This is a genomic window from Gracilibacillus suaedae (assembly GCF_017599345.1).
Lineage (GTDB): Bacteria > Bacillota > Bacilli > Bacillales > Amphibacillaceae > Gracilibacillus > Gracilibacillus suaedae.
The window spans coordinates 1-57,671 of the sequence record NZ_JAGFVL010000063.1 but is presented as its reverse complement, the minus strand read 5'-3'; the positions used below and the strand labels follow the sequence as shown (position 1 = coordinate 57,671).

General features: G+C 36.4%; 57 protein-coding genes and 2 other annotated features (1 of these 59 running past the window's edge). Of the genes, 9 read left to right on the top strand and 48 right to left on the bottom strand.

The window, feature by feature from the left end; all coding sequences use genetic code 11:
• The 3 genes from pheT to J5J03_RS20785 all read right to left on the bottom strand — a co-directional run.
• A protein-coding gene (pheT, locus tag J5J03_RS20795; RefSeq protein ID WP_208592297.1) for a phenylalanine--tRNA ligase subunit beta crosses the window boundary here: on the bottom strand, positions 1 to 877 show its start. The gene continues 1,550 nt to the left of window position 1, outside the view; the window shows 877 of its 2,427 coding nt (coding positions 1–877); the start codon lies at positions 875 to 877; its stop codon lies off the left edge, out of view.
• A 15-nt stretch (positions 878 to 892) separates the two neighbouring features.
• The gene (gene pheS, locus J5J03_RS20790; RefSeq protein ID WP_208592296.1) at positions 893 to 1,927 is read right to left on the bottom strand and encodes a phenylalanine--tRNA ligase subunit alpha; all 1,035 of its coding nucleotides are present in this window, start codon (positions 1,925 to 1,927) and stop codon (positions 893 to 895) included.
• Between the two features lie 96 nt (positions 1,928 to 2,023).
• Positions 2,024 to 2,259 (bottom strand) — a binding site (T-box leader).
• Between the two features lie 58 nt (positions 2,260 to 2,317).
• Entirely contained in the window at positions 2,318 to 3,058 is a 741-nt protein-coding gene (locus J5J03_RS20785; RefSeq protein WP_208592295.1) for a TrmH family RNA methyltransferase, read from the bottom strand.
• A gap of 96 nt (positions 3,059 to 3,154) precedes the next feature.
• Between J5J03_RS20785 and sspI the strand changes: the two genes are divergently transcribed.
• Positions 3,155 to 3,364 (top strand): small acid-soluble spore protein SspI, encoded by a 210-nt coding sequence (gene sspI, locus J5J03_RS20780; RefSeq protein ID WP_208592294.1) that lies wholly within the window; start codon positions 3,155 to 3,157, stop codon positions 3,362 to 3,364.
• A 227-nt stretch (positions 3,365 to 3,591) separates the two neighbouring features.
• Entirely contained in the window at positions 3,592 to 4,221 is a 630-nt protein-coding gene (locus J5J03_RS22210; protein WP_269435862.1) for a lytic transglycosylase domain-containing protein, read from the top strand.
• 109 nt (positions 4,222 to 4,330) lie between these two features.
• On the opposite strand, the gene J5J03_RS20770 is transcribed toward J5J03_RS22210, so the two are convergent.
• Both J5J03_RS20770 and J5J03_RS20765 read right to left on the bottom strand, forming a co-directional pair.
• A complete protein-coding gene (locus J5J03_RS20770; protein WP_208592293.1) occupies positions 4,331 to 5,413 on the bottom strand; it encodes a M42 family metallopeptidase in 1,083 nt (360 codons plus the stop codon).
• 18 nt (positions 5,414 to 5,431) lie between these two features.
• Complete coding sequence (locus J5J03_RS20765; protein ID WP_208592292.1) at positions 5,432 to 5,917, bottom strand: dUTP diphosphatase; 486 nt, start codon at positions 5,915 to 5,917, stop codon at positions 5,432 to 5,434.
• A 127-nt stretch (positions 5,918 to 6,044) separates the two neighbouring features.
• On the opposite strand from J5J03_RS20765, the gene J5J03_RS20760 reads away from it, so the two are divergent.
• Positions 6,045 to 6,431, top strand: a complete 387-nt coding sequence (locus J5J03_RS20760) for a sigma-w pathway protein ysdB (protein ID WP_208592291.1) — start codon at positions 6,045 to 6,047, stop codon at positions 6,429 to 6,431.
• A 363-nt stretch (positions 6,432 to 6,794) separates the two neighbouring features.
• On the opposite strand, the gene J5J03_RS20755 is transcribed toward J5J03_RS20760, so the two are convergent.
• From J5J03_RS20755 to J5J03_RS20615, 29 genes are all read right to left on the bottom strand, one after another.
• A complete protein-coding gene (locus J5J03_RS20755) occupies positions 6,795 to 7,505 on the bottom strand; it encodes an HAD family hydrolase (RefSeq protein ID WP_208592290.1) in 711 nt (236 codons plus the stop codon).
• Positions 7,506 to 7,580: 75 nt separating this feature from the next.
• The gene (alsE, locus tag J5J03_RS20750; RefSeq protein ID WP_208592289.1) at positions 7,581 to 8,270 is read right to left on the bottom strand and encodes a D-allulose 6-phosphate 3-epimerase; all 690 of its coding nucleotides are present in this window, start codon (positions 8,268 to 8,270) and stop codon (positions 7,581 to 7,583) included.
• Between the two features lie 226 nt (positions 8,271 to 8,496).
• Positions 8,497 to 9,597, bottom strand: a complete 1,101-nt coding sequence (locus tag J5J03_RS20745; protein ID WP_208592288.1) for a PTS fructose transporter subunit IIC — start codon at positions 9,595 to 9,597, stop codon at positions 8,497 to 8,499.
• Positions 9,594 to 9,929 (bottom strand): PTS fructose transporter subunit IIB, encoded by a 336-nt coding sequence (locus J5J03_RS20740; protein WP_208592287.1) that lies wholly within the window; start codon positions 9,927 to 9,929, stop codon positions 9,594 to 9,596. Before J5J03_RS20740 ends, J5J03_RS20745 begins: the two co-directional genes overlap by 4 nt.
• A gap of 16 nt (positions 9,930 to 9,945) precedes the next feature.
• Entirely contained in the window at positions 9,946 to 10,398 is a 453-nt protein-coding gene (locus J5J03_RS20735) for a PTS sugar transporter subunit IIA (RefSeq protein WP_208592286.1), read from the bottom strand.
• A 92-nt stretch (positions 10,399 to 10,490) separates the two neighbouring features.
• Positions 10,491 to 10,928, bottom strand: coding sequence for a PTS sugar transporter subunit IIA (locus J5J03_RS20730; protein WP_208592285.1), 438 nt, complete (start codon positions 10,926 to 10,928; stop codon positions 10,491 to 10,493).
• Complete coding sequence (locus J5J03_RS22310; protein ID WP_208592284.1) at positions 10,918 to 12,411, bottom strand: BglG family transcription antiterminator; 1,494 nt, start codon at positions 12,409 to 12,411, stop codon at positions 10,918 to 10,920. Before J5J03_RS22310 ends, J5J03_RS20730 begins: the two co-directional genes overlap by 11 nt.
• Positions 12,412 to 13,171: 760 nt before the next feature.
• The gene (locus J5J03_RS20720) at positions 13,172 to 13,750 is read right to left on the bottom strand and encodes a TVP38/TMEM64 family protein (protein ID WP_208592283.1); all 579 of its coding nucleotides are present in this window, start codon (positions 13,748 to 13,750) and stop codon (positions 13,172 to 13,174) included.
• Between the two features lie 55 nt (positions 13,751 to 13,805).
• Positions 13,806 to 14,057, bottom strand: a complete 252-nt coding sequence (locus tag J5J03_RS20715) for a DUF1294 domain-containing protein (RefSeq protein WP_208592282.1) — start codon at positions 14,055 to 14,057, stop codon at positions 13,806 to 13,808.
• 139 nt (positions 14,058 to 14,196) lie between these two features.
• Positions 14,197 to 14,553: a 50S ribosomal protein L20 gene (gene rplT / locus J5J03_RS20710; RefSeq protein ID WP_018931300.1), complete on the bottom strand. Its 357-nt coding sequence runs from the start codon at positions 14,551 to 14,553 to the stop codon at positions 14,197 to 14,199.
• A gap of 59 nt (positions 14,554 to 14,612) precedes the next feature.
• Complete coding sequence (gene rpmI / locus J5J03_RS20705) at positions 14,613 to 14,807, bottom strand: 50S ribosomal protein L35 (RefSeq protein WP_208592281.1); 195 nt, start codon at positions 14,805 to 14,807, stop codon at positions 14,613 to 14,615.
• A gap of 50 nt (positions 14,808 to 14,857) precedes the next feature.
• Positions 14,858 to 15,364: a translation initiation factor IF-3 gene (gene infC, locus J5J03_RS20700; RefSeq protein WP_018931298.1), complete on the bottom strand. Its 507-nt coding sequence runs from the start codon at positions 15,362 to 15,364 to the stop codon at positions 14,858 to 14,860.
• A gap of 84 nt (positions 15,365 to 15,448) precedes the next feature.
• Positions 15,449 to 15,580, bottom strand: a sequence feature (ribosomal protein L20 leader region).
• Positions 15,581 to 15,660: 80 nt separating this feature from the next.
• Positions 15,661 to 16,215 carry a GNAT family N-acetyltransferase gene (locus tag J5J03_RS20695; protein ID WP_208592437.1) on the bottom strand — a complete coding sequence of 185 codons (555 nt, stop codon included), beginning with the start codon at positions 16,213 to 16,215 and terminating at the stop codon, positions 15,661 to 15,663.
• A 77-nt stretch (positions 16,216 to 16,292) separates the two neighbouring features.
• On the bottom strand, positions 16,293 to 16,457 hold the full coding sequence (locus J5J03_RS20690; protein WP_407927862.1) for a GNAT family N-acetyltransferase: 165 nt from the start codon (positions 16,455 to 16,457) through the stop codon (positions 16,293 to 16,295).
• Between the two features lie 270 nt (positions 16,458 to 16,727).
• A complete protein-coding gene (thrS, locus tag J5J03_RS20685) occupies positions 16,728 to 18,671 on the bottom strand; it encodes a threonine--tRNA ligase (protein WP_208592279.1) in 1,944 nt (647 codons plus the stop codon).
• A gap of 392 nt (positions 18,672 to 19,063) precedes the next feature.
• Positions 19,064 to 19,912 carry a putative sporulation protein YtxC gene (locus J5J03_RS20680; RefSeq protein ID WP_208592278.1) on the bottom strand — a complete coding sequence of 283 codons (849 nt, stop codon included), beginning with the start codon at positions 19,910 to 19,912 and terminating at the stop codon, positions 19,064 to 19,066.
• Between the two features lie 93 nt (positions 19,913 to 20,005).
• Positions 20,006 to 20,941 carry a primosomal protein DnaI gene (gene dnaI, locus J5J03_RS20675; RefSeq protein ID WP_208592277.1) on the bottom strand — a complete coding sequence of 312 codons (936 nt, stop codon included), beginning with the start codon at positions 20,939 to 20,941 and terminating at the stop codon, positions 20,006 to 20,008.
• Between the two features lie 10 nt (positions 20,942 to 20,951).
• Positions 20,952 to 22,319, bottom strand: coding sequence for a replication initiation and membrane attachment family protein (locus J5J03_RS20670; protein WP_208592276.1), 1,368 nt, complete (start codon positions 22,317 to 22,319; stop codon positions 20,952 to 20,954).
• 22 nt (positions 22,320 to 22,341) lie between these two features.
• Positions 22,342 to 22,815, bottom strand: coding sequence for a transcriptional regulator NrdR (nrdR, locus tag J5J03_RS20665; protein WP_208592275.1), 474 nt, complete (start codon positions 22,813 to 22,815; stop codon positions 22,342 to 22,344).
• A gap of 21 nt (positions 22,816 to 22,836) precedes the next feature.
• The gene (locus tag J5J03_RS20660) at positions 22,837 to 23,226 is read right to left on the bottom strand and encodes a cytosolic protein (protein WP_208592274.1); all 390 of its coding nucleotides are present in this window, start codon (positions 23,224 to 23,226) and stop codon (positions 22,837 to 22,839) included.
• Positions 23,227 to 23,989: 763 nt separating this feature from the next.
• A complete protein-coding gene (gene speD / locus J5J03_RS20655; RefSeq protein ID WP_208592273.1) occupies positions 23,990 to 24,367 on the bottom strand; it encodes an adenosylmethionine decarboxylase in 378 nt (125 codons plus the stop codon).
• Positions 24,368 to 24,591: 224 nt separating this feature from the next.
• Complete coding sequence (coaE, locus tag J5J03_RS20650; protein ID WP_208592272.1) at positions 24,592 to 25,245, bottom strand: dephospho-CoA kinase; 654 nt, start codon at positions 25,243 to 25,245, stop codon at positions 24,592 to 24,594.
• Between the two features lie 115 nt (positions 25,246 to 25,360).
• The gene (locus J5J03_RS20645) at positions 25,361 to 26,101 is read right to left on the bottom strand and encodes a manganese efflux pump (protein WP_208592271.1); all 741 of its coding nucleotides are present in this window, start codon (positions 26,099 to 26,101) and stop codon (positions 25,361 to 25,363) included.
• 68 nt (positions 26,102 to 26,169) lie between these two features.
• Positions 26,170 to 26,997: a DNA-formamidopyrimidine glycosylase gene (mutM, locus tag J5J03_RS20640; RefSeq protein WP_208592270.1), complete on the bottom strand. Its 828-nt coding sequence runs from the start codon at positions 26,995 to 26,997 to the stop codon at positions 26,170 to 26,172.
• Between the two features lie 13 nt (positions 26,998 to 27,010).
• Positions 27,011 to 29,650 (bottom strand): DNA polymerase I, encoded by a 2,640-nt coding sequence (polA, locus tag J5J03_RS20635; protein ID WP_208592269.1) that lies wholly within the window; start codon positions 29,648 to 29,650, stop codon positions 27,011 to 27,013.
• Positions 29,651 to 30,439: 789 nt separating this feature from the next.
• Complete coding sequence (hflC, locus tag J5J03_RS20630) at positions 30,440 to 31,372, bottom strand: protease modulator HflC (protein ID WP_208592268.1); 933 nt, start codon at positions 31,370 to 31,372, stop codon at positions 30,440 to 30,442.
• The gene (gene hflK, locus J5J03_RS20625) at positions 31,356 to 32,363 is read right to left on the bottom strand and encodes an FtsH protease activity modulator HflK (RefSeq protein ID WP_208592267.1); all 1,008 of its coding nucleotides are present in this window, start codon (positions 32,361 to 32,363) and stop codon (positions 31,356 to 31,358) included. Before hflK ends, hflC begins: the two co-directional genes overlap by 17 nt.
• Positions 32,364 to 32,522: 159 nt before the next feature.
• Positions 32,523 to 33,902, bottom strand: a complete 1,380-nt coding sequence (gene pnpS / locus J5J03_RS20620; protein WP_208592266.1) for a two-component system histidine kinase PnpS — start codon at positions 33,900 to 33,902, stop codon at positions 32,523 to 32,525.
• On the bottom strand, positions 33,902 to 34,597 hold the full coding sequence (locus tag J5J03_RS20615; protein WP_208592265.1) for a response regulator transcription factor: 696 nt from the start codon (positions 34,595 to 34,597) through the stop codon (positions 33,902 to 33,904). Before J5J03_RS20615 ends, pnpS begins: the two co-directional genes overlap by 1 nt.
• Before the next feature lie 263 nt (positions 34,598 to 34,860).
• Between J5J03_RS20615 and J5J03_RS20610 the strand changes: the two genes are divergently transcribed.
• On the top strand, positions 34,861 to 35,880 hold the full coding sequence (locus tag J5J03_RS20610; protein ID WP_208592264.1) for an NADP-dependent oxidoreductase: 1,020 nt from the start codon (positions 34,861 to 34,863) through the stop codon (positions 35,878 to 35,880).
• Between the two features lie 617 nt (positions 35,881 to 36,497).
• On the opposite strand, the gene icd is transcribed toward J5J03_RS20610, so the two are convergent.
• From icd to J5J03_RS20595, 3 genes are all read right to left on the bottom strand, one after another.
• On the bottom strand, positions 36,498 to 37,763 hold the full coding sequence (icd, locus tag J5J03_RS20605) for an NADP-dependent isocitrate dehydrogenase (protein ID WP_208592263.1): 1,266 nt from the start codon (positions 37,761 to 37,763) through the stop codon (positions 36,498 to 36,500).
• Positions 37,764 to 37,818: 55 nt separating this feature from the next.
• Positions 37,819 to 38,934, bottom strand: a complete 1,116-nt coding sequence (gene citZ / locus J5J03_RS20600) for a citrate synthase (protein ID WP_208592262.1) — start codon at positions 38,932 to 38,934, stop codon at positions 37,819 to 37,821.
• Between the two features lie 179 nt (positions 38,935 to 39,113).
• Positions 39,114 to 39,584, bottom strand: coding sequence for a DUF441 domain-containing protein (locus J5J03_RS20595; protein WP_208592261.1), 471 nt, complete (start codon positions 39,582 to 39,584; stop codon positions 39,114 to 39,116).
• A 95-nt stretch (positions 39,585 to 39,679) separates the two neighbouring features.
• Between J5J03_RS20595 and ytvI the strand changes: the two genes are divergently transcribed.
• On the top strand, positions 39,680 to 40,804 hold the full coding sequence (ytvI, locus tag J5J03_RS20590; RefSeq protein ID WP_208592260.1) for a sporulation integral membrane protein YtvI: 1,125 nt from the start codon (positions 39,680 to 39,682) through the stop codon (positions 40,802 to 40,804).
• On the opposite strand, the gene J5J03_RS20585 is transcribed toward ytvI, so the two are convergent.
• The 7 genes from J5J03_RS20585 to dnaE form a co-directional block, all read right to left on the bottom strand.
• Entirely contained in the window at positions 40,785 to 41,177 is a 393-nt protein-coding gene (locus J5J03_RS20585; protein WP_208592259.1) for an FxsA family protein, read from the bottom strand. The genes ytvI and J5J03_RS20585 overlap by 20 nt on opposite strands.
• Before the next feature lie 267 nt (positions 41,178 to 41,444).
• Positions 41,445 to 43,205, bottom strand: coding sequence for a pyruvate kinase (gene pyk, locus J5J03_RS20580; RefSeq protein ID WP_208592258.1), 1,761 nt, complete (start codon positions 43,203 to 43,205; stop codon positions 41,445 to 41,447).
• A 58-nt stretch (positions 43,206 to 43,263) separates the two neighbouring features.
• The gene (gene pfkA, locus J5J03_RS20575; RefSeq protein WP_208592257.1) at positions 43,264 to 44,223 is read right to left on the bottom strand and encodes a 6-phosphofructokinase; all 960 of its coding nucleotides are present in this window, start codon (positions 44,221 to 44,223) and stop codon (positions 43,264 to 43,266) included.
• A gap of 811 nt (positions 44,224 to 45,034) precedes the next feature.
• Positions 45,035 to 46,009 (bottom strand): acetyl-CoA carboxylase carboxyl transferase subunit alpha, encoded by a 975-nt coding sequence (gene accA, locus J5J03_RS20570; protein ID WP_208592256.1) that lies wholly within the window; start codon positions 46,007 to 46,009, stop codon positions 45,035 to 45,037.
• Positions 45,987 to 46,865 (bottom strand): acetyl-CoA carboxylase, carboxyltransferase subunit beta, encoded by an 879-nt coding sequence (gene accD, locus J5J03_RS20565; protein ID WP_208592255.1) that lies wholly within the window; start codon positions 46,863 to 46,865, stop codon positions 45,987 to 45,989. Before accD ends, accA begins: the two co-directional genes overlap by 23 nt.
• Positions 46,866 to 46,917: 52 nt before the next feature.
• Positions 46,918 to 47,484 (bottom strand): FadR/GntR family transcriptional regulator, encoded by a 567-nt coding sequence (locus J5J03_RS20560; RefSeq protein ID WP_208592254.1) that lies wholly within the window; start codon positions 47,482 to 47,484, stop codon positions 46,918 to 46,920.
• A gap of 88 nt (positions 47,485 to 47,572) precedes the next feature.
• Positions 47,573 to 50,860, bottom strand: a complete 3,288-nt coding sequence (gene dnaE / locus J5J03_RS20555; RefSeq protein ID WP_208592253.1) for a DNA polymerase III subunit alpha — start codon at positions 50,858 to 50,860, stop codon at positions 47,573 to 47,575.
• A gap of 147 nt (positions 50,861 to 51,007) precedes the next feature.
• On the opposite strand from dnaE, the gene J5J03_RS20550 reads away from it, so the two are divergent.
• Together J5J03_RS20550 and ytrI are read left to right on the top strand one after the other, a co-directional pair.
• Positions 51,008 to 51,340 carry a YtrH family sporulation protein gene (locus J5J03_RS20550; protein ID WP_208592252.1) on the top strand — a complete coding sequence of 111 codons (333 nt, stop codon included), beginning with the start codon at positions 51,008 to 51,010 and terminating at the stop codon, positions 51,338 to 51,340.
• Positions 51,340 to 51,852, top strand: a complete 513-nt coding sequence (gene ytrI / locus J5J03_RS20545; protein WP_208592251.1) for a sporulation membrane protein YtrI — start codon at positions 51,340 to 51,342, stop codon at positions 51,850 to 51,852. Before J5J03_RS20550 ends, ytrI begins: the two co-directional genes overlap by 1 nt.
• A 48-nt stretch (positions 51,853 to 51,900) precedes the next feature.
• Here ytrI and J5J03_RS20540 read toward each other — a convergent pair whose 3' ends face one another.
• On the bottom strand, positions 51,901 to 52,845 hold the full coding sequence (locus J5J03_RS20540) for a DHH family phosphoesterase (protein WP_208592250.1): 945 nt from the start codon (positions 52,843 to 52,845) through the stop codon (positions 51,901 to 51,903).
• 150 nt (positions 52,846 to 52,995) lie between these two features.
• On the opposite strand from J5J03_RS20540, the gene J5J03_RS20535 reads away from it, so the two are divergent.
• Entirely contained in the window at positions 52,996 to 53,295 is a 300-nt protein-coding gene (locus tag J5J03_RS20535) for a YtpI family protein (RefSeq protein WP_208592249.1), read from the top strand.
• Positions 53,296 to 53,806: 511 nt separating this feature from the next.
• On the opposite strand, the gene J5J03_RS20530 is transcribed toward J5J03_RS20535, so the two are convergent.
• Complete coding sequence (locus J5J03_RS20530) at positions 53,807 to 55,120, bottom strand: DRTGG domain-containing protein (protein ID WP_208592248.1); 1,314 nt, start codon at positions 55,118 to 55,120, stop codon at positions 53,807 to 53,809.
• Between the two features lie 380 nt (positions 55,121 to 55,500).
• On the opposite strand from J5J03_RS20530, the gene J5J03_RS20525 reads away from it, so the two are divergent.
• Positions 55,501 to 56,145 (top strand): transcriptional regulator, encoded by a 645-nt coding sequence (locus tag J5J03_RS20525; RefSeq protein ID WP_208592247.1) that lies wholly within the window; start codon positions 55,501 to 55,503, stop codon positions 56,143 to 56,145.
• Positions 56,146 to 56,479: 334 nt separating this feature from the next.
• On the opposite strand, the gene J5J03_RS20520 is transcribed toward J5J03_RS20525, so the two are convergent.
• Positions 56,480 to 57,355, bottom strand: a complete 876-nt coding sequence (locus J5J03_RS20520) for an IS3 family transposase (protein WP_208585884.1) — start codon at positions 57,353 to 57,355, stop codon at positions 56,480 to 56,482.
• A partial coding sequence (locus J5J03_RS20515) for a transposase (RefSeq protein ID WP_208586293.1) occupies positions 57,352 to 57,671 on the bottom strand: 320 nt, incomplete at its 5' end. The genes J5J03_RS20515 and J5J03_RS20520, both read right to left, overlap by 4 nt.

The window sequence follows — 57,671 nt, the reverse complement described above, 5'->3', positions numbered from 1 at the left end:
CTCCTTCATGCGCCATTCTGATAACTACTTCATCTGAACCAAACTTATCAAAATCAAATGCATGCAATGGTTGACCATATTCTAATAACACATAGTTCGTAATATCTACCACATTATTTATTGGTCGAATACCTGCTGCCATTAAGTAATTACGCATCCATAGTGGTGCCGGACCAATTTTTACATCTTTTAATAAAAACGCACCGTAGTATGGATTTTGCTCTGCAGCTTCTACTTTGACGGAAACATAATTTTCCACTTTCTCTTCTTCAGTATGGTAATTCGTGTGTGGCAAACGAATTGGTACATCTAAAATAGCCGCTACTTCATATGCAACACCTAGCATACTTAATGCATCTGAACGGTTTGGTGTTAAACCAAGTTCCATAATAATATCATCGAGGTTCAATAGTTCGTTTACATCTGCACCAATTTCTGCATCTTCCGGAAATACGAAAATGCCACTAGCAAATTCTTTTGGTACAAACTTTTCTTCTACTCCTAATTCTTGCAGGGAGCAAATCATACCATTGGATTCCACACCACGTAGTTTTGCTTTTTTTATTTTAAAGTTTCCAGGTAAAACGGCACCAGGCTTTGCTACAGCAACCTTTTGACCTTGGGCTATATTCGGTGCACCACAGATGATTTGCAGTGTTTCCTCACCTACATTCACCTGACATAGATTTAATTTATCTGCATTCGGGTGTTTTTCACAGCTTTCCACATAACCAACAACGACATTATTTGCTGGGCTTGCAAAGCGCTCTAACCCTTCTACTTCAATCCCTGATTTGGTAATAAGTTCCGCCAAATCTTCCGGGGATAATTGATCGATATCTACATAATTTTTTAACCAATTTAATGATACAAACATGTTTCAGCCTCCTCCTTATGCTTGATGATACTGCTTCAAGAATCGCATATCATTAGTATAGAAATGACGAATATCGTCCACACCGTATTTCAACATCGCAATTCGCTCTGGCCCCATACCGAATGCAAAACCACTGTATACTTTCGGATCATACCCTGCCATTTCCAATACACGGGGATGTACCATTCCGGCACCTAGAATTTCGATCCAGCCAGTTTGCTTACATACGCTGCATCCTTCTCCGTTACATACTTTACACGAAATATCCATCTCAACCGATGGTTCTGTAAAAGGGAAGAAGCTGGGACGTAAGCGAATCTCGCGTTCTTGGCCAAACATCTGCTTCGCAAACCGGTCCAGTACACCTTTCAAGTCACTCATGCGCACGTTTTTGTCTACATAAAGCCCTTCGATTTGCGTAAATTGATGTGAGTGTGTCGCATCATCGGTATCACGACGATACACTTTGCCAGGACAAATCATTTTTACAGGACGTTTATCCTCCATCGCATTCATGGTTCTTGCTTGTACAGGTGAAGTATGCGTACGCATCAATATTTCTTCGGTTATATAAAAAGAATCTTGCATGTCACGTGCAGGGTGTCCTTTTGGCAAGTTTAATGCCTCGAAATTATAATAGTCTGTTTCCACTTCTGGACCTTCACTCACTTCGAATCCCATTCCGATGAATAAGTCTTCAATCTCTTCAACAATACTTGTTAATAGGTGTGGGCCCCCTGTTGGAACAGGTCGTCCTGGTAAAGTAACATCAATTGTTTCTTCTTCCAATTGTTTTTCGAGCTCTGCAGCTTCAATTGATGCCTTTTTGCTATCAATAGCGTCTGCAATATTACCTCTTACTTTATTAGCTAATTCACCGATTACCGGGCGTTCTTCTTTCGATAATTTACCCATACCTCTCAACACTTCTGTGATCGGACCTTTTTTACCTAAATAGGCAACTCTTACATCTTGTAATTCCTTGAGCGATGTTGCATCATCTACTTTTTCTAGTGCTTCTTTTTCTAATGCTTGTAATTGTTCTTTCATTTTGTGAACCTCCTTCTTTTATTCAAAACTCATTACAGTCTGCTTTTTTGGCATGTATACCTAAAGGAAAGCAATTAAAAAAGTCCCGTCCCTAAAAAAAGGGACGAGACTGTATGTATCGCGGTACCACCCTTGTTGATATAGTTCACTATATCCACTCAAGTTAAAAGATAACGGTATAAACCGGAACACCTTTACTTATCAACTAAGGTCCAAGTGCCAGCTCCAGAGTGAAATTTCAACATGTGATCGTTAGAAGCATTTCCAGTCTGTGATGCTTCTTCCCTTGAAACGATATGTCACACATTTACTAGCTCTTTCGACGCTTTTATAAATGTTTTTACTTCATATAGTATAAGCAAGCATTGCAAATGTTGCAAGTCCAACTGTTTAATTTTTTGCTACTTCATACATAAGAATAGCTGCGGCAATGCTGACATTTAATGACTCTGCCTGCCCATATATCGGAATTTTAACATTTTGAGTGGCTTTTTTCATTAAATCAGGATCAACACCAGATCCTTCATTGCCAACCACTATTGCAAGCTTATCCGGTACATCTATTTCATGATAAAAAGTCGCATTGTCCAAACCTGTTGACCATACTATAGTATCTTCCTGCTGTAATCGATCGACTTCCTCATGTAAATCTGCTTCATAAATATGAAGATGGAACATAGAACCTTGGGTAGATCGAATGACCTTATCATTAAACAAATCAACGGTACCTTTTCCTAAAATGATGGTGTCAAATCCTGCAGCATCTGCAGTTCGGATCATTGTCCCAAGATTGCCTGGATCTTGAACACGATCTACCAACAAAGCGCGTTGAAGATGTCTTTCTCTTGATTCATTCTTCCTCACCACTGCCAATATTCCTTGAGGTGTTTTCGTTTCCGTTAGAGCAATCATTACATTATCTGAAACCTCATATAATGGGTAATGCTGCCATTCTGGATTAACCTCTACTCCCATTTGGTAGATAATTTCTGTTATTTCCCAATTACTTTTATGTGCTTCTTCAATGAGATGAAAGCCTTCAATTATGAATTTCGACTCGATATCTCGCTCTTTTTTCTTTTTTAATTTTCGCCAATTCTTTACCTTTTCATTCTTAACAGATGTTAGCATTTAACTCATTCCTCTTTTTTGATGTTTCTATCATACATATTATCCTTTATAAAGGTCAAACTATAATGAAAAATGTAAAAGATGTGGGGTGATGATATGGATTTAAATTTACGAAAAGCAATCATGTCCAATGTATCAGGTAATTCAGCTAATGATTTAGAAGCTACTATTGTCGATGCGATTCAAAGTGGGGAAGAAAAGATGCTTCCTGGTCTTGGTGTTTTGTTTGAATTATATTGGCAACAAGCAGACGAATCAGAAAAATCAGAGGTTCTTGATACTTTAGAACAAGCAGTTAATCAATAAAACCCAAAGAATTCCGATCATCCTAAAACGATGATCGGAACTTTTGTGTTGGTATCGTGGTTTAGCAATGGCTCCATTCATTTTATCAGTCACTTTCAAATATTTATCAGTCATTCTCTACATTTCCATAAGCTTAGCTCTTTCCTTTTCAAGATATTGCTTTTTCAACTGATAAATTGTATATTTATTATAATAGATATATTTTACTAAAAAGGGAGAGCGTTTCATTGAACGTACAATCGATTTATCATTTAATGCAAATGCAGGCGATGTCTACTTTGACAGGTAATTCTAATACCAATGATACAGAGACTGATTTTAGTCAATTATTGCAATCCTTAATCGGAAATTCTTCCGATACATCTAACAAGAGTGAGATACCTGCTGAATACTTTCTTAATAATCCTGAGACGGCCCAGTCAATAAGGTCACAATTAAATGCCAACCCAGTTACAGATATATCAGATAATACGAGATTTACTTCTGATATTTCTGCTATCATTGAACAAGCAGCAAACCAATATAATGTCGATCCACAATTAATTGATGCGGTTATCCAAACAGAATCAAATTATAACCAACAGGCTGTCAGCCATGCTGGAGCTCAGGGTTTAATGCAATTAATGCCTGAAACAGCTAAAGGATTGGGGGTTCAAAACCCATTTGACCCAGTTGAAAATATTTTAGGCGGAGCAAAATATTTAAAACAAATGTTGGATCGGTATGATGGCAACAAAACTTTAGCATTAGCTGCGTATAATGCAGGTCCAGGAAATGTTGATAAATATAATGATGTTCCCCCTTTCTCAGAAACACAATCCTATGTACAAAAAGTACTGGGCAAATACTTAGCATAACTAGAATGAGTAAACAAAACATAAATAACTTACTGATAACTCTAAAGTAAAGCACGAACATCAAAATTGATGTTCGTGCTTGTCGTATATCAATTTTGATTGATCACAATTAAGAAAAAGTAATATTATCTACCGTATCTTGATCTAAATTTTTAATAACTTCGACAATTAATTGTACAGCATTTTCGAAATCATTTTGATGCAAAATTGCAGCATGTGTGTGTATATATCTTGTAGCAATGGTTATCGATAAAGCCGGTACCCCATTTGCAGTTAAGTGAATCGAACCAGAATCAGTTCCTCCACCAGCCAAATGGCCATATTGATATGGAATTTGCTGCTGATCTGCTGTCTCAACAACAAAATCTCTTAATCCTTTATGAGATACCATAGAGGCATCGTACAGAATTATTTGCGGGCCATCACCTATTTTACTATCTGCGTCTTTATCTGAAACGCCTGGTGTATCTCCTGCAATACCAACATCAACTGCAAAACCAATGTCAGGTTCAATTGTATATGCAGAGGTTTTTGCGCCTCGTAATCCGACTTCTTCCTGTACGGTTGCAACACTATAAACACGGTTAGGGTGATCTTCTCCTTTTAATCTTCGTAATACTTCGATCGCAATTGCACAACCAATACGATTGTCCCATGCTTTGGCAAGTAATAATTTTTCGTTTTTCAATGGAGTAAATTCGAAGTATGGAACAACAGAATCGCCAGGTTTAACACCAAATTCAGCTGCTTCTTCTTTACTTGATGCACCAATGTCAATAAACATATCTTTAATATCCACTGGTTTCTTGCGAGCTTCCGCTGAAAGGATATGAGGAGGTTTTGAACCAATTACCCCTGTAACATCTCCACTTTTAGTTAGAATAGTGACACGTTGAGCCAGCATCACTTGACTCCACCAGCCACCAACTGTTTGAAAATAGACAAAACCTTTATCATCAATCCGTGTTACCATAAAACCAACTTCATCCAAATGGCCAGCTACCATTATTTTTGGACCGTTTTCGTCCCCATTCTTTTCGGCGATTAAACTTCCAAGATGATCGGTATAGACTTTATCAGCATATGGTGAAATCCATTTCTTCATGACTTCACGTGCTTCTCTTTCATCTCCTGGAATAGCCCGTGCATCTGTTAGTTCTTTTAACATCGTTAATTGCTCATAGTTTGACATAAAATTTCCTCCTAGAAATTAATAACCTTGATTTTGTCTTTCAAAGTTAATTTTATTTTTATCCACATAAGCTTTTTTTATATCATTTGCAGAAAAGCCTAATTTTTCGCCTAAAATTAAATATGTATCAAAGACAGCTCTATACGCTTCAACCGACTGTTCTCCCTTTAACACAGAAATGGAACGGAAAACGTGATGAAACAAGGATGTCAAATCTTCATCACTAGCTTGATTACTTGACTCATATTGATCTACTCCTAATTCCAATCCTAATGATAAGATGAAGTGAATGCCATCCACATATTCCTCGGCGATAACAGCCTTCTCACTAGCTGGCTTTACACTCCAATACTTGAAGCACCTTGTTTCATTTGCTAATTCGCCAACTTCTACCAAGAGCGCTAATACCTTTTTATCAAAAACATTTTCGTTTTTCAAATCATGTTGTGCTAAAATATAGTTATCTAATTCTCGCTGCATATCAAAAAGTGTTTGCCAATTCATATAGTTCTCCCTCTAGTTTTTGGATTTATTCTCATATTATAGCATGTTTGGTTTATTTTTTTGAAACCAAAGCATCGATAAATTCGTAAGCCTATTTAGAAGTCTTGTATTTTAGGAGTTGATGTTCGTGATCGTTATTCTTTTTCGTTTTTTAGTAGTAATTGCTATGATTGTATTAATATATACTGCCTATAAATATATCGTTAATCCAAAGAGGAAACTGGAAGTTGCGCAGGAAAAAAATGAATTCTATTTTCTTGATTACAATGATAATATTAAGAAAAACTTTTTTATTACGTACAAAGGCTTTTTATTTGAAGGGGAAAAGTATTTAGGCACAACAGAAGATGCCTTTGAAGTGATTAACATCGTGATGCACACGAGAAATCCAGAGAAATTGAAAGGATTTGAGCGCAAGGATCTCTATTTCTTAGAGGAAGAGATACTGATTCGATATCCTCACGCTAACATTGATTGGAAATATCCTATTAACAAACTACATTTTAAATCATAACAAGGTTGGTCTCAAAGCATTAGGTAGCATGAAAAGCGAAATTGAGAAACTATAACCCCTCTAAGATATGAAAAGCGCAAAGTGCCCTCTTAAAACGTAGTGTCTGGACTGTAGCAACTGAGATAAAGGAATCACTGAAAAAAGCGAACCGATTATGACTTATCGTAGCACGCTTAGGGAATTCGCCAAGTTTATGGCGCTTGGAGCTATACATCTGTCTGTTTATACTTTCTTTGACAAGAAATAAACGGGATTTTTAATTTTTAAAACCCCGTTTATTAAGGTAGCGAATACTAATCCATTTAAACAACTAGCATAACAACTGGAATATTAAACAGGATTCAAGATACAAATAGTACCATGTTAAACAATATCTAATTGCCTAAGATTAGTAATTTCTAAGTAACCTTCTGTATGACGTTGTGGATCTCGATGGCGGTGGTTGAACCATATCGGATACCAATTAGTATGAAGAGCACCTTCCACATCTAGATTCCATGAGTCGCCTATATAATAGCACCTATAATTCTCTAGTTGACAGCGCTCATGTACAAAATGGAAAATTTCAGGTTGCGGTTTAGCGAGACCTATTTCATTGGATATAAAAATATGGTTATCGGAGAAATATTGATCTAACTCCAACGTCTTTATTTTGTTCGTCTGCCCTTCAGTTGTTCCATTAGTAATTATTCCAATGCACACGTCCTTGTCATTCAATTCACGCAAAAGAGCTTCAACATCAGGTGGGAGTGAAATTTTAGCTTGTTCTGCCTCATATTGTTCTTGCAGTCGCTTGCCTTCATCCGTTGATATTATTAAGTTAAAGTCCCTGGCAGCAAGCTGGTATCTCTCGATTCTAATTTCTTGAAGTGTTTTTTCTCCTTTAAGATATTCTTTCCACAAACCATCAATATATTGTCGAGTGGCTGAAAAGAATGAATCAATTTCATTGCCCAGTGTTTGTGATATATGAGGCAGTTCTTTTTGCAGTGCGCTTGCAAATGGTGCCATTAAATCATATAACGTATCATCTAAATCGAAAAAAATTGCTGAAGACGTTGAATCAATTCGCATTTATATCATTACCTCCATATACTAAGGTATTTGCTACCAAATTTTTATTGTTCTTGTACCACCATGATTTCATTTTTATAATATTACTTTTCCAGTCATTTCTTCGTAATCATTACTCATGATTTCCCACGATTTTTTGATATCTTCATCTAACCCAAATAATCCGCTTCGACCAACGATATAAATATCAGGACCTGCTGCATCAATTCTCTTAAATGTTTTTCGATTGGAAGATCCATCCATCTCAATGACGTAGTGATAACCCTTTTCTTCTCGTAATTCTCTTAAAACTACAATTTTATCTAGTGTACTTTCAATAAATCGTTGTCCGGCAAAGCCTGGATCAATTGTCATAATCGTAATTTTATCTACTAATTCAATATAAGGAAAAATCGCTTCAATTGAGGTTTCAGGATTTAATACTACTCCTGCTTTTAATCCCGCATCATGTATCTGATCAATCAATCGAAAAGCCAAACCATCAAGTACTTCTGCATGCATACAAATCCAATCGCACTTCACATCAATTAATTGTTGAACCCAGAAGCTAGGATCAGTTACCATAAGATGACCAGATAAAGGTAAATCACTTATTTTTCGTACTTCTTCGATAAACCAAGGAGATAAGGTTATATTTGGAACATAATGCCCGTCCATAATATCAATATGATAAGAATCTACATGACTGTTTAAAAAAGTAATTTGTTCCTTAAATTTATCTAAATCCATTGTCATCAGTGAAGGTGAAAATTCTACTTTTCTCATATTCTATTTATTCTCCTTTTATTCATTATATTTAACAATTTTCTATGCAATTTGATTTTTTACTGCTAATGGCCCCGAAACGAAACAAGATAGAGCTAACCCAATAGCAATATAGGCGACTATTAAACTTAATCAGAATTTTTAATTTTATTTAAGTTTGTTATCTTTCAATATCTTCAATTTTTACTGCAACAAAAAATTCAGTTAAATACACTCATATTTATAATTAATAGACTTTAATATCATCTAAATCAATATCGTCTTCCTCAGTTTCTGTTTGCGTCGACATTTCCTCTTGAGTCTTATTTTTCTTAATTAAAGCCAAGGTCAATCCCGTTACAAGAATATTTACTAGTAGTGCTACAACTCCTGTCCACGGATTCGTCATAGTTGGTAACATCAATACTCCACCAAATGGTACGGTTGCATCTGCTCCTAACAACATCGATACAGCACCACCTGCCGCACCACCTACAGCTGTTGCAATCACACAGCGAATAATATCATTCATCACAATTGGAATGACACCTTCAACAATATTAATAACACCCATTGGAACTGCTGATTTCAATGTTTCCGTTTCTAATGTTGTATAAATATTTTTTCTAAACAATTTTGCTATAAAATAAGCTAATCCAAAGCCAATTGGTGTTGCTGTATTGACTAATTGTAATGCTGTAATTGGTCCATTAATACCTTCTGCTTGCATGGTCAAAACAAAGGCAAACACAGTTTTATTAATTGGACCACCGAAATCAACTCCACTCAATAAACCTACCACTCCACCAAATACTAATAATGAAGAAGAGCCTAAGCTGTTTAATGCATTGGTTAATAACGAAGTAAAAGCAGCAATTGGCGAACCAATAATGTAAACCATAATTACCCCACCAATGATGGATGTTAAAAAAGGTATGATTAAAGTTGGCATTAATCCTTTAGCCCACTTAGGAACTTTCAAATATTTCAAAATGGCAACCGCAAGATACCCCGATAAGAATCCTCCTAAAATTCCACCGATGAATCCAGCACCAATTGCATTAGCTGTTAGACCAATGATAAAACCTGGAGCTATCCCGGGTTTTCCTGCGATGGAGTAAGAGATACCTGTAGCAATGACTACGGGTAGTAAACCTAAACCCGCTCCCCCCATTGTTGCTAAAGCATCCCAAAAGGAAAATTCACCTTGTATTAATTGATCTTGACTAGTACCTCCAAAGCCCATCCCAATTGCTATTAAAAAACCCGCTCCACACACAATTGGAATCAAATAGGAAATCGCAGTCAGTAAATGACCTTTAAGATTCAATTCTTTGATTTTTTTCATTTGCTTTCCCTCTCTTGATAACTCTGTTCAACAATTTTCTCTACTTTTTCAATCAGTTTATTCGGTGATTTCACAGCAACTTCAGTGGGAACTTCAATAATCCGCTTTCCTTCAAAACGTTCTCGATTTGAGATTTTAACATCGATTGCTAGAATAACAACATGAGCTTCAGCAATCTGTTCTGCAGTTAACTCATTTTCTGTTCCTATTGTTCCTTGTGTTTCTATGGCAATTTCATGACCTGCTTTTTTTGCGGCATTTTCTAATTTTTCTTGAGCAATATATGTGTGTGCGATTCCGACAGTACAAGCAGCAACTCCTACTATATTCATAAATATTTCCTCCTTTTTATTGACCGAAAGCTTCTTTTACATCTTCAGCATTTTTTGACTGTAACAAGTTTTCAACTACTTCATCATTTCCTAATTTTCTCGCAAATAATGATAATAATTTTAAATGATTTTGTGCTCCATCATTGTCATTTCCAACAGCAAAAAGGATGACCCCTTTTACTCCATTTCCATCCAAGGTTTCCCACGGGATTTCATCCTCATTAATCCCTATAGCTACTCCTATTTTTTTCACAAAACTACTTTTTCCATGAGGAATAGCAATATAATTACCGATACCAGTTTGGCCCTCTGCTTCTCTCGCATAAATGTCTGTCATGAAACCATTAACATCGCTAATGTATTCATTTTGTAATAATAATTCTGCTAATTCTTTTAATGCATCATCTTTATTTTTCGCATGCATATTGGTTTTGATCGTTTCTAAATCTACTATATTATCTATTTCCACCTTTTTCTCTCCTCCTGCTTTTAATTGTGATATTTGATACCTTTCTAGTGCAATACACATGTGTGCGTTTCCAACAGTACTTACAACAACTCTTATATTCTTATAATTTCTTGTTCAAAATTATATTTTTCCTTACTATTCAATAATCGGTTTAAATACTCTTCATCTGCTAATGTCCTAGTAAATAGGGATATTTTTTTCTTTATATGCTCACTTTCGCTTCTCTTCAATAAAAGAACAATTAATAAGCGAATATCTTCTATATGATCATCCCAAGTCAATATTGGCTTAGCTAAGCGAATGAATATAATTTGACTATTCTTTACATGATCGCTTTCGATATGAGGTAACATTACGTGTTCAGCTATTAATGTACTACCTGCTTTTTCTCTTCTAATAAGTTGATTGACAACTTCCTCTTTGATAGAAATGTTATTTTGGCATACAATGTTAGAAATAAAATTGTGTACTTCTTTCTTTGTTTCTAACTCACAATTAAAGTAAACTTGATAGAATGAATTATCGTTCAAGGTAAATCTCCTCTATCTTTTTTTGAAGTCTCTTTTGATCCTCCATTGTAAATAACGCACTTACCAATAAATAATGAATAGGCACTTCAGCCTCCATATGAACTGTACTTAAGATCAATTCAACATCGGCGTGTTTCTCTTTAATCATTTGCATATTACGAGTTGCCATTACATCAACGATCTCTAATTCAGGAAATTTTTTTGATACTTTTACTTTTAAAAGGTCTGAGGTTCCAATTCCAGTAGTACACATGATAAGTGTTTTGATAGGCCGTTGATATTGGCTCGTTTCAATAATTTTAGCAAAATACAGAGTTATAAAACCGTTTTCATCGTCATTAATCGTCGGTAAGCTGAATTTTTCACTTACAAATTTAGATACGTTCGTTACATCCACGAATATCTCTTCATAGGTTGTCTTAATTTCGCTTAATAAGTTGTTTCTAATTCGAATTTTATGTTCTAACCTATTAAGCATTGGTTTAATATGGTTGGCTAAATCAATAAATATAGACTGTTTTTCTATATCAATCCCTAATTTAATACTCATTTCTTCAATATATACTTTCGTCACTTGAATAACTTCGGATGAAAGAGTGGTTGTTTGTACAAAAGATCCTTGCATCCTTGATGAAACTAAGTATTGATAAAGAAAATAAATCTCAATATCTGGTAAATCACTGTTTAGATATTTTTTAATATTATTGACTATGACTTTTGCAACCCCATACAAAACGGGATCATTTTCCATATTTTTTATTCCATCTTTAGCCATTTCATCAGTAAAGTTGCAAGCAGGAATTTTTCTTGAACGACTTAGTAATATATACAAGTGTGAGAAAATGTTTACATTATATGGATAGGGAATGGTAATAGCTAAATATTCCTCAATATTTCTTAATTGATCCAATATAAACAAAACGTCGTACTTATTGAAATTAAGTTCTTTATTATTCTTTAAATCATCAATATCAATAATATTAAATATCTCAATAATGTCCTTTATAGCCTTCCTAATATTAAACTCTTCCCCTAGTATTGCTAGCGTTTTGTTTTTTCGTTCTAAAGTTAAATTGTACTTTTTCAGTTCTTCACTCATTACTTGTTCATCATTAAAGATAACTGAATCACCTACATAATATTTGTTAAATAAGCGATATATATTGATAGGTTTAGGTGAATACAATAATAATTCTTCCATAATTCGTTTACGTCTCTCTGAAGGAGAAAACTGATTCTCTTTGTACTTCTTATTGATTTTTTGATAATTAATGAATTTTTCGTAATCTAGTTTATACCCTCTCCCTTTTTCAGATAGAATTAATGAACCTCCTTCATGATCATCATTTATTTTTTTAATAAGACGATATACTGTTTTTTGAGAAACATTTAATATTTCTGTTAAATTCTCTGATTTTACGTAATCTTGATTTTTTGAAAGAAACAGTAATAGCTTTTGTTCACGATTATCTTTTGAACTCACAGCCCCCCTCCTTCCTACTTTTTATAATAACTCAATTTATAGAAAACGTTTCACTAGTCTTTGACCGTTGCAACGGTCAATTTATTGACATTTCTTAAAATTTTTCTGAGATAGTTAAATTAACATTATATAGTGGTCGTACCAAAAGTTCGATAAAAAGGATCAACTCGGTTAAATTTGCAACGTTCTGGGACAGCAATTGCTCGTCCCATCGATATTTTTTTGCTACAATGTAACGATTACGTCCTATCATATCGCCAATGTGGAACTCAGTGCACCTTTTTTATTGGACTTTTGAGCATCACCTAGTAGAGGCAAGGAAATAATCCCTTGCCCCCTGTGTTACATCATTCGTATGATCTTTCAAATCCTTAGATGGTGATAATATGATAATTCCATTTGCATTACTCTACCATGGAGAAGGCAATTTATCATTTAATATCACAAATAATAGATACAAAATCAATATCCTGCCTCTAACAAACCAGTGTAGATCAAGCAATAGCGGAATAGCAGGAAGTTAGCATTTGTTTATTCCCCCACTTAGCTTCTTTGCTTATGCCAGATTTTTAAAGTGGAAGGAGTACAGACGTTTACATCTTGATAAAAATTAAGGATCCACACTAACCGTTGATCTAGCATGGACTCCTTTATTGATGCTTTCTCTATTAGATGAATCTTCCATCAGTGATCTACTAAACTTATCAAGTGTTAGCCTCATTTATTTTTTGATTTACAGACAAATTGCACCTATGTATTCTTATGCTGTATTTTGCTGAAAAAAGGTTTGCCATTTAATAATTACCTGTTTTCTTCTGACTAAATAGGCAAGAATTAATACCATTACTACAAGTGGAATCGCATAATAGATGGATATTTCTTGGATCGTTTTACCTAAAGTAGTATAAAAACAAGCTACAGGTATAACCGTTAAAAATGTTGTCCTTAAATAAGAGGAAAAACTTACGGATTTTTTATATATGCAGAAGGACATAAGGTGGAAGTGGATAAATGGCAGCATTCTTAATAACATAATTTGAATGGTATTTAACGATAGTTCATTACCTAACAACTTTTCTTCCAACCGTTTACAGCGTTTTTCAATGGCAGGCAACAAATGAATGATCAGGTAAAAGATAATACTCGAAATCATTAAACCAATAATGGAATATATCGTGCCAGCTAACAAGCCAAACACAAGCCCACCGGTAATACACAGCAGCAAGACTGGAATAAAAAATAGTGGGCGAAGGATATGAACCATAATAAAAAGCACAGGGGCTACAAATGCATAGCTTTCCATTACTTTTATTTGGCTAAGCATTTCAATTGGCATCATTCATCAGCTCCTTCTACAAAACTATATGACAAGAGACGAGCCTTTATGACAGCCATTACATGAAAAAGATGATGATCCATATCCATTGAATAATCGCAATAAAAGGTAAACCGATTAGAAATAATGGATGTTTCGTTTTATGTCGACATACATACATCCCGATAGTCGCTCCCAGTGCTCCACCAATAATAGCAAAGAACCAAATTCGTCCTTCCGGTATACGCCATTTATTCTTTCTTGCTTTCCTTTTGTCTATCCACATAGTAAATAACGATATGATATTAATAATTGCTAAATATATTAACATTTGCTTCACAACCTTAGCCTGTTTGTAATTATGGATATAATTGATCGATTTCTGTTTCTATATCACGGTTTAAATTTTTTATAGTACTAAAAACGGATAGCTCCGTTATCAGAACTATCCGTAATCATCTGTAACTATCTTATTTTAAAGCAGATTTTGCTTGGTCTGCTAATTGTGCAAATGCTTTTTCATCATTTACAGCTAAGTCAGCTAGCATTTTACGGTTTACTTCAACACCAGCAAGCTTTAATCCGTGCATGAAACGGCTGTAAGAAAGGTCGTTCATACGTGCCGCAGCATTGATACGAGAAATCCAAAGTTTACGGAAATCACGTTTTTTCTGACGACGGTCACGATATGCATATTGACCTGATTTCATTACTTGTTGTTTTGCAGTTTTAAACAATGAATGTTTTGAACCATAATAACCTTTAGCTAGCTTTAATATACGTTTACGACGTTTACGTGTAACTGTTCCACCTTTAACACGTGCCATAATAATTCCCTCCTATAAATCAACGAATCTGTTGTAAATGGTTTAGTAAATAATCGACCTTATTTAGGTAGCATTTGTTTAATGCGTTTGTAGTCTCCAGCTGATACAAGAGCGGACTTACGAAGTTTACGCTTTTGTTTTTGAGACTTGTTTGCAAACATGTGACTTGTATATGCGTGGGAACGTTTTACCTTCCCAGAACCTGTCTTTTTCATTCTTTTAGCTGTTCCGCTGTGTGACTTCATTTTTGGCATTATTACTTCCTCCTTGAAACTAAATCTATTTAACTCACCGCTTGAGCTAGTTATTTCTTTTCGTTTACAGGTGCAAGCATCATGAACATACTGCGACCTTCCATTTTTGCTTTCTGTTCAACAGTGGAAAGGTCTTTACATTCTTCTGCCATACGTTCTAATACTTTTTGACCTAATTCTTTATGGGTAATCGCACGTCCACGGAAGCGAATAGAGACTTTTACTTTGTCTCCTTTTGTTAAGAATTTACGCGCGTTACGAAGCTTCGTATTGAAATCATGCTCTTCAATACCTGGGCTTAAACGTACTTCTTTCACGTTAATTACTTTTTGTTTTTTACGTGCTTCTCTTTCTTTCTTCTGTTGCTCAAAACGGTATTTACCGTAGTCCATGATACGACATACAGGTGGTTTTGCTTTTGGTGCCACCAATACTAAATCAAGGTTTCGTGTTTGAGCAATGTCCAACGCTTCTTGACGAGATTTTACTCCTAATTGATCCCCATTTGAATCAATGAGACGCACCTCACGTGCACGAATACTCTCATTGACATTCATATCTTTGCTAATAATCAGCCACCTCCGAAATTTAATAAAAAGCGTAATGAAACATGATCATTTTAACTAGACAAGTTTAAAATATTCATAAAAAAAGTGTCGGTACACATACTGCACCCACACATCCTAAATTTCATTACAAATAAGTCGGATTTGTACCTGTCAACTACAGTTGTGCGTCAATCAGGTGAGAAGCGGGTGCTTCTACTTGTCTCTTGTGATCATATTTAATTCACTTTATACATATTATCATCTGAAATATTCCATGTCAATAGTTAGCTCAAGACAAAATCCAATTAATAATTTTGGATTTCCTCCCACTCTTCACGCAGGATGCCCATCTTAATAGCATCAAAATATTCCCCATTCACTATACGTGCTTTCCTAATTCTTGCTTCTTCTTTCATTCCAACTTTTTCAGCAACTTTGATCATTCTTGTATTTCCAGACCATGTAGACATACCTAAACGATGTATGTCCACAGACTCAAAAATATAATCAATCCAACGTTTATACGCGTCACTGCCATTACCACCGTTCCAATAGTTGCTATCATATATGACAATTCCTGTTTCAAGCCAGTTTGTCTGTTTATCTATCCAATAGGAACCAACATACCCAATTGCTTTGTCATCACATTTGATCACTAGCGCCGCTGGAATTCCTTGCACGATCTCTTGTTTCCAATTCATTCGGTACTCTTCTTTAGGTATGTTCTCTTCTGGAATATATGGTCCATTCCACTTCTTGGCTTCTTGGTTAGGTTCGACGTATTTCCAATAGTAAAGTATATCTATGTCACTACTAGTTGGCTGCTCCAAAGTAATTTTATTCCCTTTTATTCTATCCATTTGCAAAAGTTTTTCCTCCTCCTTGTGTAGCATAAAATGAGACTTCCGTCAGTGAAAATTTGAGGGGCGATTCAGACTTATAGTAGTTTGGCCATGTAATATTCATCAAGATATTCGTTTTCAACCAACAATGCTTTTCGCTTTGTTCCTTCTATTTCAAAACCTATTTTTTTATATAGTGCCACCGCCGATCTGTTTGAAGCAGCTACTGTTAATTCCATTCTTCTACTTCGACCTGTCACCAACTACATACCTCTTTATTTTAACATAAAATACCATAATAGAAACTTCAACATCTGTTTTTCGCATGTCAAAAGTGAGGTGCGAGAAATCTAATTCTGTTCGGTAAATATAGGATTTAATCCGAGTGATCCAACTGGTAAGTTCACTGATGATCGCCAAATAAAGTGAAGAATGATTAGCACCGTAATAAATCCAATGAATTCTCCGTAATCGTGCCCAACATTCAAAAAAATAGCCCAAATCACTCTCGATTTGGACCATTCCCATAACTACTTGCGCAATTTTTTATTTTGAATTTCATCAGTGATCAATGATTTAAATGTATCAAGCTCAATTGTTTCTGAATCTTTTTCTCCGTAGCGACGGACGTTAACGGCATTTGCTCCTACTTCTTTATCACCAACGATCAAAGCAAACGGAATTTTGGCAGTTTGTGCTTCACGGATCTTATAACCAATTTTCTCATCACGGTGATCTACTTCGACACGAACACCACTCATGCGTAATTCATCCTCTACTTTTTTCGCATAGTCAGCATGTACTTCCGCAGAAACTGGGATCACACGTGCTTGGATCGGTGCTAACCATGTTGGGAAGGCACCTTTATATTCTTCGATTAAGAAGGCAACAAAACGCTCCATAGTCGATACAACTCCACGGTGGATGACCACTGGACGGTGTTCTTTACCATCCTCACCGATATAGGTTAAGTCAAATTTTTCTGGTGAGTTAAAATCTAACTGTACAGTAGACAAGGTTTCGTCCTTACCAAGTGCTGTTTTCACCTGAACGTCTAGCTTCGGCCCGTAAAAAGCCGCTTCACCTTCAGCCTCTACATATTCAAGATTCATGTCATCCATTGTTTCTTTTAATAATCCTTGTGCTTTCTCCCACATTTCATCATTATCAATATATTTTTCTGTATCTTTAGGATCACGATAAGACAAGCGGAAATAGTATTGATCAATACCAAAGTCTTTATAAACATTCTCCACTAATTTCACAACACGAATAAATTCTTCTTTCAATTGATCTGGTCGAGCAAAAATATGTGCGTCATTTAAGGTCATAGCGCGAACACGTTGCAATCCTGCCAATGCACCTGACATTTCATGGCGGTGCATCATACCCAATTCAGCAATCCGCACTGGTAGATCTCGATAGCTGTGCAACTCATGGTTATATATCATCATGTGGTGCGGACAATTCATTGGGCGTAAGATTAATTCTTCATTATCCATTTCCATTGGGGGGAAATTATCATCTTTATAATGATCCCAGTGTCCACTTGTTTGATATAATTCTTTACTACCAAGTACTGGTGTATAAACATGGTTATAACCAAGACGCTCTTCAAGATCAACGATATAACGTTCAATAGTACGGCGTATTGTTGCACCATTTGGTAACCATAATGGTAATCCTTGTCCTACTTTTTGGGATACTGTAAAAATACCAAGTTCTTTACCTAGTTTACGGTGATCACGCTCTTTTGCTTCCTCACGCAAGCGTAAATATTCGTCTAGCTGGCTTTGTTTTTCGAACGCTGTACCATAAATACGTTGCAGCATTTTATTATTACTGTCACCACGCCAATAGGCACCGGAAATGCTAAGTAATTTAAATACTTTTATCTTACTTGTTTGTGGTACATGGACACCTCGGCAAAGATCAATGAATTCTCCTTGCTCATAAATAGTTACTGTTTCATCCTCAGGAATCGCATCCAGCAGTTCCAGCTTTAATTCATCGCCGATTTCTTCATAGATGGCTTTTGCTTCATTACGACTTACTTCTTTACGAACTACTTCTAAATTCTCATCAACAATTCGTTTCATCTCTTTTTCAATACGTGGAAGGTCTTCAGGTGTAATGGTTTCGTCCATATCAATATCATAATAAAAGCCATCTTCAATGGTTGGTCCAACACCTAGCTTAACATTATCATACAAGCGTTTAATTGCTTGTGCCATAAGATGAGCTGTCGAGTGTCTTAAAATATCTAGGCCCTCATCCGTTTTTATGGTAATGATCTCGATTGCACCATCAGTCGCTAATGGTGTACGCAAATCGTAAAGCGTATCATCCAATTTAATCGCTAATGCCTGCTTTTTTAGACCTGGTGAAATCGATGCAGCAATCTCTTCACCAGTTGTTCCATGATCAAAGGGTTTTACAGTTCCATCTGGAAACGTAATATGAATCTTACTCATTTGTACACTCTCCTTTTTATATTAAACTGATATAAGTAATTGTGGGCCTTCAAGTCTTCAAGTGTTGATCACTCAAAACTTTTGAACATTAAAAAACGCCCGTCCCCCTACGAAAAAAGTAAAGGGACGAGCGTTATACCCGTGGTTCCACCCAATTTTCCACACTTAAACGTGTAGCTCATTGACAATCGATAACGATGATGAATCGCTACTAATTACTAGCTCAAGCATTCCTTAGTAGTGCTTAGAGGTGGTAATAGAATGCGGTCATACAGGAAGCTTTCAGCCAGGGCTTCCCTCTCTTATCCGTATGCCATACACGCTATTGTGTCCTCATCTTCGCATGTTTATTAATGTTATGCGATTTATTATAACGATTGTCGACGAAAAAATCAAGATTCTTTTTCATCAGCATGATAAAAAGGAAAATATTCAGTCGGATAAAACGAACATCTTTCTTGAAATATAGTGATTATCGTATGAGTTCTCGATTCTGCCTGATCTTCCCCATACATATAAATATGGCTTGGCGCCAACATAATTAGTGGCGAAATATCCCATTCTTCTTGTTCTAAACCGAAAATAAATAACGGAAAGCGTGATTTTACTTGTTGTAAATCTTCCATTGTATAGACTTCCCCATTATCCCTGAAAATTCGGAACCTTTCACCTTGCAATACATGAACAACCTCTTCTTCCGGTGACTTGCGTCTGACAAACTCTCTAATCGAGTGAATAAAATCTTGATACTCTTCCTCTCTCTTAAATTCATCTATTGCCAGACCGACCATTTCCGTTAATTGGTCGATATAGTGATGTAATCTGAAATGAACAATCGAATCAAAGCGGATAAAAGAAGAGTCTATTTGTAAGGAGAAAATCGTCGTTAACGTGTCTCGCAATTCATGTTGATGGATTCGGTCCTCATAAACAGATTCATCTTTTTCCAATAAAGATCTGGCAATGGCTGTTATTCTCTCGATCTCCTCTTCACTTGAAAAATAATACTTTTTCATTAATATATGCTGAATCATAGAAGTTTCGCGACACTGAATAAATACCATACTTAACAACGGAGCAAGATGTTTTTTTGTTTCCTCCCAATTCAAGTCTTGCAACAGGTTAAGCTCTACAAGATTTTTTTTGGTTCGTTTACGTGTAGCTTTCCAATTGTCATTTTGTTTTGCTAACTGATAAAACACCTCTGCTTCGTTGTCATGCTCAAAATATACTTCTAACACATATCATCACCCTCACCACCATCGAACTGGTATATTATATGGATGATGATGAAAAAAAATAACCTCTGTCCAAGGATTAGACAGAAGTCATGGTTATTCATTCGTTCGATAACGATTCGTTAATTCCATTGGTTTACTAAGCTGGGTAATTCGCTCAATGATTCTTCCTGCTTTTATCGTTTCTACATCTCCTCTGTTAGAAGTAGATAAATGATCCTCTAATTGTTCTAAATTATAATTTGAAGTAAAGAAAACAGGTAGTTCTTCCATCATCCGATATTGCAAGATAGCGCCAAGCACTTCATCTCGGAACCAAGGTGATATCGACTCAGCCCCAATATCATCAAACATGAGAACCTGTACTTTTTTAAAACTTTCAATTTTCGACTGAAAACTGTCATTTCCAATGGAGGCCTTTATCTCTCTTACAAACTCCGGCATGTAAATAATGTCTGATTGAATGTATTGTTTTTTGAGCTCGTTAGCAATAACACCAAGTATATAAGATTTCCCCGTTCCGAAAGGTCCATGAATATATAAGCCTCGACGAAATTCCCCTTTAGAGTAATTTTGTACGAACTCAATAATCTCTCTTATGACTTCCTGGCGCTCATAAGCATTACGATCCATATTTGCTAAGTCAGCTTCTTTAATCTGTTTCGGTATATATAAACTACGAACCAATGATTCTTTTGCAAGCTGTGCTTCCTCATGGACTTTATTTTTACATTTGTCGTATCGCAAAGAGATATCTTTGCCGTCAATATCTAAATGAGGCGTATAACCTTTTAGGATATTTTTACAACCTTCTAGGTTAGGGCAATCCGCACAATTTTTAGATGCCTGTTGATATTCGTATAATTTCATTAAATTGCGGTTAATATCTTGTTCATCTATTTCAACATGTTCACTTAATTTTTGTTTGATTTCTGGATCATTGATAACTTTATTCCGTTGTTCGGTAAAATTATCTTTCATTTTTTTATTTTCTTTCATCCATTTTTTCATGGCAGATTGAATTGGTTCCATGATTATCACCCTATTCTTCATTCGCTTGCTGCGCTAAATATTGTGCAAGCATTTCATCCGTTTCTTTAGCAAGGCGTTCTTTTTCCTCTGTCGAAGTTTCTTTTTTTGTCTGTTGCTTAGTTTGCTGTTTTTGTTTTTTATACCAATCAGGTACAATGTCTTTTTTGGTATTTTTATATGAAAATCTTTGATTACTTTTTGAATTATTGGTCCATTGCTGATATTTCTTGTTTTCAGACTTGGCAAGTGTCATAGCTTGTCTGACTGTTTTTACATTTTTTCGCGCCCAATGACTGGCGATCTTCTCTAAATAACTTTTAGAAAGCTTCATATCTGTTTTTAATAAAACATAATGAATTAGAACATTCATGACACCTGGGTTTAAGCCCTGGCTTGTCATAACTTCACTGATCACTTTCAAGTCTTGTTGTGATGCCTGATTTCCATCTGCAAGATCTTCTAATAGTTGTCTTGGTGAAATGTGTTCTAGCATTTCAATGAATTGTTCTTCTTTTGATTTTTTCGTTGTTTTTGACGATTTTTTAGGTATTTTTTGTTTGTCAGAACTAATTTGGATAGACACTTGTTTGTTGGATCCGCTAATAAGATCCATACAAGCATTTTTAAATTCTTCAGTTTGTAACTCGTTTGCGTCATTGATAGACCAAAGCAATGCTTTTTCTATATCTTGATTGTGTAAATCATATGCAACATACATTTGATTAATCAGTTTCCTTGCTACCGGAGTTAAGATCGATTGAACAGGCAACATCCGTTGTTTTAACATTTGCTCTAACCATTCAAAGTCCACTTTCTCTTGTATTGGCACTTCCACAATTTGCTCTCCCGCTTGCAAATCAGACGGATTTGGTTGTTGATCAACAAGTTGAAATACTTCCTCGAACCTTGCCGTCGTTTCTTTTTCTTCTCTTCTTTCACCTTCTTGTTTAACAAAAGCATGTTTTACCTTTTTAAACTTATCACTGCCAAGCTGATGATATAATAAGTGACTTAAAAAATCATTCTCAAAAAAACGAGCTGGTGATTGAGGTGGATGTAACAGATAATGATAAGCCTTATGTTCTTGTTGTTCTTGTTCAAATGTTTGCAATAAGCCAATTGCTTCTAGTTTTCTTCTCGCTCTATAAATACGATCGAGTGGTAAACCAATATAATTCATCAACATATGATGTGTTTGGAAGGTAGTAGATAATGTCGACTCAGTGTACAGTGTTTGATAAAGGGATAGCGCATCAATACCGATAAGAGGTTGATACAAGTGTGTTAATGCATTGGTATAGGATAGTGGCAGTTCCTGAGACATTTCGACTATATATAGTTCTGATGGTAGTATTTTTCCGATGTCGCCGAGTTCCATATACATAGCCCCTTCCTATCCATTAATCGTTCTTATCATTATTATCATTACGTATTAGGTCCTTCAATTCATCTAAAAATACACTGATATCTTTAAACTGACGATATACAGATGCAAATCGCACGTAAGCTACTTCATCAACATCAGCCAAGCGATCCATTACCATTTCACCGATCTCATCACTTTTCACCTCGGATGTTCCTCTGTTACGTAATTCCTTTTCAATTTCCACTGCGATGTGTTCTAACTGTTCAAGTGCTACAGGACGTTTTTCGCATGCTCGTATTAAGCCGCGCATTAACTTATCACGACTATACTCTTCCCTTGTACCTTCTTTTTTAACTACAATTAACGGTACTTCTTCGATACGTTCAAAAGTAGTAAAACGAAAATTACATGATTCACATTCTCTTCTTCGTCGAATCGAACGTCCTTCTTCAATTGGCCTGGAGTCTAAAACCTTTGTATTTTTATAGTGACAATGTGGACAGCGCAATCTCAATCATCCTTCGTTACATTATTCTTTCGTACCAATAAAGTCTAGCTCTTTTTTTATTTTATCATAAAGTTTAGGAATTAATTTATGGCTGTATCCAAAATCAAATGGAATGGCTGATTCTGTTGTAGCTGAAATATCAATGGCCGTACGATAAGGCTTTACCATAATAATAGTCATGATTACAAACACTTTTCTACCTGCCTTATAATTAAAGCTAATTTCCCCATGATCCTTTGAGATACCAACAATTTGACATTCTTTCATATTACGGAAAAGTGGCTCTAATTTATCGAATGCTTTATCTTTTGTTGTTTTAAAATAGTGTGTTTGCAGTGCAGGGTCCCAATGCTTGTCTCTCGTTTCTGAATGATTATTAAAATTCTTATTCAACGTGTTACGAAATGACATAAACTTACACCTCATTATGTATTATTGTTTACTTTTAATTGTAACATGTTTTTAAAAAGAAAACGATTAATCTCCATTAGAAACAGCCAATTACCTAATGATTACAACTCTCATTAAATGACCATGACAATAATATACGCCCCTACCCCGTTCTCTAATAGATAGTAGATATATACTGCGAAGTAATGAAAATACTGTTTGTTCGAAACTAAATGTACAGTCACCTATGAAGTAATTTTGACATGTATCGTGATCATAACCGCCACTCCGGCTGCCCACTTCCCTTTCCGTGGGGTTTGCCCTTCAGCTAACTTTTTCGAGCAAAAACCGCTCGAAAAAGTGGATCTTCAGGTCAAACAATTCCCACAGGAGTGAAAGTGGGCGGCCTTCGTTAATATTTGCTCCACAACGCTAATCCGAAATCAACCAGTCGATTTCTCCACCATATGTATTTCCATGAGTTCTATCCTTTCTATAACCAGAGCACAACAATAGCGTAGGCAGAATACGGAGATTCCTGTGGGACAGTGAGAGCTGAAGATCCACTTTGCAAAGTGGTTTTCTTTGCAAAGTTAGCTAAAAACCGCCCACGGAAAGCGCAGTATTCTGCCGAAGCGTATGACAGCACTCATCTAAATGCAGTACGGGAGAAGAGTAAATCCATGCACGTTACTGCGCAGTATATAAATGTTGTTCATCATTCTTCAAAAGTAAAAACCCGTTTCATTGGTTCTCGAAACGGGTTCTCTCGTTTTCAGCCTGCTTATTGTACTTTTATATTTTTCATTTGGACAGCACCCATACCTCTAGGCACTTCCATTTTTTCTGCCGATTTGGCTTCTAATTGTTCTTCAATATATGCAACCGCAACGTTAGGATCAATAATATCACCACAAGTATATACATCAATACTTGCATAACCATGCTCCGGAAAACTATGAATCGTTAAATGGGACTCTGAAATAATGACCACACCGCTTACGCCAAAAGGTGCAAATTTATGAAAAGCAACTTCTCTCACCTCAGCTCCTGCTTTAAGTGCAGCATTCACAAAAGTTCTTTCGAGAAGTTCCATATTATTTAACATGTCAATATTACATTCCCATAATTCAGCTATTACATGTCTTCCCATTGTATCCATATATTTCTCCCCCTTGTTCACTAATTCTTTCAAATAATAATGCCTGATATGCCTCGGGGGAAAGTTAGTCCAAAGAGGTCCTAACCCTTTAAGCACTCATTCGGTTGCCATTATTCAAAAGTTCTTGTTTCTAGCTAATCATTCCTTTTAATGATTTAGCTGCAAAAAGATTATATCTACTTTTGTCGACTTTGACAAGACAAATTTAGTTGTCTTTGTATTTTTTACAATAGTAAATCGGCTAATCCCCATTTTTCAAAGATGTTTATTAATTGATTTTCTGACTCTTCTATAGAGCCACTATTATCAATAATCGCATCAGCAAGTTCCCGTTTTTTTTCCATATTCATTTGACTGTTCATCCGATCTCTCGCTTCTTTCTCAGTCAGCTGGTTTCGTTCGATAAGACGCTGTAGTTGCACATCCTCTGTTGTATAAACTACTATCGTTTTCTCGACTAAATATGTAAGCTTATTTTCAAATAATAGCGGGATATCCATTACTATCGACTGGTTTCCCTGTTGAAGCAGCTCTTCTTTTTTGGAAAGCATTCTTTTTCGAACAGCAGGATGGACAATAGCATTTAATTGTTCTCTCTTGCTCAGATCCTGAAATATGATCGATCCAAGCAACTTACGATCTAGCGTACCATCTTCGAGTAAGATTTCTTCACCAAATGTTGCTACTATTTCTTCTAAGGCTTGTTCTCCCGGTTCTACTACTTCACGCGAAACGATATCAGCATCAATAACGGGAATCTGATATTTTTCCTGTATCATTTTACTAATAGTTGACTTCCCTGTTGCTATATTACCTGTTAATCCAATAATCAATTCTTTCACCCTTTTTTTACTGACACCTTGTCCAACTTTATCCATCAAAAGGGTTAAGATAGCTAGTGCACTAGGATATACGCACTTTCATTTCAGTTTCGTATATCCCAGTTGCAGAATAAAACTAAAAACCCTTTTCATATGGAATGGTGTGTCTTTTTTAAACGACCATTTTCCATATCCCAATAATAATAAGTAGGCATCCTGGGATAAACGACATTTTCTTTAAACCTTTAATATTTGCACAATATTTACCAACATTCACACCTAACAACAAAAAGACAATAGTTATGAAGAAGACATATAGTGGTGTAAAAATCGGGGAAGCTCCCAGCATATAAATCCCGATTCCAGCACCAAATGAGTCTAAGGATAAGGCGATTCCAATTAAAATTGGTTCCACACCATTAATCTTTCCAGAACGATCAATGTCAGCTTCCATTGGCTTCTTTAGAATTTTAATTAGAAATGCGCAAACGTAGCGACTGGAGCGAATCAACTGATTTAAAGGAATCACGGTGAATTTACGAATCGATAATGACCTCTCATAGGGTGATTCACTAAGTCGACTAGTTTCTATGAGACCGGAGCTAGACAGATATCCACTTTCTTTTCTGCTTAGAAAAGAGGGTGCTTTCTTCTTTTTTTCCTGAAATAGTGAAGTTAATAAGACAACACCTACGAGCGCCAAAATAAATCCTCCAACTATTTCTGTGGAACGCATCGAGATGACAGAAGATAAGATCGAACCTGATAGCATTGATATGGTAAAGGTTATCCCGACCGTTGCCGAAATTAACAGCAACGCTCTAACAGGTAACGTCAATCCTCTTAATCCGTACGTAAATGCTACTAAAAAGCTATCAATGCTAATTGCTATTATAAGAATGGTTAACATCATCTTCTTTCATTACTCCTTCATACGTCGTTTCTGTATTATATGGAGTAAGGAAAGAAGATGTGAGAAAGCTAAATCGGCTGACACGTTGGACAATAGTGTGTCCCACGGCCATTTACTTTTATTTTCATAATGGTATCTTCACATTTACTACACGGCTTTTCATTTTGCGCGTACACGTTTAACTTTTGTTGAAACATGCCAATTTGCCCTTGAGAGTTGACATACGAACGAATCGTTGTTCCGCCTTGTTTTACAGCATCCTCTAATGTCAGAACAGCTGCTTGTTTAATTTTAATGATTTGTTCATTTGTTAGACTTATACCTTTGGTTAATGGGTGAATTCCTGCTAAAAACAAGGTTTCATCTACATAAATATTACCTAAACCTGCAATAACCGATTGATCTAATAATATATTTTTAATATTACGCTCACTCTTTTGCACTTTCTCTTGAAATACTTGCAAGGAAAAATCAGCTTCTAGTGGGTCTTTTGCTAACAAAACAAGTGGTTTCTTTCCTATTTCCGTTCCTTTTTCCTGCAAATGCATCGTTCCAAATTTACGAACGTCCTGGTAGCGTAGATCTGTTCCATCTGTAAAACGGAAAATAACGTGTGTATGTGGCACAACTTCTTCTTTACGATCATGCACACCATATTTCCCTTCCATTCTTAAATGAGATACTAAGACATATTCGTCCAAATCAAACAATAAAAATTTACCTTTCCTGCGAATATCATAGATCGTTTGTTTCTGGATTAATGCCATAAATTGCTCGACATCATCTGGCTCTTGAATGATTTTCGGCCAAAATACATCAACGGATTGAATGGTTTTGCCTATTACTAATTGTTTTAAGGTCTGTCTAATCGTTTCTACTTCAGGTAATTCCGGCATTTTCTATAACTCCTTACTTCGCATCATACCAAGTGTCTCCCTGTTCAACATCCACCTTCAAAGGGACACTTAGTTCAATCGCATTTTCCATGACATCCACAACAAGCTCGGATATCGCTCTTAATTCTTCTTCGGGTACTTCCAGAATCAATTCATCGTGTACTTGTAATAACAATTTTGCTTGGTAGTTTTCTTTTTTGAGCTGCTGATCTAACTCAATCATTGCTAACTTGATAATATCAGCGGCACTTCCTTGAATTGGGGTATTCATGGCTGTTCGCTCTGCAAAACTTCGCTGATTAAAGTTTCTACTCGTAATGTCAGGCAAATACCTTCTTCTGTTCATAATCGTTGTTACATAACCATGTTGCTTTGCTTCTTGGACAATTTCATCCATGTATTCTTTTACACCTGGGTAGCTTTCCAAATAACGGTTAATAAACGATTTTGCTTCTTTTCTTGTAATCCCTAGACTTTGTGATAGCCCATAATCACTTATACCATAAACAATACCGAAGTTTACCGCCTTTGCTTGACGCCGCATATTGGAAGTGACTTCCTCTTCTGTCACATGGAATACATCCATCGCGGTTTGGGTATGAATATCCTTATCCTGTTTAAACGCATCCTGTAATCTTTCGTCCTTAGCAATATGTGCTAGCACTCGTAATTCAATTTGCGAGTAGTCTGCTGCAATCATCTTCCAACCTGCAGTAGATGGAATAAATGCTTGACGGATTTTACGACCTTCCTCAATTCTGATTGGGATATTCTGCAAGTTAGGATCAATTGAACTTAGTCTTCCAGTCTGTGTTAGTGCCTGATTGAAACGAGTATGAATTTTACTAGTGTCTTCATGAATTACTTTTAATAACCCTGCGATGTACGTAGAGTCTATTTTTTTCAATTGACGGTATAATAAGAGCTTGTCAATAATCGCATGTTTTCCTTGTAATTGCTCTAATACATCAGCGGCTGTAGAATATCCCGTCTTTGTTTTCTTAATCACAGGTAATTCTAATTTTTCAAAAAGAATCGGACCAAGTTGTTTTGGTGAGTTTATATTAAATGCTTCCCCTGCTAACTCGTAAATTTCTTTTTCTAAAGTAGCGAGGCTTGCTTTTAATTCTTCACCCATATCAATGAGACGCTGTTTGTCCACCTTTACACCAGTTGCTTCCATTTCACCTAAGACAAGCGCAAGTGGTAACTCCAAATCAATGAGCAATGCCAATTGCTTATTCTCTTTTAATGCATGTTCCATCTGTTCTTTCAGTTGATAAATCATATTCGTTTTCCGGACAATATGCTCTTCCCATTGCTTGCTTTCTTCAGGTAAACCTTTCTTTGCTCCTTTACCATAGACCTCTTCATCAAACAATACGTTTTTTTGACCAAATCGATGACTTATCGCAGGAATGTCATGATTATTTTCAGATGGATTAATTAAATAGGATGCTAACAGGGTATCAAAGGCAATACCTTTGATTGAAATCGATAATCGATTTAATAGAACGGTAATTTTCTTAGCATCAAACACATATTTCTTCTGGGCTTCATCTTCTGCCCATTCTTTGAACACTTTTGAATTTTCAAGTATAGAAATCGGAATAAAATACTTGCCATTGTCGTTCACCAATGAAGCACCAATCATCTTCTCAGCATGATAATTTTCATCTAATATTTCTATTTCAAATGCATCATACCCTGTAAATATATCCTTTTTAATTTCTGTCAGATTTTCATATGTAATATCTTCTAATGCTTCTGACTGATCAGCCTCTTCCACATCCCCGTCTATCCGATTTAATAATGACTGGAAGCCTAAGTCTAGAAAGATTTCTTTTACCTTTTGATCGACGTATCCTTCGTACACTGTATCATCTGCTACTATTTCGATTGGTGATTGTTGATTTATCGTTACAAGCTCTTTGCTCATAAAAGCTTCTTCTTTATTTGCTTCTAGCTTCTCTTTTAATTTTTTCCCAGATACTGCATCCAAATGTTCATATAAATTTTCCACTGTTTCAAACTGTTTGATTAGTTTGACAGCTGTTTTTTCTCCAACACCTGGAACACCTGGGATATTATCTGATTTATCTCCCATCAATGCTTTCAGGTCAATGATTTGTTTCGGTGTAACTTCCATATCTTCTTTCAATGTTTCTGGTGTATAGGTCATGACATCACTAATACCTTTTTTCGTTAGCTTGACATCGACTTTGTCTGAAACTAGCTGTAGCAAGTCCTTATCACCTGAAATTACTTTAACTTCCCAATCCTTATCTTTTGTCTGATTAGCAATCGTACCAATAATATCATCTGCTTCATAGTTTTCTAGTTGATAATGTTTAATGTTAAAGGCATCTAATAGTTGGCGCAAAACGGGAAACTGTTCACTTAATTCAGAAGGTGTTTTCTCGCGTCCGCCTTTATACTCCTTGTATGTTTTATGGCGGAATGTCGTTTTCCCAGCATCAAACGCAACTAGCATGTGTGTAGGCTGTTCTTCTTCCAAGATTCGTAATAACATGGTGGTGAAGCCATATACCGCATTCGTGTATACGCCTTTATCATTATTTAACAATGGTAATGCAAAAAATGCACGATAGGCGATACTATTGCCGTCAATTAATATTAATTTATTCGTCATTTTACCGATCTCCTTTTTGGTTCAATACATTGCTTATATTTTACCATGATTACAAGTGATAATAAAAATTTTCGTAACTCCTCTTAAACGTCTTACGTCTAGTCCAATTAACTGATGTAAAATAGATATATACAGCGAAGTAATGAAAACACTGTTTGTTCGAAACTAAATGTACAGTCACCTATGAAATAATTTTGACATGTATCGTGATCATAACCGCCACTCCGGCTGCCCACTTCCCTTTCCGTGGGGTTTGCCCTTCAGCTAACTTTTTCGAGCAAAAACCGCTCGAAAAAGTGGGTCTTCAGGCCAAACAGGTCCCACAGGAGTTGAAGTGGGCGGCCTCCGTTAATATTTGCTCCACAACACTAATCCGTAATCAACCAATCGATTTCTCCACCATATGAGCAATAGGGTGCGACTATGCTCAAGAGGGATTTACAGCCGATTAAAACAGAAAAGTTTAGTTCCATGAGTTCAATGCTTTCTATAATCAGTGAACAAAAATAGCGGAGGCAGAATACGGAGACTCCTATGGGAACAGCACGTGCCGAAGACCCCGCAGGAAAGTGACTTTTGCTTTCCGAGGAGACTAAGGCCGTGCCCATGGAAAGCGCAGTATTCTGCTGTAGCGAATGACAACACTTCTCAAAATAACAGATCGGAAGAGAGTAAATCCATGTCCACTTTACTTCGTAGTTTATAAATTTTGTTCATCAATTTAAAATTCACTAAAAATAGGACCAACCCGACTCCACATAAGTGGACACAGGTTGGTCTAAGTATTAATTAATCGATATATCCTAGCAATAAATCAGCATATGGTGATCCTTGTGGGATAATGATAGTCGTTTCGTCACCAATTGTTTCTTTGTATGATTCAAGTGTTCGATATAGCTGATAGAATTCTGCGTCTTGAGAGAATGCTTCGTTATACATTTCGGCAGCTTCCAATTCACCTTCAGCGCGGATTTCTTCTGCTTCAGCATTTGCCTTCGATAACATTTCTGTTACATCACGGTCAGCATTGGCAGTAATTCTGCTTTTTTCCGCTTCCCCTTGGGATAAATATTGCTGAGCTTGTGATTCACGTTCAGAGATCATCCGGTTAAATACAGATTGTTCATTTTCTTCTGGCAAATCCGTCCGTTTGATACGAACATCATCTACCTGAACCCCATAATTATCCCTTTCTAACAGCGTATTAACACGATCCGTAACTCTTTCATTAAGGTCACCTCTTGTGCTTCCTTCATCATTAATAATTTCATCATAATCCATGGATCCAAGTTCGGATCGAATTACTGAAAAGATAAACTCTCCCATTCTTGCTTCTGCACCCATTTCTGTTCGAGCATTTGCAATCATCGAAGCAGGATCCGTAATTTCCCAAATCGCATAATTATCAATAATCATACGTTTCTTATCTAACGTATTGATTTCACGCTCCGTTACATCGTATATTAGCTTTTTCTTAGGCAGTGTTGTAACTGATTGTAATATTGGTATCCTAAATTTCAGGCCTGGTTCATCTTTAATGCTAACCACTTCGCCAAACTGACGAACAACTTTGTATTCTCCTTCTTTGACAACAAACATACTACTCATAAAAACGATTATTAGCACAACTGTTAGTAAAATGGCAAGACCAATCTTGATTAATCTTCTTATTTCTTTCGGTGTCATTTTCTTCATTTCGTAGACATTATTCTGATCTGTCATTATTTTTTTCCTCCTCACTATCCTCAGTGTCACTATCTGATTGATTATTTTCGGAGGAGTCCGTTGCTGGTGGTATTGTGGATGATGTGTTTTCTCCTAACGGTAAATATTTCAATGTATTTCCATCATCGTTCATAATATAAATGTTGGCATCTGGCAAGACTTGATCAAGTGTTTCTAACACTAACCGCTGCCTTGTTATATCAGGATTACTTTCATATGCATCATATAATGCGTTGAATGCTGCTACATTTCCTCTCGCTGTTTCAATTCTTTCAATTTTATCACCTTCAGCTCTTGAGATAATGGCATCCTTTTCCCCCTGAGCTTCCTCGTAAATCTCATTACGATACTTATCTGCTTCATTTTTCTTGGTATTCATCGTTTCTCGTGCATCGGTTACTTTCATAAAAGCCTGACGCACTTCTTCATTAGGCAAATCAACTTCTTGCAGTTTGACATCCTGTATCGCAATTCCAACTTCATAATCTTCCATAAGCGTTACTAATAAGTCCAATACTTCGTTCTCGATTTCTGCTTTCCCGTCTGTAAGTGCATCGTCAATCGTAGAAGATCCAATAATACTTCTTAAAGATGCCGATGTCGCATTATAAAGCACTTGTTGTGGATCATCTGAATTAAATAAGTATTTGCCCGGTTCAATGATTTTCCACTGAACAACTAAATCTGCTTGAAGAATATTCTCATCTCCGGTAATCATTCGAACAACATCAGCATTTTCTTCGTTTTCTGAATCATATCCAAAGTTCAAACTGAAAGTCTCCCTTGATAAGGTTTCTACTGTTTGTATCGGCCAAGGCAATTTAAAGTGCAGACCTGGTTCAGTTGTTCCTTCTTCTGCTTTACCAAATGTAATTAAAACAGCTTGCTCTGATTCATCTACGGTATACCAGCTAGTTGCCGCAAATAAACCTAAGACAACTACAGCTATCACAATCCCGATCCAGCTGTATATTTGTTTTAAAGTCATTCTATTCCCCCCCTTACTTCCTTTGCAACTTTACCATATATTCAGTACATACGTAATATATTACAGAAAGGTTTCATTTTCTTAACAAATAATTTACTTTCACTAAAATCTTATATAAAGTAATAGTAAAAAAGTGATGAAAGAATCTCCTCTATTCCCTCACCACTTTTTCGGTATTTTCACGGTAAAGCACGATCCTTTTCCCATTTCACTTGTTACTGTTATCGTGCCTTGGTGTGCTTCGATAATGTGTTTTACAATGGCTAAGCCTAATCCCGTACCTCCGGTATTACGGCTTCTTGCTCTATCTACACGGTAAAATCTTTCGAAAATACGTTGTCTGGCTTCATCCGGTATGCCTATCCCAGTGTCTTCCACTTCGATTATCACTTCATGATCATTTTCATCAATTCGAAGGAAAATACTTCCTTCTTCAGCAGTGTAATTAATCGCGTTATACATTAAATTTAGTACCACTTGCTGTAAGCGGTCAGGATCACCATGAAAGGAAATGTTTGGTTTTATTTCTTTGGTGAATTCCAGTGATTTTTTACTTGCTTGTTGCTCAATTAACGTCAAACTATTGTGCAACCATTCGTCCACTTCAATGAGTTTGGTTGAAAGCTTCATTTCTTCTTTTTCTATTTTGGACAATTCTAGTAAATCATGTACTAACGATTGTAATCGAGTACTTTCTTTTAAAATGATCGTTAAAAATTGTTCTTTAATTCCGTCGTCTGCCATTTCATCTTCTAATAATGTTTCAGCAAAACCTCGAATTGATGTTATCGGTGTCTTTAATTCATGAGACACATTTGCTACAAAGTCTTTTCGCATTTCTTCGACTCGCTTCAAATCTGTTATATCATGAAAAACAAGGACTGCTCCCTTTAAATCCTTTACATCATTAATAACTGGTGCACCTACTACTTCAAAATAGTGTTTTTCACTATTTATAGTCTTGGTAATATTACCGGTCATTTTTTCTTCATACAAGAAAGTTTCCTGCACTACTTTATGAATCGTCTTATCCTTTAACACGTCATAATATAAGAATCCAATATAGTCAACAGAATTTCTCCCAAACATTTGCATAAATTTGCGGTTGATCAAATGGACGTATCCTCTTTCATCAATTAACATCAAGCCGCTCTCCATGTTATTCATCACTGTTTTCCACTGACTTCCTTGCATTTTTTCTTGAATGGACATTTCTTGTAAATTTCGGGCTAGCACATTAATTGTATTACTCAGCTGTTGTGCTTCTCCATACGGCTTTACATATGTTCGGGCATTATAATTCCCTTTAACAAGTTCATTTGTAACATTAATGGAAGCACGAATTGGACGCACATAGTTTTCAAACATATGATATATTAATATTAATAATATGATAAATCCAATAATTAAAGAAAATAGTACAAAAAATTGTTCTTCCCCAGATGTAAGAGGCAGAATAACAATACCTATTAAAATAAATACAGAAGCAGTCATTAAAATGTAGCGATAAAACAAATTTATTCTTTTTTTGGCGTCCATTAATAAGGCTCCTCCATTTTATAACCGAGCCCTCTAATCGTTTTAATATAGACTGGATGTTTCGTATCCGGTTCAATTTTCTCACGCAAATGGCTAACATGCACATCTACAATTCTTGTATCACCAACAAAATCATAATTCCAAACTGCACTAAGTAATTGGTCACGTGACAATACTTTACCCTTATGTTTAGAAAGATAGTGTAATAGCTCAAATTCTTTGCGAGTAAAGCTTAACTGCTCTCCTTTGATTGTAGCTTCATATTGTTGCGGATAAATAAGTAAGTCAGAAATTTTAATAAACGGCTGGTCTGCCGCCCCTTCTTGTTTTCTTGTTCTTCGTAGGATTGCTTTAATTCTCGCAACTACTTCCTTCGGGCTAAATGGCTTTGTTAAATAGTCGTCAGCACCAAGTTCTAATCCTAATACTTTATCAAATTCGTCATCTTTTGCCGTTAACATTAAAATAGGGGTATCTATTTGCTTCTGTCTCAGCGCTTTGCATACCTCCGTACCTTCCATACCTGGTAACATTAAATCTAAAACAATTAAATCAAATTCTCCTGTAGCCGCTTTATGTAAGCCTTCTACTCCATCGAAAGCAGTATCCGTTTTAAAACCAGATTTTTCAATATTATATTGCAATAAAGTTACAATAGATTGTTCATCATCAACGATTAATACTTTCTCTTCCATTAATAAAGCACCCCATCTTATTTTATCTATATTACCTTAATCATACATGTACGTGTATCTAATGTGAATAGCTTTATACTACAAAAATTCCATTTACATGTAAATTTTTCTTAACATTATTAATTTTATTTTAACAATAAAAGTTAGAATGTCCACTTGTTACTGAAATTAAATAAATATAGTCAACGAGTGAGCATCTAATTTCATACAGCTCTCCTATTTTGTTATGTTGAATAAGTAAGAAATTGACTGGAGGGATGAGAATGAACGAAAAGAATAAACAAATTTTATTAGTAAAACGGCCAAAAGGAACGCCTGATAGTGACTCATTTCAAGTCATAGAATCAGATATAAAACAGCCTGAAAACGGCGAAGTGCTTATTCGTACTTTATATGTTTCTGTTGATCCGTACTTGCGCGGAAGAATGATTGATGCTCCTTCTTATGTAGCTCCTTTTCAACTAAATGAAGTTATAGAAGGTGGAGTAATAGGAGAAGTGCTGGAATCTAAAACAGACCAATTGAACCAAGGGGATATTGTTATCGGTGGATTTGGTTGGCAGACATATTACACCGCAAAAGCAACTGAAGTTAGAAAAATAGATCAAGATATTGCTCCAATATCTACTCATTTAGGAATTTTAGGCATGACTGGGTTAACGGCATACTTTGGATTACTTGATATTGGTAAACCAAAAAAGAACGAAACGGTTGTGATTTCTGGCGCAGCAGGAGCTGTTGGATCTGTAGTTGGACAAATTGCCCGAATCAAAGGTGCACGAGTTGTTGGAATTGCTGGTTCAAATGAGAAGCTTCAATACTTAAAAGAAGAATTGCAATTCGACGAAGCGATTAATTACAAGACAACATCTAATCTTAAGGATGATTTGGCAAGTGCTTGTCCGAATGGAGTAGATGTTTACTTTGATAATGTTGGTGGAGAGATTTCTGATGCAGTACATGCACACTTAAATAAATTCGCACGCATTCCAGTTTGTGGTGCCATATCCAGTTATAATCTTGAAGGCGAGGATGTTGGTCCACGTGTACAAACGACGCTTATTAAGAAAAGTGCTTTCATGCAAGGTTTTACTGTAGGAGATTTTGCCAATCAATTCCCTGATGGTACAGCTGAACTTGCGAAGTGGCTAAATGAAGGGAAATTACAATATCAAGAAACAATCAAAGAAGGCTTTGAAAATATTCCCGACGCATTCCTAGATCTATTCAAAGGCAACAACATCGGGAAACTATTAGTAAAAGTCGCAGATATATCTAATTAATAGCTTTCTTTCAATTGAAATAGGAAAAACTGAGCAAAATTCGCTCAGTCCTTATCACAAAATGCTCAGATTTACGCTTCCTCTAGTGGTATTATGGAATAATATCAACTGCTTGATCACCACTCCGGCTACCCACTTCCCTTTCCGTGGGGTTTGTCCTTCAGCTAACTTTTTTGAGCAAAACCCGCTCAAAAAAGTGGATCTTCAGGTCAAACAATTCCCACAGGAGTTGAAGTGGGCGACCTTCGCTATTATCAGGCTCTACAACGCTAGCATGAAGTAACACAGCTGCTTTTATACTCACGGATAGCGGTCCATTGTAAAAAAAAGTCAACCTATTACTTCTGACAAGAATTGCTGCACCTCCTCATAGCGGAGACTAATTACGGAGACTCCTGCGGGAATAGCGCGAGTCGAAAATCCACTTTGTAAAGTGTTTTTCTTTGCTAAGTTAGTTGAGGCCGTGCCCACGGAAAGCGAAGTAATTAGTCGGAGCGTTGGCTAACACACATAAAATATATCAAAATAACTACTTCGTTAAACATGGTCATTGCGCTGATTATATACTTCCTTACCTTTTAACATAGAAAAAGCACCGATTATCCGGTGCTTTTTTCTTAGTCCATATTTTTGATTAATTCATCAGCAAATTCTGATGTTTTCACTTCTGTTGCACCATCCATTAGGCGTGCGAAATCATATGTTACTACTTTAGAACCGATTGTTTTATCCATAGATTTAAGGATTAACTCACCAGCTTCTCTCCACCCTAGGTGTTCAAGCATTAATACACCAGAAAGAATAACTGAAGATGGGTTGACTTTATCAAGACCAGCATATTTAGGGGCAGTACCGTGCGTAGCTTCAAAAATAGCGTGACCTGATTCATAGTTAATGTTTGCACCAGGCGCAATACCGATACCTCCAACTTGTGCAGCTAGTGCATCTGATACATAGTCACCATTCAAATTCATTGTTGCAACTACATCAAATTCTTTTGGACGAGTAAGAATTTGTTGCAAGAAAATATCCGCAATCGCATCTTTTACGATGATACGACCAGCTGCTTCCGCGTCAGCTTGTGCTTTATCAGCTGCGTCACGGCCTTGTTCTTCAACGATCTTGTCATATTCAGCCCATGTGAATACTTTGTCACCGTATTCTTTTTCGGCTAATTCATAGCCCCAGTTTTTGAAAGCACCTTCTGTAAATTTCATAATGTTACCTTTATGTACTAGCGTAACACTCTTACGTCCTTCATTAATTGCGTAATCAATGGCAGCACGCACAAGACGGCTAGTACCTTCTTTGGATACTGGTTTTACACCTAGTCCAGAAGTTTCAGGGAAACGAATGTTTTCAACACCCATTTCATTTTGAAGGAAGTCGATTACTTTTTTCACTTCGTCAGATCCTTCTTGCCACTCAATACCAGCATAGATGTCCTCTGTGTTTTCACGGAAGATTACCATATCTGTATCTTCAGGACGCTTAACAGGAGATGGTACACCTTCAAACCAGCGAACTGGACGCAAGCAAGTAAATAGATCTAACTTTTGACGTAGTGCTACGTTTAAGGAGCGGATACCTCCACCGATTGGCGTAGTAAGAGGTCCTTTAATTGCAATTTTATAGTCACGAATTACATCAAGTGTTTCTTCTGGTAACCATTCACCTGTTTGGTTATATGCTTTTTCACCAGCAAGAACTTCTTTCCATTCGATACCCTTTTCACCGTTATAAGCTTTTTCAACAGCAGCTTCTAAAACACGGCTAGCAGCAGCCCAAATATCTGGACCAGTTCCGTCCCCTTCGATAAAAGGAATAACTGGTTTATTAGGTGTTTGCACAACACCATTTTCTACAGTAATTTTTTCACCCATAATTCAAATTCCTCCTAGATTCATTAATATTTATATCATTTTCAAAAGAAAATGGTTAACGCTGATTGATATCCACATATACTTGTTTTTGTGGACCTACATATTCTGCACGTGGTCTGATTAAACGGTTGTTTTCATATTGTTCTAAAATATGTGCAATCCAACCCGAGAAACGACTCATCGCAAAAATTGGTGTGTAAAGATCATGTTTAATCCCTAAACTATGGTACACCGAAGCGGAATAGAAATCAACATTGGCAGGCAAGCCTTTTTCCGATTTAATGTATTCTTCAATCTTTTCAGACATTTCATACCATTTTTCCATTCCTTGACGTGCAGTTAGTTCTTTGGACATTTTTTTCAAATGTTTTGCACGTGGGTCGCCCGTCTTGTAAACTCGGTGGCCCATTCCCATGATCTTTTCTTTATTAGCCATTTTTTCTTTTACATATGGAATCGCATTATCGACTTCCCCTATTTCAAGCAGCATTTCCATTACACGCTCATTAGCACCACCATGGAGCGGCCCTTTAAGTGCACTAATTGCAGCAGTAATACCTGAATAAATATCAGATAATGTCGCAACACATACACGTGAAGTGAATGTAGATGCATTTAATTCATGGTCTGCATGAAGCACTAATGCCTTGTTAATCGCTTCTGTTTCTAACTCACTTGGCTCTTTTCCATTCAGCATATAAAGGAAGTTTGCTGCATAGCTTAAGCCTTGTTTTGGTTGTATGATATCCTTTTCATCGCGAATACGAGAAAAAGCAGTTACAACAGAAGCTACCTTTGCTTGCAATCGTACAGCTTTACGTTTGTTTGCCTCATCAGTCATCTCGTCAGCTTCCGGATCATATAATCCAAGTAGCGAAACAGCTGTTCTTAAAGCAGCCATTGGATGAACATTATGTATATCATAAGACTTAAAATGTTCTACTACCCCATCTGGTAGTGTCATATTTTCAGTTAAGTCTTTTTCCAGCTCAGCTAACTCTTCTTTGTTTGGTAGCCTTTTATTCCATAATAAAAAAACAACTTCTTCAAAGCTAGCATTTTCTGCCAAGTCATCAATTGTATAACCGACATATGTGAGCTGGTCATCAATAATGGAACTTACCTTTGACTCTGCTGCTACTACCCCTTCCAGTCCTTTCGTTGTTGACATAACATCCCTCTCCTTTTCTTATCCAAATTGCTTTTATTTCTATCGTCCAAGCGACAAAAATAATGGTGCTTTTGAACATCCCCATGCCTATTATAAACAAACAAAAAAAGATAGTAAATGAAAACGATTAAAATTTATCATATAATCTTGTTTTCTCTCATAGCTTGTATTACCTTTCCTTACTTAAGAAATGGAAGTGCATCAAGCATTCTGATAATAACATATGCAATTCCTGCGCCGATTAACGGACCTACTGCAACACCTTGAAACGCTACAACAGCAATAATAGTACCTATTACTAATGCAGTTGTGATCTCGGGATCATTTGCTAACAATGAAAGTCCATGTCTGGCAACGACTGCTACAAAGATACCAGCAAAAAGAGCGACCCAAGCATGGTATGATTTCACGGTTTGTAATAAATCTTTAAATCCAATCTCGCCTGTTGCAATCGGGATTAACACAGCAACTGTGATAATGATGACACCCCAGCCAATTCCTTTGTCTTGTATGTATGGAAAAAGCTTGTCATCGATTTTTAATAATTTCATGCCAAAAAGTATGTATACAGCTACCATAATAGCCTGATTTTTTGCAATGTATCCTAGCAAAAATAATATGAGTAAAAATATTGTTGAACTACTTAACATAACATGTCCTCCACTGCATTCTAACCAATGCATATCTTATCACAAAGTGCTAAATTTTGAAAAAAATAACCTCTAACTTCAAAGGAGATTTCAATATGCTGAACAAGCAAATGTTATTAAGGACCTTTTACCTGATTGCTATTCTTTCTGCGTTATTATTAACTGTTTATCTGATTATCCAATTTCTATTTCCCTTTTTTTTAGCTTGTATATTTGCCGTTATTTTATATCCCATTATTCAATTGATGCATATTCATTTAAAAATTCCTTATGTTCTCAGCTGTCTATTAGGAATATTAATCGCCATCGTTAGCACGATTATGTCGCTTTTTTTTATTGGTGTAGAATTATTGCAAGGAATTATTTATTTAGCAAAATGGATTCCGGATAATCTCCGCTTTTTACTGGAACAGTCTATGAATCATTTTAATCAATGGATCCAACCACTCATTCAAAAAGCTAATCAATATATCCATAGTCTTCCTGAAGAACAACATACTGTTATTGAAGAACAATTAGCCGAAATAAGTATAAGTATTGCCGATCAAATCGCCTACTTATTAGAAATCATATTGAACTGGCTTGGAAACCAAATATCGAGTTTACCCGGATCTGTAATGATTTTAATCTTTTCTTTCTTGTGTACTTTTTTTATCTGCAAAGACTGGGACAAGTTCTATCAATATGTTTTGAAAAGAGTACCTTTACCATACATCGAAATTACACAAACTGTTTCTAAACAAATACGGACAAAGATCATTCGGTATATAAAAGCGCAATTAATACTGATTTCCATTACTTTCATTATTATCCTGATAGGGTTAAGCTTATTTCAAATCAAACATGCTTTTACAATAGCTCTTCTAATGGCATTAGTAGATCTGTTACCTATATTAGGAACTGGAATCATCTTTGTACCATGGAGTTTATATTTGTTTATGACAGGAGAAACGACTTTGGCAATCTGCTTATTTTCACTTTATTTGTTCGTTATTCTACAAAGACAACTATTGGAGCCAAAAATCGTTTCCAATGCTTTGGGGATTCATCCAATCTTAACTATTATAACCATTTACTTAGGTTTTCAACTATTTGGTGTGAAAGGAATTTGGCTAGGACCTGCTATCCTATTTATCGGAAAAGCATGTAGTGAAGCCAAGCTGTTCCATATACTTTGGCAATACATTAAGCATAATCGAATTAGCGTCGATAAATCGTAAATCTCCCACTATCCATCCATTTACGTGCGATGTTTTGAAACATATTTCTAAACGGTCTTCTCGTAAAAGGAATTAATAGACAAAAACCGATAGCATCTGTTATAAATCCTGGGGTTAACAGTACGATGCCACCAATCAAAATACAAATACCGTCAAAAACCGTCTCTTGCGGTGCATATCCCATGCTCATGGATTCTCGTGCCTTTCGTAATGTTTCTAAACCTTGTTGCTTAGCTAACCAAGCACCCAACACTCCTGTGAATATAATCAATACAATAAGCCACCATGGCCCTATATAGCCACCAGCCCAAACAAAAATACCAATTTCTAAAGCCGGGACTACCAAAATAAATAAAAGTAACAAACGAAACATAATATCACCCTTTTCCAATTAGACAAACTTAGTGAATGAACTGAAGCAAATGAGATAAAGGAATCACGAAGATAAGCGAACCGATATTGTAGCACGTTTAGGGAAGTCGCCTAGTTTTTGGGGATTAGAGCTAGACATCTTCTACTTATCAAGAAAATTTGGCTTACCGACATGTACACAAAATCTCGTTTTCTTATACTAACATTCTTCATCTCTCGAAGTGTAAAAATAGAGAAGAAGGCAGCCTTCTTCTCTATTGGTTCACTTTTATAATACACTAGCATGACCAGCGTAAATATCACCTTTTTGAGCATCAATCGTAATGTCTTGTCCGTCATTAATTAATTCAATCGCTCTTTCTACCCCAACGATAACCGGAATACCTAAGCTTAGACCAACAACTGCTGCATGAGAAGTCAATCCGCCTTCTTCTGTAATAATTCCACTGGCTTTTTCGATCGATGGCATCATGTCTTTATCTGTACCATAAGTGATAATAACATCATCTTGCTTTACTTTTAACTTGGCTTCTTCTGCATCTTTACAAATTACAGCGCGCCCGTAAGTACTACCTTTACCAACACCTTGTCCTTTAGCCAATACATCTCCAATTACATGGATTTTCAGCAAATTAGTTGTACCACTTTCACCAACCGGAACACCTGCAGTAATGATGACACGGTCGCCACGTTTGAAATGATTAGTTTTCAATCCTTGTTCAATTGCTTCTTCCAACACGTCATCTGTAGTATGTGCTAGTGTACCAACAATTGTTTCAACACCCCATACTAACGCTAACCTTCTGCTTACTTGTTCATCAAAAGTTACGGCAATAATAGGTGATTCCGGACGATATTTCGAGATCATTCGAGCTGTAAAGCCACTAACCGTTGGTGTTAAAATGGCATCAACATTTAGGTTCATCGCTGAATGATTAACAGATTGACTAATCGCATCGGTAATGGTTAAATCAGACGCTTTGGAGCGAAGGTCTAGCATTGCTTTATGATCAATCGCTGTTTCTGCTTTCTTCGCAATATTACTCATTGTTTCTACCGCTTCGATTGGATAGTCACCAGCAGCAGTCTCACCTGAAAGCATAATTGCGTCTGTTCCATCTAAAATCGCATTGGCAACGTCTGAAGCTTCAGCTCTTGTTGGTCTTGGATTACGCTGCATAGAATCAAGCATCTGAGTTGCTGTAATAACTGGTTTACCAGCATTGTTACATTTATAGATCATTTCTTTTTGAACAAGTGGAACTTGCTCTGGTGGAATTTCAACACCTAAGTCACCACGTGCAACCATTAAACCATCACTTACTTGGAGAATGGCATCTAAGTTATCGACACCCTCCTGGTTCTCTATTTTAGGAATAATTTGAATATGTGTTGCATTATGTTCTTCCAATAATCCTCTAATTTCCAACACATCTGATGCGCGACGAACAAAAGAAGCGGCAATAAAATCAACGCCTTGCTCAATTCCAAATTTAATATCTGCTGCATCTTTATCTGTGATACCTGGTAGGTTTACACTTACGTTCGGAACGTTAACACCTTTCTTATTTTTAAGTAATCCAGAGTTTAGTGCTACTGTTTTTAATTCATTTCTATCTTTAAGGATTTCTGTAACTTCTAGAGCTATTAATCCATCATCTAATAGTAATTTAGATCCGACTTCGACATCATGAATTAGTTGCGGGTAAGTTACTGAAATACGTTCTTCATTTCCTTCAATATCATCCATTGAAACATACACGGTATTTCCTTTAACAATATCAGCTTTTCCATCTTTCAAAGTTCCTGTACGAATTTCAGGACCTTTCGTATCTAATAAAATGGCAACTGTTTTCCCTAATTTTTTTGCAGCACTACGGATATTTTTAATTCTTGCTCCATGCTCATCAAAATCTCCATGAGAGAAATTTAAACGGGCAACATTCATCCCTGCCTCAATCAATTGTTCTAACTTTTCTTCTGCCTCTGATGCTGGTCCAATCGTACAAACGATTTTAGTTCTTCTCATTTTGCTTCCTCCTTCAATCTCTAAACCCTATTATGACTAAACGTTTCGATATAGTAAATTAAATAGACAGTTGATTAGCTAATTTATACATATTCATGTTAACAGCATGTTTTTTAGTTAAAACATCTGATATATCATGATCAACTACAATGTTATTTTCAACACCAACCATACGACCACCGATTCCGTCCATTAATAGGTCGACAGCTTTTGCTCCTAAACGGCTTGCTAATACACGATCATATCCTGAAGGTGAACCACCACGTTGAATATGGCCTAGTACTGTTACACGTGTGTCCATATTTGTTTCTTCTTCAATGCGTTTTCCATAATCAACCCCACTGCCAACACCTTCAGCCAGAATGATAATACTATGTTTTTTACCTCGTTCCTGACCACGCTTCAACTTACCTACAACGCTTTCGAAGCTTTCTTCTTGTTCTGGAATGATGACACTTTCCGCACCATTTGCAAGACCTGCCCATAACGCTAAATCACCAGCATCTCTTCCCATTACTTCAATTACATATGTACGTTCGTGTGAGGTAGCTGTATCTCGAATTTTATCCACTGCATTAACGATAGTATTTAAAGCTGTGTCAAATCCAATAGTATAATCAGTACCTGGAATATCATTATCAATAGTACCTGGAACACCAATACATGGAAAACCTTTTTGAGTCAATTTTTCTGCACCACGAAATGACCCATCTCCACCAATAACAATGAGTCCTTCTATTCCAATTTTTCTCATTTGTTCGATTGCTTTTTGCTGCCCTGCATCTGTCTTGAATTCTTCTGAACGAGCAGAGTATAGAATCGTTCCACCTCGTTGAATAATATCCCCAACAGAACCTAGTTCCATTTTCTTAATATTACCTTCCATAAGACCTTCATATCCATTATAAACGCCATAAACTTCTAATTCATGGTAGATTGCTTTACGAACAACCGCACGAACCGCTGCATTCATTCCCGGTGCATCTCCACCACTTGTTAATACACCAATTTTTTTCAAATAAATCACCTCATTAACAAAATAAATTGTCCTACAACATTTCTCTCCATCTTTTTTGTCTTTTAAACTATATAGGAATTCCACCTAAGATTATACATGAAATAAAAACGAAACTCACCCCTAAACATTATAATTTTAGCGCATTTCTCTTCACATTGAAAGTTTTTTTGTTTATTATCGTTTATCAAATACAAAAAAACTCTCTATTTATCTTTATAATAAATCGTATTAGATACATACTGGGAATCAGGTGAAAATTTTGAAAGTGAGACTTTCATCCATTCTTTCCATAGGAAGTACTAGAATACCGAGACAGAATACTCCGCAACGACGATCATCCACTCATCTAAAGAGAGCAAATCTATGTCACTTTACGTCGTAGTATATGTATGCACTATTTTCACCAGTGCAATGAAGAAAAACTGAGCAAAATTCGCTCCATCCTTATCACTAAATGCTCAAGATTCACGCTTCCTCTAGCGGCCATTATGGAGTTATATCAACTGCTTACCTCCACTCCGGCTGTCCACTTCCCATTCCGTGGGGTTTGTCCTTCAGCTAACTTTTTCGAGCAAAAACCGCTCGAAAAAGTGGATCTTCAGGCCAAACAATTCTCACAGGAGTGAAAGTGGGCGGCCTACGCTAAATACTGTTCTACAACATATGTCAGAGCTAGAAACTTGGATTATTATTCCATAAAAACGCTAAAATATAGCATTGAAACCTCTAAAAAAGTTATGATACCAATGTTTATATACTTTCCTTACAAGTTAGAAAAACCCCTCCTGAAGTTGGAGAGGTTTATGTGCGTTTAGACTTCTACTTTTTCTATTGATGATTGAACTTCGCCGATTTGTTTGTATTTTTCCCATCGTTTTTCGAGTAAGGAGGTTTCATTTTCCTCTTCTAACTCTCTTAATGATTTATCTAATACTTTGCTGATGCTTAATGCTTGGGTAACCATATCACGGTGTGCTCCACCAAGTGGTTCTGGTATCACCTCATCAATAACATCTAATTCTTTTAAATCAGGAGCGGTTATTCTTAACGATTTTGCAGCTTTCTCTGCTTGTCCTGAATCTTTCCAAAGCAATGCTGCAGCACCTTCTGGAGAGATAACGGAGTAAGTTGAATTCTCTAGCATGTGAATTCGGTCTCCTACACCAATACCTAAAGCACCACCGCTTCCACCTTCACCAATTACCACACAGATAATAGGAACTTTAATTCCAGCCATCTCCATCAAATTTCTTGCGATAGCCTCACTTTGGCCACGCTCTTCTGCCGCTTTACCTGGATAAGCACCTTTGGTGTCTATAAAAGTAATGATCGGTCTGTTGAACTTTTCTGCTTGTTTCATATGACGCAATGCCTTACGGTAGCCTTCAGGATGTGCCATTCCAAAATTACGTTTTAAATTTTCTTTTGTATTCTCTCCTCTTTGATGCCCAATTATGGTAACAGGTTTACCTTTGTATTTTGCAATACCGGCCACCATTGCTGCATCATCACCAAAGAGGCGATCACCATGAAATTCAATAAAATTAGTAAATAATTGCTCAATATATTGTAATGTAGTGGGACGGTTGGCATGACGAGCGATTTGTACACGATCCCAAGGTTTTAACTTCCCATAAATATCATTTTCTAGTTTTGCTAACCGTTCTTCCATTTTACTTATTTCATCAGATAAATCTATATCGCTGTCTTTTGTCATAGCTTTTAATTCTTCAATTTTCTCACGTAATTCAATAACAGGTTTCTCAAACTCCAGCACTTGATTCAACTGTTTCACCTCCAAATCCATGGATGTCTAGTATCGTTCCTAGTGTATCTCGCATCTCTCCACGAGGGATTACTTTATCGACTTGTCCGTGTTTCAACTGAAATTCAGCAGTTTGAAAATCTTTCGGTAGTTTTTCCCTAATGGTTTGTTCGATAATTCGTCTACCAGCAAAACCAATTAGTGCACCTGGTTCTGCGAAATGGTAATCCCCGATCGAAGCAAAACTAGCAGATACTCCACCTGTAGTAGGATTTGTCATCACAGAAATAAATAAACCATTTTCCCTATGCAAGCGCTGAATGGCAATGGATGTCTTTGCCATCTGCATCAAACTTAATATACCTTCCTGCATACGTGCGCCACCTGATGCAGTAAAAATAATAATCGGCATTTTTTCTTCACGAGCACGTTCTATCGCTCTAGCAATTTTCTCACCTACAACAGATCCCATACTTCCCATTCGAAAACGTGAATCCATTATTGCGATTGCCGTTCTGCTCTCATGAATTTTACCTTCACCAGTTACTACAGCTTCATTTAATCCTGTTTTTATTCTATCTTTTTCTAATTTTTCTTCATATTGAGGAAATTGTAGTGGATTTTGCGATAACAAGTCTTTATCCCATTCCTCAAAACTACCTTCATCAAATAGAATGTGAATACGGTCATAGGCAGAAATTTGATGATGATGTCCACACTCCGGGCAAACATTTAAATTTTTAATAAGCTCTTTTTGATAAAATATTTTTTTGCATCCACCGCATTTTTGCATCAAACCTTCGGGGACATCTTTTTTGGCATTCTCACCAGGAATGGATGCATATTTTTTCTTTTTTCCGAACAAATCTTTCAACAAGGAAGATTCCTCCTTCTTCATTACACTACAATGTATTCAAATCTAAAATTGCTTATTCAATTGTTTTTTTGTATTTTTTTAACATATCATAATAATATTGATCAGAATAAGCATCTTGCTCAATATTCTCTGAAAAGTCTTGCATAAGACGCCATATTCTTAACAAAAGCTGATTGCCGTTTGCTTTAAAAAAGACAAGAAAAAAACGATGATGTTTTTCCTCTGTCGATAAAGATGAATCAGCTAAAATCTCCATTAACTGTCTTATTTGTTGATCTGAAAGCGAATCAACGGATAATACATGGTTTTCTAATATTTTTTTCGCTTGCTGTAATTCTTCTTTTATTCGGGAATCTTGTAAGACAAATGATGCTAACAATTCTACGGCTTGGAACGTTTGATAATCCCTTAAATACGTACCTTCCCCTTGCCTTGTCTCGATTATTCCCAATAATTCAATAGCTCTTAAAGCTTCTCTAACAGAGGATCTAGCTGCATCTAATTGCACAGATAACCGCCTTTCTGACGGCAGTCTATCTCCAGGTAAATACCCATCTTCTTTGATAAGGCGCTGAATTTCACTTAGCACTTGCTGATATACTTTACTGCGCTCTGACATCACTTTCCCCCTGTTAAAGTCTTTACTGGTCAGACCAATTAACTATTACATTATATCAGATCAATAAATGATGTAAAGGGGCACCCTTTTATGAAGAATGCCTAATCACTACATTATTTTCCCCAAAATATTGTTTTAACTCTTTTACAACATTCCACGCACTATCCAAATTATAGTTAGTTGATAACTTAAACAATTGTCGTTGATTTTCTTGATAAAGGTAAACAGTTGAAGACCCAGGAAACTTCGTTGCTAACTCTTGCAGTTTCTCTAATGATTCTTCTTTCTCGTCTAGTACTTTAATATATACACTGTCTGTGGTTAGTTGCTTCTCCTCCAACTGATATGGTTGAATATCATTCACAATCAGTTGTTTTTTTTCATTTCGTTCTTCTAATTTCCCTTCAACAAAAACAAAACTATCTTCTTCAAGCCAATGATTTACTTGTCGAAACACATTAGGAAATAATACTGTCTCCATTTCACCAGATTCGTCCGAGATCGTTGCAAAAGCCATTGTTTCGCCTTTTTTAGTTCGGATAACTTTTAGCGATTGGACTACTGCAGCTATCTTTATCTTTTTCTTCTTGAGTTGGTGTGTTTGTTGAATCGAAATATATCCATACTTGCGAATTTTATCGCGTACCTGGGCTAATGGATGAGTAGATACAAAGAATCCTATCACTTCTTTCTCCATCATCAATTGCTTCATAATTGGATATGGATCTGTCTCGGTATAAGAAACATCTAACGCTAAATCCCCCTCAAAGAAATGAATTTGATCATCAAATTCTCTAAATAATTCGCCTTGTTCCATTGCCTCATCAAGACTAGCTAACAAGGTGGCACGGTTGTCATGTAACTCATCAAATGCTCCAGCTAATATTAGTGACTCAATAATTGTCCGATTGATTTTTTGCAACGGGACACGTAAGCAAAAATCAAATAAATTTTTAAACCGTTGATTTTTACGGGCATCTAATATCGTTTGTACAGCTTGAAATCCTATTCCTTTAATGATATTTAAGCCAATTCTGATACCACCGTCTTCTGCTTTGAATTTACCTATACTGTGATTAATCGATGGTGGTAAAACCACAATATTTCTGTTTTTCGCTTCTCGTAAATAATTTTGGATTTTTTCAGCATTCCCCATATGCATACTCAACATTTCAATAAAGAAGGCAACAGGGTAATTTGCTTTTAGGTATGCTAATTGATAGGCGATAACACTATAGGCAACAGCGTGACTTCGGTTAAATCCATAATTAGAGAATCGGACAATCCAATCAAACACTTCTTCTGCTGTCTGGCTATCGTACCCATTTTGCAAACTTCCATTGATAAATTTTTGTTTATTCTCCATTAAAAGAGTTTTATCTTTCTTACTGACTGCCCTTCGAAGAATATCTGCTTCACCATATGTAAAACCAGCCATTTTATGAACAATTTGCATAATCTGTTCCTGATAGACGAGCACGCCATATGTTTTTTCCAATATCGAGGCTAAATCAGGATGAAGGTGGGGGATTTCCTTCTTTTTATGTTTACGTTCGATATAGGTTGGGATAAACTCCATTGGACCTGGTCGATACAGAGCATTTACTGCTACGATATCCTCAAAATTAGTCGGGCGTAATTCCCGTAAAACTTTTTGCATCCCTTGTGATTCCAATTGAAAGATGCCATTTGTTTCACCTTTTTGTAATAGCTTATAGGTATTTTCATCATCAAAAGGAATATTTTTTAAAGAAACAGATTTCTTTTGATGATATTCAATTTGTTTTAAAATCTTTTCAATCAATGTCAAGTTACGTAACCCAAGAAAGTCAATTTTTAATAAACCGATTTTCTCCAGATCATTCATTGGATATTGTGTTAACGAGACATTACTTTGAGACGGCATCGTTGCGACGTGTTGTGTCATCTCTTGATCACTGATAATAACGCCGGCAGCGTGTGTCGATACATGCCGTGGGAGCCCTTCAAGCTGATTAGCAATTTTAAATAAACGTTTCAACTGATCCGATTGTTTTACATACTCCGTTAACTCCGGTGTTTGCTTTAATAATGCCGCAATACTACTATTACTATCCTTTGGCAATGATTTTAAAATATAAGCCTGATCGTTATCAGGGATGTCTAATACCTTAAAAAGCTCTCTTAACAAAGATCGTGCCGCAAATGTGCCGAAAGTAATGATTTGTGCTACATGATCACTCCCATATTTCTCTACAACATAACGAATCACTTGATCTCTCTTCTCATCGGAAAAGTCTATATCGATATCAGGCATCGTCACACGATCCGGGTTTAAAAAACGCTCAAATAACAAATTATATTGAATTGGATCGACATCTGTAATCCCTAAAAGATAGGCGACAAGTGAACCGGCAGCTGACCCACGACCTGGTCCAACCATAATTTGATTTTCTTTTGCATAATTGACAAAGTCCCAAACAATAAGAAAATAATCACTAAAGCCCATCGATTGAATAACATCGATTTCATAGTGGAGGCGATCTGTAATCTCGTCAGTCACATGTGAATATTTATCAGGTATTTGTTCTTCACACAATTCCTCTAAATATTGATCGGCATGCATACCAGCTGGGACAGGATATTTAGGTAATAATCTTTGTTCTAAACGAAGCTCAATATGACACTGTGCTGCTAAATGATTAGCTTCGGTCAGTAATTCTGGCCATGCTCGAAAAGCTATGTTCAATTCTTCAGCAGATTTTAAATAAGTGCCTGCCAACTCCTCTAGCATTTCCTTGTTCCATTTCACGCCTTGATCCATAGCCCGCAAGCTACTATAAGCAACAACTTCTTGCTTATTCAAATACCTTACATCCGACAAAGCGACCTTCTTAATATTCAGTTGTTCCAATGTGTTTCGCTGATCGACTAATTGCTCTGATACACCAAGATAAATATTGTTCCAACCACTTTGTGATCTAATTTGTTGGAGATTCGTTTCTAGTTGTTCTACTTGCCACTGTTCGGCAGGTAAAATGGTAAAAAGAGACTCATCGTGGTTCTTCATCGTATCAATCGTTATTTTTTCCCCGTGCTGCAGTGCAGTACTTATTTGCAACAAATGCTGGTAGCCTGTTGCATTTTTAGCTAAGGCAATAACGGCAACTGAATGCTCATGGAGTTCAACACGATAGGAAAGCCCGAGTATCGGATTAATGCCTGCCTTCTTACATGCTTGATAAAAAGGAATCGCTCCATGCATAATTCCTTCGTCCGTCAATGCCAGGTGCTGATAGCCATAGCTCTTCGCCTGTTTGACCAATGGTTCAATTTGGATCGTACTATTCATTAATGAGTAGCCAGTTTTCACTTGAAGTGCAGATAAGTGCGACATATTATCACCTCCTGATGCAATGCGATCAAATGTTTTGTTTCTTTATTATATCAGACCTTGTGCAACTTGTAAGTTAGTAAACATATAGTAGACAAGTTTGCCATATATTTTAATTGAGGATTAAATTAATTCGCGGGAGGGGTGTGAATGGAAGAACGCTTCATGGCAACGATGATTCAATGTTATTTTATCGCTTTTGGTGTAATGATTGGTGGTTCAATCATTGGAAGTATAGGTGCATTTGTAGCTGGTGATGCTCCATTCACACATATAAACCGGATCGCTAAAAATTTACGTATTTGGGCTATTGTTGCAGCAATCGGGGGGACCTTTGATGCCATTTATAATTTTGAAAGGGGTATCTACGAAGGGTCTACTATCGATTTAGTCAAACAAATTTTACTAATTATTACTGCAATGGGCGGTGCACATACTGCAATATTAATCATCGAATGGATTATTCAAGAGGAGATACAATAATGCACATTCCACCGTATTACAAACGTCCATCATGGCAACGATTTCTGGCCGGTGTTGCGATTGGCACGATTATCGGCTATATTATTTTTATTTACATGTTTGGCGAATTACAAGAAAAGTGGATTGAAGAAAACCTGGCATTGCGCGGAGATCTTCAGGACCTTAGACAGAGCTACGAAAATTTACGAAAAAATCACGAGGCACTCGATCAGCAAACCAAAAAAGGTTTGCAAGTTGGAGAAATTAATATTGAATTCCTAAATCTGGAGGAATTAAATATAGACTCTGATCGAATTATGATTCAACAATTAGAAGATGCTGTTCGAACTGAAGCATCTCATGCTATCGGAAAAAGCGTTGATGAGATTATCAATTCAATAGATTTACTTATTTCGACCATTGAAAACAAAACCATTAATATAGATGATTTTAGGTTTCAAGCAGAAGTTCGCAGAATAATTGTGACAGAGACAGTATATTTATCGATTGAACTTAAAATGGCAGAATCCTAATTATTTCTCAAGGTCATACAATTGACCTTGAGAGATAGGCTTTTAAGATTATTGCTCTTTACAAACTTCTTCTAAATCAGCCAAAACATTGTCTACTGTCTCCCACTGATGAATTTTAGCACCTGATGCAAGCGGATGTCCGCCACCTTCGTAATTTGCTGCTACTTGATTAATAACGGGGCCTTTGGAGCGAATTCGAACACGAATAACATCGTCTTCTTCGACAAATATCACCCATACTTTGATCCCCTCAATATCTCCTAACACCCCTACCACAGAACTAGTCTCCGATGCCTCTACTTCAAACTCATTTAAAATATCCTTTGTTAATTTAACATAGCTTACACCGGCTTCTGATACAGAAATATTTTGAAGAATGTAGCCTTTCAATTTGGCAATGTTTAAGCTTGTTTTGTACATTTCTTCGTACATCTCAGTGCGGTCGAAATCATAAACAACTAATTCTGAGGCATATCGAAAAGTCCTTTCAGTAGTGCTCGGAAATAAAAAGCGACCAGTGTCACCTACTATTCCACTATATAAAAGAAAGGCAGCTCTATCAGTCATTTTTATCCCGTTGCCTTTCTGTTCTGTATAAAAATGGTAAACCATTTCACTTGTAGAACTTGCATCTACATCTATCCATTGCAAATCTCCATATGCATCCACTGCTGGATGGTGATCGATCTTAATCACTTCCTTAGCTAACTCGAAGCGTTGATCAGAAATTCTTTCTTGGTTTGCTGTATCACAAACAATAACAAGTGAATCTGAATAAACACCATCTTCGATAACATCCATTGTTGCTAAAAATGATAAAGAGGCTTCCTCTTCACCAACTACATATACATGTTTGGCTGGAAAGCTTACTTTAATAATTTCCGCAAGTCCACTTTGAGACCCATATGCATCAGGATCAGGACGAACATGGCGGTGAATGATAATCGTATCGTACTGTTTTATTTTCTCAAATATTTGCAACATTACTGACATATACATACTCCTTTTTTGTACCTATTATCCTTTTTCACTAGCAATTCTATTATAGTCACGATACAATAGAAAGGTATTTTTATCACGGTGCTAGTCGTCCGTAATACCCCACTGATGGATATAGCTCGTTATGTTATTGGAGGTTTTACTATGGTTATTTTCCCAATCATGATTATCTTATCGTTTATGATGTATATTTATTATAAAGTAATGATAATAAGGGATCGTGATCCACTGATGCAAGAGATTAAAAATGCAAAAGCTCGAATAGCGTTGGGTATTTTTATCAGCGTTTTTGGTGTCAATCAATACTTATTTTATCAAACACAGCTTGCATTATTTATAACACTTGTATTTCTTTTCTTTGGAATTGTACAAGGTTACGGCGGGATTAAACGGTTGTCTCATTATAAGGAAGAATATCAAAAAAGAGCACAAACGAATCAATAACGTTTTAACGAAAGCAAATTACCATAAGGTAGTTTGCTTTTCTAATAAAGTGAGACTATGCTTAGTGAAACTTTTCAAGGTGTTAACGTCTATTATTATCCCTAAACACTTGAAGCTTGAAGTGGGGGCTAAAAGGCGATTAGCTCTGTGATAAGCTTCGAAGTACTTTTCTTTCATTCCGAAGTTTGGTTAGTGGTGCAATATACTCCTTCAAGAACCTCGCCATGAGGCGGACATTCGTTCCGTTATTTGTGACAAAAGTGCCGTTTTTGTCATGTTGTCGGACATCTATTCCGCAATTCATCAGAAATAACACTATTTTTTGTCAAAAGTTATCAAATAAGGGATTGATTGTCCGCCCACATCGAAAAAATGGGATTATCGAGGCACTTAAGGTACTAAATGTCCGCCTACCACATAGCTCTCTCGTGATGTCACTGAAAATTTTCACAAGTTCAAAGTTTTTATCCTATTGATGGCTAAAAACGGTTTGGGCAATGCTCTACTTTGATTAACGATCAATTAACTGTGCCATCAGCATCGCTTTTCCGACTACTTTTTTCTCATGATATACCTCGATATCTACTTTTGCCGACTTTCTGCCAACATCGATAATTTTTGGTTGAAAGGTAACCGTCGTTTCTAATTGAACAGGTTTTATGAAATATACCGTTATATTCTCTACAACCAAGTCACCTTTCTTCTGATGCCGCAACAATCTACGCGCGGCTTCAATAACAAAGGAAACAAATACTCCATATGATAACGTTCCTAACTGATTCGTCATTTGCGGAGTGATCTCGGCATGGTAAGTAGAATGTTGTGGGTCTGTAGGTGAATGATCAAAATAGTTTGAAACGATGTCATCAATTGTTTCACCAACTTGTGGCTGTTTTTGAATGTGCTGAAGTGCTTTCAACACATCTTGACGAGAAATAAGCCCCTCCAATTGATGATGATGATCCACAACAGGCATGATTTCTATACCTTCCCACACCATCATATGTGCCGCATATGCCAGCGAGGTTTCTTTCATCACGGTTAACGGATTTTTGGTCATCACCTTTTCGATTAACATATCCATCTTTCGTCCAATTACATCTTTTGATGTAACAATCCCAACTACTTTATTTTTTTCATCCACTACAGGATACCGGCTGTGTGTTGTTTTTTCTTCCCATTCATACCATTTGGCAACTTGATCTTTTGTCATTAAGAAATATGTATCTTCTACCGAGGTATAAATATCACCGACCAGAACAATCTCTTTCTTTATTAGCTGGTCATATATAGCTCGGTTAATCATCGCAGCTACTGTAAATGTATCATAACTAGTTGATATAATTGGTAACTGTTTCTGATCTGCTAATTGCTTGGTTATATCATCCGTATCAAATCCACCAGTAATAAGTACAGCCGCACCCTCTTTTAATGCTAATTGATGGGCTTCTGTACGATTACCAACTATCAAAAGAGAATCCTTTTCCGTATAGCGCATCATTGCATCAAGCTTCATCGCACCGATAACAAACTTGTTTAATGTTTTGTATAAGCCGTCTCTTCCTCCAAGTACTTGTCCATCTACGATACTTACAATTTCGGCAAAGGTTAGATTTTCAAAGTTTTCTTTTTGTTTGCGTTCGATTCGAATGGTTCCTACGCGCTCAATGGTACTAACCAGCCCCTTGTTTTCTGCTTCTTTTATGGCACGATAAGCTGTTCCTTCACTTACATTTAGCTCTTTAGCAATTTGCCTTACAGATATTTTATTTCCTACTTTTAAGGATTCAATAAAGGATAGAATTTGTTCATGTTTTGTAGCCAATCGCTTTTCACCATTCTTTCATCTGTACTAGTATATTTTCCTCTACTATAATTATACAGTTGTTCGTTGTAATATTCAATTTATTCTTGAAATATTATGCATTTCTTACGTTTATTAAATAATCAATTTGTACTGTTTTATCTTTTGTTAATTATCTGTATTAATTAACAAATGATGTGTTTTTCTTAGATTAACAGAATATAAGTTTGTTGACTTTTGCGATTGTTGGTTGTTGCACTGCCTTACGTAAACTTCTTATTGCTTATTAAGCATACTTAAGGTACTATACAAATATCTAATAGTTTTTGTTCCCCTACTCTCTACTACTACCCACACTTATTATTAAAAACCCATGTTTATTTTGAAAAGGATGTGTTTACATGCAACCATTTAATCAAGCTATCGAAGAATGGATACACAAGAATATCGCTGAAGAAAAAAATCACAGGAGACGAGAAATATTGAAGAAAGGATTGGGACATGGAACTGTTGAATTTCTCCGCTGTATTTGGTATCCCACTGTAGGTAATTTTGATGATTTATATCCAGAATGGGAAGTTCGAGATTTCAATAATGGATATCGCTATCTAGATCTCGCCTATATGCCAGGTGGAGCTAAGGGAGGAATCGAAATTCAAGGATACGGGCCCCATGCTAGAGACCTAGATGTCAGAAGATTTAAAGATTTATGTTGGCGTCATTCTTTATTAGCTCTAGATGGTTGGATATTCCTCCCTATTGCTTATTTATCCATCAAAGATGAACCTAGAAAATGTCAACAGCTTATCCTTTCTTTCATAGGAAAATTCATTTCAATTGAAACCCCTTCTTCTTTAACTTGGGTCGAATCAGAAATTATCCGATATGCTCAACGTGTATTACGCCCCTTTACACCTCAAGAAATAGCACAACATCTTCATATAAGTGATCGCCATGCAAGACGCCTTTTGCACAAAATGGTTGATTCCCAGATTCTAAAAATAGCAAGTGGCAAAGAAAGAATACGGACTTATCAACTAAAGTAAGTCTATGAATTTCTTGCGGACATTTGTTCCGTTAAATAGCATAAAAAAGGGGAATTCAAGGCTTGTAACGGACATCTATTCCTTTATTCACCGAAATTATGCTTCTATTGAACGCTTTTTACTAAAATAACGGAACGGATGGACTTCTGTCAAGAAAGTGGACACCTAAATAACGAATACATGTCAGATTACCGTAGCCTTTTCTTCACTTTTCAAATGATAGATGATACCGCGGAGGCATCAAGCCCAAACCACTTGACCCCTCCACGGAATCATCTGGCTAGTCGCTAAGTGATGAAAAGGCAACTTACTGCTTCGATAAGTGCTCTTTCTTTTATGCCGCATGCTGCCTATCGTATTTTTGCTTGAACGCTACCGGAGATATAAAACCAATGGATCCATGTATTCTTTTTCGATTATAGAAAAGCTCTATATAACGATAAATCTCCGCGTAAGCTTGCTCCTTCGTTTGAAATCGTTGACCTCTCATTAATTCTTTTTTGATTAGGCTGAAGAACGATTCTGCACAAGCATTATCATAACAATTTCCTGTACGACTCATGCTTGCCTCCATACCAAATTCTTTCAGTTTGTCCCGGTACTCCGTAGAAGCGTATTGTGTACCACGGTCGGAGTGGTGAAGCAAGCCTTTTTCTGGGTTTCTTAACGTATAAGCATCTTCTAGTGCTTGAAGAACTAATGACGTTTCCATATGTCCATCTAAGCGCCAACCAACTATTTCACGAGTATATAAGTCCAGAATCGCAGCTAAATATAAGCGCCCTTGTCGACAAGGGATATAGGTGATATCAGCTACCCATATCTTGTTTGGTTCTGGTGCTGTAAAGTGTTGATTTAACCTATTAGGTGCTACAGGATCATCATGATTTGAATGCGTTGTAGATACTTTATATGGCTTAGATACACAAGATCGTAAGTTTAGTTCTTTCATGTACACACTAACGGTTCTTTCTGTTACTTGATATCCTTCTTGGACTAATAGCTTTGTGATTTTGGGACTACCATATATACTGTCAGCATCGTAATAATGGTATTTAATTCGTTTCTTTATGGCTTCCCTACGTATTTCTTGTGGACTCGGCTTATGCTTTCTCCATTTGAAATAACCGCTCGTAGACACCTCTAATACTTTACACATCTTCTCCACTGAAAACACCGAGCGATTGTCTTCAATGAATAGAAACTTCATTTTTTTGGTCTGCTGAAGATGTGCACCGCCTTTTTTACGATAGCCAATTCTTCCTCGGTCTCCGCTATTTTCTTGTCTTTTGCCTTTAGTTCCCGTTCTTTTTCCTTTAGTTCTCGCTCCAGTTTCTTTAAACGTTCTTCCACCACCACCGGTTCGTTTTCAAATTCGCGATATTTACTCATCCATTCATGCAGACAACTTAGTGGAACCTTGATATCTTCCGCAATCTCTGTCATGGTTTTCTTTTGCTTTTGCTCTTGCGCAAACTTTACCGTTTCTCTTTTAAACTCTTCACTGTATCTTTGCCGATGTTCTC

Excerpts from the sequence above, each read along its gene's own strand:
- alsE (WP_208592289.1), bottom strand. The coding sequence starts at position 8,270 with ATGAGAAAAGTAGAATTTTCACCTTCACTGATGACAATGGATTTAGAT.
- citZ (WP_208592262.1), bottom strand. The coding sequence starts at position 38,934 with ATGTCAACAACGAAAGGACTGGAAGGGGTAGTAGCAGCAGAGTCAAAG.
- J5J03_RS20540 (WP_208592250.1), bottom strand. The coding sequence starts at position 52,845 with ATGTCAGTAATGTTGCAAATATTTGAGAAAATAAAACAGTACGATACG.
- hflC (WP_208592268.1), bottom strand. The coding sequence starts at position 31,372 with ATGACAGATCAGAATAATGTCTACGAAATGAAGAAAATGACACCGAAA.
- rpmI (WP_208592281.1), bottom strand. The coding sequence starts at position 14,807 with ATGCCAAAAATGAAGTCACACAGCGGAACAGCTAAAAGAATGAAAAAG.
- J5J03_RS20720 (WP_208592283.1), bottom strand. The coding sequence starts at position 13,750 with ATGATGCCAATTGAAATGCTTAGCCAAATAAAAGTAATGGAAAGCTAT.
- polA (WP_208592269.1), bottom strand. The coding sequence starts at position 29,650 with ATGACGAATAAATTAATATTAATTGACGGCAATAGTATCGCCTATCGT.
- J5J03_RS20560 (WP_208592254.1), bottom strand. The coding sequence starts at position 47,484 with ATGTCAGAGCGCAGTAAAGTATATCAGCAAGTGCTAAGTGAAATTCAG.
- J5J03_RS20535 (WP_208592249.1), top strand. The coding sequence starts at position 52,996 with ATGGTTATTTTCCCAATCATGATTATCTTATCGTTTATGATGTATATT.
- J5J03_RS20550 (WP_208592252.1), top strand. The coding sequence starts at position 51,008 with ATGGAAGAACGCTTCATGGCAACGATGATTCAATGTTATTTTATCGCT.
- J5J03_RS20615 (WP_208592265.1), bottom strand. The coding sequence starts at position 34,597 with ATGGAAGAGAAAGTATTAATCGTTGATGATGAACAATCTATTGTAACT.
- J5J03_RS20645 (WP_208592271.1), bottom strand. The coding sequence starts at position 26,101 with ATGATGTTAACCATTCTTATAATAGCAATTAGCATTGATAGCTTTTTA.
- speD (WP_208592273.1), bottom strand. The coding sequence starts at position 24,367 with ATGGATACAATGGGAAGACATGTAATAGCTGAATTATGGGAATGTAAT.
- J5J03_RS20765 (WP_208592292.1), bottom strand. The coding sequence starts at position 5,917 with ATGAATTGGCAAACACTTTTTGATATGCAGCGAGAATTAGATAACTAT.
- J5J03_RS20755 (WP_208592290.1), bottom strand. The coding sequence starts at position 7,505 with ATGCGAATTGATTCAACGTCTTCAGCAATTTTTTTCGATTTAGATGAT.
- mutM (WP_208592270.1), bottom strand. The coding sequence starts at position 26,997 with ATGCCGGAATTACCTGAAGTAGAAACGATTAGACAGACCTTAAAACAA.
- rplT (WP_018931300.1), bottom strand. The coding sequence starts at position 14,553 with ATGGCACGTGTTAAAGGTGGAACAGTTACACGTAAACGTCGTAAACGT.
- J5J03_RS20770 (WP_208592293.1), bottom strand. The coding sequence starts at position 5,413 with ATGTCAAACTATGAGCAATTAACGATGTTAAAAGAACTAACAGATGCA.
- J5J03_RS20610 (WP_208592264.1), top strand. The coding sequence starts at position 34,861 with ATGAACGAAAAGAATAAACAAATTTTATTAGTAAAACGGCCAAAAGGA.
- infC (WP_018931298.1), bottom strand. The coding sequence starts at position 15,364 with ATGAATGTCAATGAGAGTATTCGTGCACGTGAGGTGCGTCTCATTGAT.
- ytvI (WP_208592260.1), top strand. The coding sequence starts at position 39,680 with ATGCTGAACAAGCAAATGTTATTAAGGACCTTTTACCTGATTGCTATT.
- J5J03_RS20660 (WP_208592274.1), bottom strand. The coding sequence starts at position 23,226 with ATGTCATTTCGTAACACGTTGAATAAGAATTTTAATAATCATTCAGAA.
- J5J03_RS20525 (WP_208592247.1), top strand. The coding sequence starts at position 55,501 with ATGCAACCATTTAATCAAGCTATCGAAGAATGGATACACAAGAATATC.
- J5J03_RS20740 (WP_208592287.1), bottom strand. The coding sequence starts at position 9,929 with ATGAATATAGTAGGAGTTGCTGCTTGTACTGTCGGAATCGCACACACA.
- J5J03_RS20695 (WP_208592437.1), bottom strand. The coding sequence starts at position 16,215 with ATGGATAGAATAAAAGGGAATAAAATTACTTTGGAGCAGCCAACTAGT.
- J5J03_RS20585 (WP_208592259.1), bottom strand. The coding sequence starts at position 41,177 with ATGTTTCGTTTGTTACTTTTATTTATTTTGGTAGTCCCGGCTTTAGAA.
- J5J03_RS20520 (WP_208585884.1), bottom strand. The coding sequence starts at position 57,355 with ATGAAGTTTCTATTCATTGAAGACAATCGCTCGGTGTTTTCAGTGGAG.
- thrS (WP_208592279.1), bottom strand. The coding sequence starts at position 18,671 with ATGAGTAAGATTCATATTACGTTTCCAGATGGAACTGTAAAACCCTTT.
- pnpS (WP_208592266.1), bottom strand. The coding sequence starts at position 33,902 with ATGGACGCCAAAAAAAGAATAAATTTGTTTTATCGCTACATTTTAATG.
- ytrI (WP_208592251.1), top strand. The coding sequence starts at position 51,340 with ATGCACATTCCACCGTATTACAAACGTCCATCATGGCAACGATTTCTG.
- J5J03_RS20715 (WP_208592282.1), bottom strand. The coding sequence starts at position 14,057 with ATGTTAATATATTTAGCAATTATTAATATCATATCGTTATTTACTATG.
- dnaE (WP_208592253.1), bottom strand. The coding sequence starts at position 50,860 with ATGTCGCACTTATCTGCACTTCAAGTGAAAACTGGCTACTCATTAATG.
- coaE (WP_208592272.1), bottom strand. The coding sequence starts at position 25,245 with ATGGATAAAGTTGGACAAGGTGTCAGTAAAAAAAGGGTGAAAGAATTG.
- hflK (WP_208592267.1), bottom strand. The coding sequence starts at position 32,363 with ATGACTTTAAAACAAATATACAGCTGGATCGGGATTGTGATAGCTGTA.
- J5J03_RS20670 (WP_208592276.1), bottom strand. The coding sequence starts at position 22,319 with ATGGAACTCGGCGACATCGGAAAAATACTACCATCAGAACTATATATA.
- dnaI (WP_208592277.1), bottom strand. The coding sequence starts at position 20,941 with ATGGAACCAATTCAATCTGCCATGAAAAAATGGATGAAAGAAAATAAA.
- pheS (WP_208592296.1), bottom strand. The coding sequence starts at position 1,927 with ATGAAAGAACAATTACAAGCATTAGAAAAAGAAGCACTAGAAAAAGTA.
- pyk (WP_208592258.1), bottom strand. The coding sequence starts at position 43,205 with ATGAGAAGAACTAAAATCGTTTGTACGATTGGACCAGCATCAGAGGCA.
- sspI (WP_208592294.1), top strand. The coding sequence starts at position 3,155 with ATGGATTTAAATTTACGAAAAGCAATCATGTCCAATGTATCAGGTAAT.
- J5J03_RS20785 (WP_208592295.1), bottom strand. The coding sequence starts at position 3,058 with ATGCTAACATCTGTTAAGAATGAAAAGGTAAAGAATTGGCGAAAATTA.
- J5J03_RS20595 (WP_208592261.1), bottom strand. The coding sequence starts at position 39,584 with ATGTTAAGTAGTTCAACAATATTTTTACTCATATTATTTTTGCTAGGA.
- icd (WP_208592263.1), bottom strand. The coding sequence starts at position 37,763 with ATGGGTGAAAAAATTACTGTAGAAAATGGTGTTGTGCAAACACCTAAT.
- J5J03_RS20745 (WP_208592288.1), bottom strand. The coding sequence starts at position 9,597 with ATGAAAAAAATCAAAGAATTGAATCTTAAAGGTCATTTACTGACTGCG.